The organism is Mesorhizobium sp. M0062 (assembly GCF_040323125.1).
Lineage (GTDB): Bacteria > Pseudomonadota > Alphaproteobacteria > Rhizobiales > Rhizobiaceae > Mesorhizobium.
Genome location: NZ_JAMYUO010000040.1, coordinates 1 through 43,070, shown reverse-complemented (window position 1 = coordinate 43,070; position 43,070 = coordinate 1). Strand labels below are relative to the sequence as shown.

At 58.8% G+C, this 43,070-nt stretch carries 34 protein-coding genes, 7 pseudogenes and 1 riboswitch; of the genes and pseudogenes, 18 read left to right on the top strand and 23 right to left on the bottom strand.

Annotation, left to right across the window (positions count from 1 at the left end):
- Positions 1–640: 640 nt before the first annotated feature.
- The 3 genes from NKJ64_RS29195 to NKJ64_RS29185 form a co-directional block, all read right to left on the bottom strand.
- A complete protein-coding gene (locus NKJ64_RS29195; RefSeq protein WP_352463752.1) occupies positions 641–1,483 on the bottom strand; it encodes a hypothetical protein in 843 nt (280 codons plus the stop codon).
- 501 nt (positions 1,484–1,984) lie between these two features.
- Positions 1,985–2,767, bottom strand: a complete 783-nt coding sequence (locus NKJ64_RS29190) for a hypothetical protein (RefSeq protein WP_023712852.1) — start codon at positions 2,765–2,767, stop codon at positions 1,985–1,987.
- 485 nt (positions 2,768–3,252) lie between these two features.
- Positions 3,253–3,801 (bottom strand): type IV toxin-antitoxin system AbiEi family antitoxin domain-containing protein, encoded by a 549-nt coding sequence (locus NKJ64_RS29185; protein ID WP_352463751.1) that lies wholly within the window; start codon positions 3,799–3,801, stop codon positions 3,253–3,255.
- Positions 3,802–4,639: 838 nt separating this feature from the next.
- Between NKJ64_RS29185 and NKJ64_RS29180 the strand changes: the two genes are divergently transcribed.
- From NKJ64_RS29180 to NKJ64_RS29165, 4 genes and pseudogenes are all read left to right on the top strand, one after another.
- Positions 4,640–5,782, top strand: a complete 1,143-nt coding sequence (locus NKJ64_RS29180; protein ID WP_352463750.1) for a porin — start codon at positions 4,640–4,642, stop codon at positions 5,780–5,782.
- 33 nt (positions 5,783–5,815) lie between these two features.
- Positions 5,816–6,065 (top strand): annotated as a pseudogene (locus tag NKJ64_RS29175) (thiazole synthase); the annotation flags it as partial.
- 21 nt (positions 6,066–6,086) lie between these two features.
- Positions 6,087–6,631, top strand: a pseudogene (locus NKJ64_RS29170) (thiamine phosphate synthase); the annotation flags it as partial.
- A 658-nt stretch (positions 6,632–7,289) separates the two neighbouring features.
- Complete coding sequence (locus NKJ64_RS29165; protein ID WP_031203438.1) at positions 7,290–7,784, top strand: MaoC family dehydratase; 495 nt, start codon at positions 7,290–7,292, stop codon at positions 7,782–7,784.
- 798 nt (positions 7,785–8,582) lie between these two features.
- Here NKJ64_RS29165 and NKJ64_RS29160 read toward each other — a convergent pair.
- Entirely contained in the window at positions 8,583–9,059 is a 477-nt protein-coding gene (locus tag NKJ64_RS29160; protein WP_023685624.1) for a type II toxin-antitoxin system VapC family toxin, read from the bottom strand.
- Complete coding sequence (locus NKJ64_RS29155) at positions 9,056–9,358, bottom strand: hypothetical protein (protein WP_023671839.1); 303 nt, start codon at positions 9,356–9,358, stop codon at positions 9,056–9,058. The genes NKJ64_RS29160 and NKJ64_RS29155 overlap by 4 nt, the downstream gene beginning before the upstream one ends.
- A gap of 391 nt (positions 9,359–9,749) precedes the next feature.
- Here NKJ64_RS29155 and NKJ64_RS29150 point away from each other — a divergent pair, with 391 nt between their 5' ends.
- The 5 genes from NKJ64_RS29150 to metE all read left to right on the top strand — a co-directional run bounded on the left by NKJ64_RS29150 (position 9,750) and on the right by metE (position 17,436).
- Positions 9,750–10,067 carry a recombinase family protein gene (locus NKJ64_RS29150; protein ID WP_352463749.1) on the top strand — a complete coding sequence of 106 codons (318 nt, stop codon included), beginning with the start codon at positions 9,750–9,752 and terminating at the stop codon, positions 10,065–10,067.
- 648 nt (positions 10,068–10,715) lie between these two features.
- On the top strand, positions 10,716–12,053 hold the full coding sequence (gene glyA, locus NKJ64_RS29140) for a serine hydroxymethyltransferase (protein ID WP_023702973.1): 1,338 nt from the start codon (positions 10,716–10,718) through the stop codon (positions 12,051–12,053).
- Positions 12,054–12,106: 53 nt separating this feature from the next.
- A complete protein-coding gene (gene metK, locus NKJ64_RS29135) occupies positions 12,107–13,282 on the top strand; it encodes a methionine adenosyltransferase (protein ID WP_023693516.1) in 1,176 nt (391 codons plus the stop codon).
- A gap of 108 nt (positions 13,283–13,390) precedes the next feature.
- A complete protein-coding gene (locus tag NKJ64_RS29130; RefSeq protein WP_023697198.1) occupies positions 13,391–14,383 on the top strand; it encodes an adenosine kinase in 993 nt (330 codons plus the stop codon).
- Positions 14,384–14,791: 408 nt separating this feature from the next.
- Positions 14,792–14,993: riboswitch (cobalamin riboswitch) on the top strand.
- A 94-nt stretch (positions 14,994–15,087) separates the two neighbouring features.
- Positions 15,088–17,436, top strand: coding sequence for a 5-methyltetrahydropteroyltriglutamate--homocysteine S-methyltransferase (gene metE / locus NKJ64_RS29125; protein ID WP_352463748.1), 2,349 nt, complete (start codon positions 15,088–15,090; stop codon positions 17,434–17,436).
- Positions 17,437–17,871: 435 nt separating this feature from the next.
- Here the strand turns inward: metE and NKJ64_RS29120 are convergent, their stop codons facing one another.
- Complete coding sequence (locus NKJ64_RS29120; RefSeq protein WP_023697201.1) at positions 17,872–18,927, bottom strand: cytochrome-c peroxidase; 1,056 nt, start codon at positions 18,925–18,927, stop codon at positions 17,872–17,874.
- Positions 18,928–19,884: 957 nt separating this feature from the next.
- On the opposite strand from NKJ64_RS29120, the gene NKJ64_RS29115 reads away from it, so the two are divergent.
- Complete coding sequence (locus NKJ64_RS29115; protein ID WP_023690586.1) at positions 19,885–20,238, top strand: hypothetical protein; 354 nt, start codon at positions 19,885–19,887, stop codon at positions 20,236–20,238.
- Positions 20,239–20,375: 137 nt separating this feature from the next.
- On the opposite strand, the gene NKJ64_RS29110 is transcribed toward NKJ64_RS29115, so the two are convergent.
- Complete coding sequence (locus NKJ64_RS29110) at positions 20,376–21,380, bottom strand: glycosyltransferase family 10 domain-containing protein (protein ID WP_155923855.1); 1,005 nt, start codon at positions 21,378–21,380, stop codon at positions 20,376–20,378.
- 1,151 nt (positions 21,381–22,531) lie between these two features.
- Here NKJ64_RS29110 and NKJ64_RS29105 point away from each other — a divergent pair.
- Positions 22,532–23,005, top strand: coding sequence for a Ros/MucR family transcriptional regulator (locus NKJ64_RS29105; protein WP_023697204.1), 474 nt, complete (start codon positions 22,532–22,534; stop codon positions 23,003–23,005).
- Between the two features lie 186 nt (positions 23,006–23,191).
- Here NKJ64_RS29105 and NKJ64_RS29100 read toward each other — a convergent pair whose 3' ends face one another.
- Positions 23,192–23,404 carry a cold-shock protein gene (locus NKJ64_RS29100; protein WP_023679670.1) on the bottom strand — a complete coding sequence of 71 codons (213 nt, stop codon included), beginning with the start codon at positions 23,402–23,404 and terminating at the stop codon, positions 23,192–23,194.
- Positions 23,405–23,777: 373 nt separating this feature from the next.
- Between NKJ64_RS29100 and NKJ64_RS29095 the strand changes: the two genes are divergently transcribed.
- The 4 genes and pseudogenes from NKJ64_RS29095 to NKJ64_RS29080 all read left to right on the top strand — a co-directional run bounded on the left by NKJ64_RS29095 (position 23,778) and on the right by NKJ64_RS29080 (position 27,281).
- Positions 23,778–24,005: a hypothetical protein gene (locus NKJ64_RS29095; RefSeq protein ID WP_352463747.1), complete on the top strand. Its 228-nt coding sequence runs from the start codon at positions 23,778–23,780 to the stop codon at positions 24,003–24,005.
- 849 nt (positions 24,006–24,854) lie between these two features.
- On the top strand, positions 24,855–25,283 hold the full coding sequence (locus NKJ64_RS29090) for a hypothetical protein (protein WP_352463746.1): 429 nt from the start codon (positions 24,855–24,857) through the stop codon (positions 25,281–25,283).
- 85 nt (positions 25,284–25,368) lie between these two features.
- The gene (locus NKJ64_RS29085; RefSeq protein WP_352463745.1) at positions 25,369–25,653 is read left to right on the top strand and encodes an insulinase family protein; all 285 of its coding nucleotides are present in this window, start codon (positions 25,369–25,371) and stop codon (positions 25,651–25,653) included.
- 171 nt (positions 25,654–25,824) lie between these two features.
- Positions 25,825–27,281 (top strand): annotated as a pseudogene (locus tag NKJ64_RS29080) (NAD-dependent succinate-semialdehyde dehydrogenase).
- A 759-nt stretch (positions 27,282–28,040) separates the two neighbouring features.
- On the opposite strand, the gene NKJ64_RS29075 reads toward NKJ64_RS29080, so the two are convergent.
- From NKJ64_RS29075 to NKJ64_RS29055, 5 genes are all read right to left on the bottom strand, one after another.
- Complete coding sequence (locus tag NKJ64_RS29075; RefSeq protein ID WP_352463744.1) at positions 28,041–30,044, bottom strand: class I tRNA ligase family protein; 2,004 nt, start codon at positions 30,042–30,044, stop codon at positions 28,041–28,043.
- 326 nt (positions 30,045–30,370) lie between these two features.
- Complete coding sequence (locus tag NKJ64_RS29070) at positions 30,371–31,150, bottom strand: phytanoyl-CoA dioxygenase family protein (RefSeq protein ID WP_352463743.1); 780 nt, start codon at positions 31,148–31,150, stop codon at positions 30,371–30,373.
- A gap of 221 nt (positions 31,151–31,371) precedes the next feature.
- Positions 31,372–31,647: a hypothetical protein gene (locus NKJ64_RS29065; protein WP_352463742.1), complete on the bottom strand. Its 276-nt coding sequence runs from the start codon at positions 31,645–31,647 to the stop codon at positions 31,372–31,374.
- Complete coding sequence (locus tag NKJ64_RS29060) at positions 31,644–32,948, bottom strand: lysine N(6)-hydroxylase/L-ornithine N(5)-oxygenase family protein (RefSeq protein ID WP_352463741.1); 1,305 nt, start codon at positions 32,946–32,948, stop codon at positions 31,644–31,646. The genes NKJ64_RS29065 and NKJ64_RS29060 overlap by 4 nt, the downstream gene beginning before the upstream one ends.
- A 182-nt stretch (positions 32,949–33,130) precedes the next feature.
- Complete coding sequence (locus NKJ64_RS29055) at positions 33,131–33,322, bottom strand: hypothetical protein (protein WP_352463740.1); 192 nt, start codon at positions 33,320–33,322, stop codon at positions 33,131–33,133.
- Between the two features lie 1,086 nt (positions 33,323–34,408).
- Here NKJ64_RS29055 and NKJ64_RS29050 point away from each other — a divergent pair.
- The gene (locus tag NKJ64_RS29050) at positions 34,409–35,089 is read left to right on the top strand and encodes an OmpW/AlkL family protein (protein ID WP_352463754.1); all 681 of its coding nucleotides are present in this window, start codon (positions 34,409–34,411) and stop codon (positions 35,087–35,089) included.
- A 369-nt stretch (positions 35,090–35,458) separates the two neighbouring features.
- Here the strand turns inward: NKJ64_RS29050 and NKJ64_RS29045 are convergent.
- From NKJ64_RS29045 to NKJ64_RS29030, 4 genes and pseudogenes are all read right to left on the bottom strand, one after another.
- Positions 35,459–36,657 (bottom strand): annotated as a pseudogene (locus NKJ64_RS29045) (IS256 family transposase).
- A 267-nt stretch (positions 36,658–36,924) separates the two neighbouring features.
- A pseudogene (locus tag NKJ64_RS29040) lies at positions 36,925–37,110 on the bottom strand (ArdC-like ssDNA-binding domain-containing protein); the annotation flags it as partial.
- 436 nt (positions 37,111–37,546) lie between these two features.
- Positions 37,547–37,762, bottom strand: a complete 216-nt coding sequence (locus NKJ64_RS29035) for a helix-turn-helix domain-containing protein (RefSeq protein WP_023682784.1) — start codon at positions 37,760–37,762, stop codon at positions 37,547–37,549.
- A 174-nt stretch (positions 37,763–37,936) separates the two neighbouring features.
- Entirely contained in the window at positions 37,937–38,215 is a 279-nt protein-coding gene (locus NKJ64_RS29030; RefSeq protein ID WP_348524474.1) for a helix-turn-helix domain-containing protein, read from the bottom strand.
- Positions 38,216–38,307: 92 nt separating this feature from the next.
- Between NKJ64_RS29030 and NKJ64_RS29025 the strand changes: the two genes are divergently transcribed.
- Positions 38,308–38,586 carry a DNA -binding domain-containing protein gene (locus tag NKJ64_RS29025; RefSeq protein WP_352463739.1) on the top strand — a complete coding sequence of 93 codons (279 nt, stop codon included), beginning with the start codon at positions 38,308–38,310 and terminating at the stop codon, positions 38,584–38,586.
- An 8-nt stretch (positions 38,587–38,594) separates the two neighbouring features.
- On the opposite strand, the gene NKJ64_RS29020 is transcribed toward NKJ64_RS29025, so the two are convergent.
- The 6 genes and pseudogenes from NKJ64_RS29020 to NKJ64_RS28995 form a co-directional block, all read right to left on the bottom strand.
- Entirely contained in the window at positions 38,595–39,026 is a 432-nt protein-coding gene (locus NKJ64_RS29020) for a DUF2285 domain-containing protein (protein WP_352463753.1), read from the bottom strand.
- Positions 39,027–39,147: 121 nt separating this feature from the next.
- A complete protein-coding gene (locus NKJ64_RS29015) occupies positions 39,148–39,399 on the bottom strand; it encodes a transcriptional regulator domain-containing protein (protein WP_352463738.1) in 252 nt (83 codons plus the stop codon).
- A gap of 33 nt (positions 39,400–39,432) precedes the next feature.
- Positions 39,433–40,059: an acyl-homoserine-lactone synthase gene (locus NKJ64_RS29010; protein WP_352463737.1), complete on the bottom strand. Its 627-nt coding sequence runs from the start codon at positions 40,057–40,059 to the stop codon at positions 39,433–39,435.
- 90 nt (positions 40,060–40,149) lie between these two features.
- Positions 40,150–40,878 (bottom strand): LuxR family transcriptional regulator, encoded by a 729-nt coding sequence (locus NKJ64_RS29005; RefSeq protein ID WP_352463736.1) that lies wholly within the window; start codon positions 40,876–40,878, stop codon positions 40,150–40,152.
- A gap of 980 nt (positions 40,879–41,858) precedes the next feature.
- Positions 41,859–42,194: pseudogene (locus NKJ64_RS29000) on the bottom strand (IS66 family transposase); the annotation flags it as partial.
- Positions 42,190–42,393, bottom strand: coding sequence for a hypothetical protein (locus tag NKJ64_RS28995; protein ID WP_352463735.1), 204 nt, complete (start codon positions 42,391–42,393; stop codon positions 42,190–42,192). The gene NKJ64_RS28995 and the pseudogene NKJ64_RS29000, both read right to left, overlap by 5 nt.
- Before the next feature lie 493 nt (positions 42,394–42,886).
- On the opposite strand from NKJ64_RS28995, the pseudogene NKJ64_RS28990 reads away from it, so the two are divergent.
- A pseudogene (locus NKJ64_RS28990) lies at positions 42,887–43,070 on the top strand (transposase); the annotation flags it as partial.

Genomic DNA, 43,070 nt, shown 5'->3' with positions numbered 1-43,070 from the left:
GAGGCCAACCGATACATCAACATGGACGACCTGCGCGAGCACAAGAAGCTCGCTCTGCGCCAAGCCGCATGACCAGCATCATGGCCGCCCCATTTTGCAAAACTTGACGCACACAACCGGCGGAGCTGCCTTGCCGAGCGCCTCGACTAGCTTGCGATCACGCCCTTTGCTCCTTTGCAATCGGGCGACGGCGCCCAGATGGGAGCAACATGACGAACGCGCCTTCGGCGCCTCTGAGCGCTTGCCGATGGCTGCCGAACAACAGACGCTCACCAATTTTTTCGTACAGTGAGCGCTGGAAAAATTGAGCTTCCGCTAGCCAGAGCAGGAAAGAAGCCAGAAGAGTGCCAAAGGCGTTTATCTCAAGGACCTAACTTCATACATCGATAAGCGACTGTCTGAAGTGCGCTCCTTCAGGCGTAGCTATCAGCAGCCCACCTGTGGCATCTTTGCGCTCGGAGTTTCAGCAATTCCTAGATGACTCACAAGATGCTAGCTCCCGTCCGCCATTCGTGCCCATTCCCAAAATACACCCGATTGCCCGCGCAGAACGGCGAACCCTTCTCGAGCACTGGCTCGCCTCAGAATGCCGCTGCCCCAGTAATGATCAACGTTTGGAAGATCGTGGCGCGTGGTCGTCTCAGTTTTCATCCCGCTCCTCGGTTTCCTCGGCAAGAATCTCCCTCTCCTGCTCAAGTCTTCGAATAAGGCGATCGAACTCTTTGACCCCAATCGCGCCAGTTGAAACGAGGTGAAAGCTGGCATCTTTCGACAGCATCCCTGCCCACTCGCGCTGATCGCCGTGCGGGCTCGCCACTCGCTCGACCCCCTTGGGTTTGGCATGCGGGTCGCCGGTCAGCACCGGTGGCCATGAAAACCAATCATCCGCGTACGGGACCTTGTACGACTCCTTTGCCCAATATCGGTCATGGTCGAACCGAGGAACCCGATCCATGTCCACGCCCAGATCGTTCAATCGCTCGTAGAATCCCGTGTAATTGAAGTTCTGCGGGTCACTGTGGCCGTCCGGAATCCCGCGATCGATTTCTATATGTGGCACGATCGTGAGAACTCGATCGACCGTACGGCAAGCGCCAATATAACAAGCCGCTAGGCTCGTGTACTGCGCCGAGTTCGGAGAGCCCCCCTCCTCGTAGTCTATTTCAATGTTAATTGCCTTGCCCTTAAGGTCGAACTTAGGCAGCTTTCCGTTCTTTGGCTTCAAGCCGGACTCTGCCTTCGTCGCCCACACGTTCGTCTCTTGGAATGGCCACAAATGGACCACCTCTCCCGTTTTGAAAATTACCGCGTGCGACTTGTTACGCTTTTTCCCAATCCAAGGCTTCACTGTGTCGTAGGTGAGCTTTCCGTTCACGGTCTGGTGGAGGATGAAGTGAGTGCGCCCGGCGCAACTGCCATCCATAAGGTCACAAGCGTCCTCGAGGTCAGCCAATGGATCTGTCGAAATATCGTTAATGCGCATGTCCCACTCCTAGCAAATAAATCCCCGATACTAGCATAGTAGCCGAGGCCGGCTCGTAGCCGCACGGTCCGTTACAAAGACTCCGCCTTAAAGACCGTCTATGCCAACGGATTGGCCGAAAGACGAGGGCACTCTCGAAACCTTCCTGCACAAGCTGAGGCTGGAACTGGGCGAAGCCAAGTGAGCCAACAAGCCCTGGCTTCGGCTCAAGATCACAGGCCTTTGTTTGCCGGACCCCTACGTGGCTCTCATGGTTGACCGCCAAACTAGGCTACAAGGCCAAACTCCGAGAGATCAATCCGGAGGCTGTAGTCCATCCCACCGTCGACGCACGCTTTGAGTTCAGCGACGTCCCGCAGTGCGCCGGGTTCGGACCTTACCGACTTCAGGCTCCACGCAACCACAAGAAGTTCGCTCATTTTTACATCGAAGAAGCCACTCCTATCTAACACCGGCGATTCCGGTCGAACATGATCAATCGCTGCCGCCAACCTGCGGCTGTTACTTGGATTTCGTACTTCTGCCGTCCTGGTTCTGAGCCCTCTTGGGCTTGGAGTTCAGCGGTACGTCGCGCCAATAATATTCCGCGTAGCGCGAGAAGGCCCAAATGAAGCTGGCGGTCAGCCAAACCAGGGAGATTAGGACAAGGGACAGAAGCAAATTCTGCCACCACGGAGAAATATCTGCCCATTGCCCTGGATCATACCTGTTCAGATCGGTGGAGGAGGAGGGAAGCGCGTTTTCGACATTAATCCCGATCCAGAAGACGATGTTCGAAACAATAAAGAGCGATGTGGCCAGGTAGAGCGTGATCTCAATCCGGTTCGATATTCGATCCGCGACGGTGACGTTGAGCTGATAGAAAAACTTGGAAAAGAAAGTCACGAGAAAAAGCGTTGTCGCGGCAATGACCAGCGCCGGCGCCAGACGCTTTATCCATGGATCGACCGCATCGATCGGGATGACGTTGAGATTGAATATCCAGTCCACGATCAGAGCGGTTCCACCGACTCCGATAGTGAAGACGAGAACCCGCGCGATCTTATCACCTTGCCGATAGAACCTTTGCAACTTTTGCCGCGCCGCATCGACATAACGGTTCGTGTCAAATCCATACTCGTCGAGGAAGGCTATGAGCGCCAGAATGATGCCGAAGAATGCATCGCCGAAGGATTTGCCGTAGACGCCGAAAAGCGCGTAAGTGATAGACACGGCTGCGACAGCCAGTTTCAGATTGAAATGTCTTGACCTGGGCGTAGCCGGTTTGGTCAGCAAATCGTTCACGGTTTCCCTCCGCTGTAACATTTCCCCGACAGCTCAGAATAAGCCGGTTAGATCGAATTGCAATTGCGCGATGACGGGACGGTGTCGGTAGTAAGTTGCAACCTTTTTGGACCTTACAACCTGAATGAACCGAATTCACGCCCCTGAAATCGCTCACCTGTTAAATACTCAGAACAAGCTCGTCATTCATTACGACGTTCATTGAGCAGGATTGTTGAGCATTACCCTTTCATGAGCCCTGAACTCACGTGTGCTAGTGTGCCAGGCCTCTTGTCGCTGACCGTTCAGCGACCAGCAGGCGCGGTCTTGTCAATCACAGCTGAAATCGCCTTCTGCCACACGCCGACGAGGTCACGCGCTTTCACTACCAACTTTGCTCAACGGAAATTCTGGATCACGTTTGAGCACATGCCAATCCGAATTTTCCGCAACGATCTCTTTGATAATACTTCCGGGGTCATCCTGAAGTCACTCGCCTAGCCAGCTCAGTTCGCGTCAACGTAGGCAGCGGCTCGATACCGCCCATAGCCGACCTTCACGAGCAGCCCTTCCTCGCACATCCGGGAGAGGTAGCACCGTGGGATGCCGACGTCGGTGAGATCGCGAGTCCGTACCTCGCCGCGTTCTTGCGCCAGAGCAACGGCGCGATTCCGGAGCGATGGTGGACGCCCACCTGCGAGGTGTAGCGCTTCCGCGCGGTCCCGATCACGTTTTCGCATTTGATGCGGCAGTGCCGCGTCCCGGAGTAGCGCTATGGCGAATTCGTATTTCTCAGATTCATCGATCCCGGAGAGCCAACTTCCAAAGATTTGGCCAATCGTGAGCATTGGCGGCGGCATAAGCCGCAGCTCTTTGTGCAGCAGGTGCGCGAGGTTGGCGGCTTCGGATTTGAGGACATTCCACGCACGGCAGTTTGTTCTGCCCAATTGAGCGCGGACATCGTGCCGCTCATCTACCATGGAAGCAGTCGAACGACGCGGCTCGCTGGCAAAGTGTTCGCCTGGCGCTTGCCCGATCTCATCGATTTCAAACACGGGAAGCTTCACTTCGAAACGCGCGAAACCTCTGTCGCACATAGTGGTGGACCCTTGGCGAGCAGCGCACCGCCATCATTAGGGGGACAAAGGAACTTGGAATCGCGCTTGTAACGACCCCGAACTTCGGTCTTCTGCTCGACAATCCGCGAACAGATGATCTTCACGCGATAAAGCGTATCGCCATCACATTCGAAGAATTCCAGCGTGAAGGGGTGGCCTGCGCACTCCATCCTAACGGCCGGACCTATCGGGACTTTGAGCGCTGGTCGAGACTTATTGCCGAGCGCTGTTTGGTGCAAGGCTGCAGCGCGTAGTTGTCGAGCATCAGCTCGCCATCATGACGGCGTCGTGCCGAGCGGTGCCGCCGCATGATGCCTCAACGTCGGGCTCACCACAAACAATGCTGTCCCCATTGAACGGAACTGTCGCGAAGCGAACAGTCGAACTGTAGCCGAACGTTTTCCGTTCGTGCTTGGGTGGATCCGCAAGGCAAAAACAAGGAAGTGCGAACCAAGGTCCGCCCGCACAATTGAGCTTCAAGCCGCAGCTGGTCGTCAGGCTGGCACGTCATTTGCGGTCGAATGCAGGACCCTTTGTGACGCCTACCTCTACCAGCTGAGTTGACTGTGATGATTGTACAAAATTTTGCATACCTCCATTTCGGCGAAAATTATATTATCGGCAGCTAAAACCAAATATTGGACAACAATCACCAGAGTACATTCTAGGATTTCCTTCAGGGCTTAGCTGACGGCACGGCAAAACTGCGCACGTTTCAAAGCTGTTCACAGAATCACTCGCGTCCATCACTTTATTATTAAAGCGGAGATCGACAATGACCATTAGGAGCCTCCTCCTCGGCTCAACTGCGGCACTGATTGCCGTTTCCAACGCTCGCGCCGTCAGCACCGCCGCCGAGCCTGACCCGACTGAGTACGTCAAGATCTGCGACGTCTACGGCTCGGGCTACGTCTACATTTCAGGCACCGAGACCTGCCTGCGAATCGGCGGCTCTGTCCGTTACAACGTCGGATTGTTTGACCACTCAAGAACCTCGGATGTGAGGACTGGTGAGCATCAGAGCGCGTGGCAAAACAACACACGCTTCACATTGAAAACCTGGACCGGCCAGGAGACCGAACGCGGGACGTTGAAGACCTACACCGAAACCCGCGTGAACTTCGGCAGCCACCAGACATCGGTTTCGGACAGTTCTCGGTCCTATGCCTTGAACGGAGGCAGCGGCCTGACTATCGCCTGGATTCAGCTTGGTGGCCTGCGAGTTGGTAAGGACCGGTCGGCTTTCGACATGTTTATTGGCTGCGCGGGTGATGTACTGAACCAGACGCCGGCTCCGTACGGCGCTTTCGATACCAATGTGGTTCAGTACTACTTGGACGCAGGGAACGGCTTTTCGGCCGTGGTTTCGCTGGAACAAGGCTCGGACGTGGTCGGCACAATCGACAGCTACGCTCCCCACATAGTAGGCGGCTTGAAATACGCACATGGCTGGGGAGCGATCACCGGCGTTGCAGCTTATGATAGCAACTACGAATCGGTGGCCGCCAAGGTCCGTGTCGACATCAATGTCACCAACGAACTATTGCTATCCGGAATGTTGGGCTACGGTTCCCATGGCCAGCTCAACTACGGCTCGACGAATTCGGTAGACGCTCATGGTCGCGGTTTCTATAAACCTTGGGGTGGGAACTGGGCTTTCTGGGCTGGCGCCGGTTACGAGCTCACCGAGTCAGCTTCGTTCAACCTTCAGCTCTCGGGTGATCAGCTCAACAACTATGGTGTCGCTGCGAACGTCGCCTATGCGTTCCTTCCCGATTTCACAGTTACGGCTGAACTCGACTATGACCGCTACGGAGGCTCCGCCGTCGGAAAGGTGAAAGCTTCCGAAGTGAACTGGACCAATGCCAACAAGAAGAGCAGTGTCGGCGGTATCCTGCGTTTCGAACGCTCATTCTAATGCGATGAAGCGTTGAGCTCCGAGGTCCAGTTGATGCGCGGACATTCCCCCTACATTCCGTTGATTGATGCATGCACGGCTCGGACGGCCGTCGTACGCGGCGACCGTCATAGAGCTCGGGTTTGACGCCGTGCTCCTGAACACGGCGGTTCCGAGGGCGGCCGATCCGGTCGGCATGGCGCGTGCGTTCGGCAAAGCGGTCGATGCCGGTCGTGAAGCTTTCAGCTCGGGAATGCTCGAACGGCGCTACCCACCGACGATCGGCAGGGCCGTCTTCTCATGAAGTCGTGGACGTGCCGGCTGGATTGACCGGCTGGTGCCGCTCGGCGTCCGTCTGGTGCAGCTCCGGATAAAGGATATGGACGAGAAAGGACTGCAGACGGAAATCCGACGCGCGAACGACGCCTGCGCGGTCCATGGTTGCCAAGTGAGTCAACGACATTTGGCGCACGGCAATCGAGGAAGGCTGCGACTTCGTCCATCTTGGTCAAAAGGATTTGGCTGCCGCCGATGCTGGCGATGAAATACGTCGGATTGAAGCTCGGCCTGTCGATCCACGATCACACCGAACTGGAAACGGCGCCAGTGGCGGAACCGGAGTATGTGGCGCTCGCCCCAGTCTATCCAACAGCCTCAAGAAGATGAATGGGCGTCGCGAGGACTCGAGCGGATCAGCGGTGGAAGCACCAGGTCGCGCCGATCCCATTGGTCTGCATCGGCGGCCTCAACCTGACCGTCTCGAAGGCGTTTTTTGAGGCTGGCGCGGAAAGCGCAGCCGTGGTCACCGACTTTGCGCTGAACGACGCCCCAGAAGCGCGCACGCGAGAATGGATCGAAAGACCAGAGCAATGGCGCCGAGGGAACAGAGTGGCCGCCACCAAGATCGGCATGCTCGCAACGGCTGAGATCGATCGTCGCTGCGGTTGCCGCTGTGCTGCGCGAATATCCGCGCACCGACAATCCAGATCCGGTGCTGGCTTCCACGTCAGGCCGAGCGTTCTTGAAGCAAGCGCCATCCCGCATCATGAAGTAGCATCTGATGCCGCTTTGCCGTGTCGACACCCAATGTCATTGAACTGGCGCTTCTTGCCGGCTCAGTGCTACCGGTGAATGAGGCCGGCGCGCTTCAACAAGGACCACAAGCCACCCCGTCTGCTGGACTCCTCCAAATTCGAAACACGGATGGTTACTATCCAGACAATTGATTTTATCAATTTGCGACAATACCGCATAGCGGCGCCGGCGGAATGATCACCGGTAGCAAGACGAGCTGTTTCGTTGGCCTGTAGGACGCGCACCGCGACCGAGGTACAAGCCAGCCCGTCTGCGGCCATGTTCGGATCGGGCGCATCGGTGCGCCGATGAGATTGCCGGCGGAACGTTCTATTCGTACAGCCGTGACGGCAGTCATCTCACCGGCGCCATCCTGCCGATGGATGGCCGGCAGTCGGTGCAGCATGGGCTGACACTGTTCGGAATGAAGCCGCTCGCGATTCGGACGGTTGAAATGGAGGACATTAGCGTGGAACCGATCAGTCTCGACGAACTTCTGGCCAGCGTCGGCAAGGAAGTCGGCGTGTCGCCGTGGCGGGTGGTCTCGCAGCAGATGATCGACCAGTTCGCCGAGGCCACCGATGACCACCAGTTCATCCACTGCGATCCGGAGCGCGCCAAGCGCGAGACGCCGTTCGGCGGCACCATCGCACATGGCTTCCTGTCGCTTTCGCTTTTGTCGGCGATGACTTTCGAGACCATGCGGCCGCTCGAAAACTGCAAGATGGGTGTCAACTATGGCTTCGAATCGCTGCGCTTCCTGGCGCCGGTGAAAACCGGATCTCGCATCCGCACCCGTTTCGTACTGGCCGACGTCAAGGTCAGGCCGTCGGGCTGGGTGCAGACGGCGCTGGGCGTGACGATTGAGATCGAGGGCTCGAAAAAGCCGGCGCTGACCGCGCGCTGGTTGACGCTGACGCTGATCAAACGCCAGCCGGAGGCGGCCTGAATTGCTCAACGAGCATCAGCAGAGACGATCTTCACGTGCCGGGGCGATGTAGGCGACTAGCGCACCGATCGGCAACGCGGCCACGGGGTCGGCTAGATAGAGTGGCAGGAATGCCTAATCGGGGCTCCGACTCGGAAGGGGCTTCGATGTATCGGAAGCGCCTCGGCTTTCGGCGCTGCATTCCTTCTTCACGAAGGTCCATGGAGAATTCCCGACCACGGGGTCGAAAGATCGGCTTGTGATCGGAGTGGGCAGATCCTCCCCGACTGAATCTGCCAATAGGGTGTTATCGAGTCAACCGGGTCGAACTTGAGGTCGCGGGTGTCGCTGATCGGCTGCTCGTCGAGCTCGAGAGCTGCCAGCTAAAGGAAGAACACGGCTATGAAGAGCTCCGCAGTTGATGTGGATGCCCAGAGCTGGGAGTGCAGACCGACGAGTTCCCAGCGGGCGAACTTGCCATTGGTAGCGCGCCAGACCAGTGGCGAGAAACCCTCGATGAGAAGGCCCCCGAGGCGCACGCGGGATGGACTACAGTGGCGTTTGGCGAGAGGGCCTTCGAAGACGAGAGCGAGTGTAAGATGGACGAGCTCGACACGCGTATCGCGCAGTCCCTGCGATCGCGCCTTGTTCGCGGCGCTCGTGCGTGCGAACTGTTGGTAGATCGAGCTGACTAGATGAACGGGATGGCATTAAAGCGGAACTGGAAGAGACGTCCCTGGCCGAACTAAGTAAGATCAATCCAGCCATCGCTAAAGGTAGGCGAACACGAGACGTTCGGACTCCGTGCCGCTGAAATCCTCAAATTGAAACGGCCGGACCGTTGGAGCTATCATCACCCGCTTGGCTTCCAGAGCTACGGAGCGGGTTGATTATCTGAACGTCCTCGAAGTCCTTTTCATTGTCGGTCACTACGACACACTCGTTGGCTTCGGCTACAGCGGCAATGATTGTGTCTAGGGCGCTCCGCGAACGGCCTCTGGCTTTGCCGTTGGCCATCAGCCGCGCCCACACGAGGCCAGCTTTCTCGTCGAACGATAGCACGCGGCCAGCGAACAGCGCTTGCGGGCCTTCGGAGCCCTCGAACCAAGTTTCAAGGCTGCTGCGCTTTTTCCCCTTCGGCTTCTCTAGGATGCCTCGGCGAATTTCGGCGACAGTAAGCGAAGCAATGAAGAGGTCTTCGTCCTTCTGCGCGCCCATCCAGGCCAGCAACGAGCCCGAAGGCTCCGGCTTTATGACGTTGCTGATGATATTGGTATGAAGAAGGTAGCGCGTCACAGGTCGATCTTGCGCCCCTCTTCGCGCGGCCGGCTGAGGTCGAGATTGGAGCCAACCAGAGGCGAGCGACGCAACGCGGCGAGAATGCTGCCCGCTTTCGGTGGCTCACCCGCCACGGCTTGCTGTATGGTCCGACGAAGCTGTCGGGCATCCGGCCCGCTCTCCGTTAATTTTCGGGCAAGAGTTCGCAGTAGATCGCGGTCTGCGTCGAAGGCCTGGATCTCGAACCGCGCGATGCCGCGCTCAGCCAGGCGAGAGCGATAATTCTCGATGGCTCTCTTCTGTGCAGTGTTGCCCATCGCGTGCCTCCGTTCTCTATCCGGATATATAGCCATGGCTTCTTCGGAGCACAAGGTGCCCCGTCATCGGCCAGCACTGGCTCCTGCGCGACGCGCGTTATTGATAGAATTCCAGTTTGTCGAAGCACTGTGACTTGGCATCATTGTCGCGAAACGGAGTATTTCGCGTCAGGACAGGAACGCGATCATAGCGCGCCGAAACGGCAACAGCCGAAAAGCTTCGTGTGGTCGCCGGCGCGGCCCGCGAATCGGCTGTGTCTGCGTCGCCGAAGCCCGATCGACGCTTCGTCAATCTGGTCCGGCTGCTGGCGCGACAGGCCGCACGGGATTTCGTTCAAGCCGAAACGGATAGCCAGACGCGAGACCGCGTCCCGGAGTAAGGGGCCGCCTCATGAAGGTCGTGCTTGGCGCTCGCTACTCAACTGACAATCACCGAGACGCCTCGATCGAGGATCAGTTGCGGCTCTGCTGCTTGCGTGCTGAAAAGCAAGGCTGGACAGTCGTCGACAGCAATACCCACCGCGCGATCTGCGGCGGGTCGCTGTTGCGTCCCGGCCTTCAGGAGCTGATCAGCGATACGATGCAGGGCAAATTCCTGATCGTGCTCGCAGAGGCGATGGATCGCCTGACCATGACCGCTGCAAACCGGAGCAGGCTAGGCTGGGCAAACGTTGCAACAGATCCTTCAAGGAAATTCATAGACTCTTAGCAACTCCGGCTCGCTGTGAATGGTAGGCTTATTGCAACGTCTGAGGTCAGTGGTTCCAAACCGTGGCCCCGCTTGTCTTCGACTGGCCGAACTGCTTGCAATTTCGGCTAAAGGCAAGAAGAGCGCCCATTTGTTTGTTCGACACAGGATATCGACGGTCGTCACGGCCACCGAGATTTGTCCGGTCGTTGGACAACCCTTCGAAATCGCAACTTCTGCGGAGAACGCGAAATGAGAAATTCGGTAGGACTTGGTCCTGAGCCATGATGACACTGGTTAGTCGCCTACGCATGGCAGCGCATCCTGACCGCCTTCGAATCCTGGGCCTTTGTGCGCATGCGGACCTAACTGTCTGCGAGCTAGCGGAGATTCTGAGCGTGTGTCGAGAGCGGGTTGCGCGACACGTCCGGCTGCTCGCCAGAGCCGACTTTCTTTGCTGCAACGAACAGCCTCCGTGGCGCTCGTACCATCTCAACGCAGGATCCAACGACGGCGGGCTGGTTCAATTATTGGTCGATCTCCTGCCCCATCGCGACGGCTATCATAAACAGGACCTGCAGCGGCTCGAAGCGGTACGAGACACGCGGCCGAAAAGGACCGCGTGCTTGATCGTGAAATAGGTCAATCCAATTGGAGCGCGAAGCTACCATGGACAACTCCGCAGACGGCGCAATCGCACAGCCGGACACCCACGGGCGGTCTTCCTTGGCCGCGGTTGATTGCCGCGTCCACGAGCTGCTTCTGAGACAGGAGCGGCAGGAGCGGACGACCCTCAAGCTCATCGCCTCAGAGAACTTTGCGTCCTCGGCCGTGCTGGAAGCGAACGGCTCGATTTTCACGAACAAGTACGCCGAGGGGTACCCCGGCGCGCGCTACTACGCTGGAAACGAGATCGTTGATGAGCTTGAGGATCTGGCCATTGGGCGCCTGAAAACGCTATTTGGCAGCGAGCATGCCAACGTCCAGCCTTATTCCGGCTCGCCGGCCAACCAGGCTGTCTATCGTGCGCTTTTGAGTCCCGGTGACAAAGTCATGGGCTTGCCCCTTCCGGAAGGGGGCCATCTGACTCATGGTTGGGCCATCAACTTTTCCGGAACTGACTATCAACGCGTGCCCTATGGACTAGATGAAAAGACACAGCAGATTGACTATGACCGCTTGCGCGAGACAGCCAAGCGGGAACGGCCGCGGCTCATTTGGGTCGGCGGAACCGCTTACCCGCGTGTCTTTGACTACGCGGCAATGGCAGAAATTGCCCTGGAAGCGAACTCCTATCTCGTAGCCGACATTGCGCACATCAGCGGCCTGATTGCCGCGGGAGCGCACCCGAATCCCGTGGGCCATTGCGACGTGGTCAGCAGCACGTCCCACAAGTCGATCCGCGGTCCCCGCGGTGGCTTCATTTTGTCAAGGAACGAAGATCGCTATCAGGCCCTGTATCATACAAAGAGCAAATACAATCTCGCCAGACGAATAGACCGGGCGGTCTTCCCTCACCTGCAAGGCGGACCTCACATGAATGCCATCGCTGCGCTAGCGGTTGCCTTGCACGAAGCCGCGAACCCGTCCTTCCGAGGCTACGGCCAACAGACGGTCAAGAATGCCAAGGCTCTGGCACATGCACTGCTTGAGCGAGGTTATGACCTGGTTACCGGGGGGACGGACAATCACATGCTGATCCTTGATCTTCGCGATCGGCCACTATCGGGCAAGGCCTATGCCGAGCGACTAGCAAAGGCAGGGATCATCACAAACTTTAATATGGTGCCTGGCGACCCGCGGCATCCGGCGGTCACAAGCGGAATTCGCCTGGGGGCGCCAGCAGTGACGTCAATGGGCATGCGCGATGTGGAAATGGTGCAAATTGCTGGCTTCATTGACTCCGTCCTCCAGCGGCCAGACGACGAAGATCTCCATGCCTGCGTGCGAAGAGACGTTGCCGACTTGTGCGCTGCGTTCGAGGTCCCGGGCATCTCCGACAAGTAAGGTGGGCCAAGCAAAATGCCCATACCACATCCAACATCCGAAGCGAGGTATTCATGGCTAGGCAGTTCGTGTTCTCTTCCGAATCGGTTGGCGCGGGGCACCCGGATAAGTTGGCCGACAACATCTCGGATGCCATCCTCGATGCCATCCTCCGCACGGATCCCAAGGCGCGCGTCGCCTGTGAAGCGTTGGTAAAATCAGGGATAGTCGTTCTGGCTGGCGAGATCACCAGCGATGCCCAGGTGGATTACAGCCAAGTTGCGCGCGATACGATTCTCGACATTGGGTACGACGACGAGGCCGTCGGCTTTGACGGCCGGCGTTGCTCCGTCGTTCATGCCCTCACCGAGCAGTCGCCCGACATCAGCCAAGGCGTTGACGAGGGAAGAGGGCAAGACCTCCAGCAGGGAGCGGGAGATCAGGGCCTCATGTTCGGCTACGCATGCCGCGAAACCGATACCCTGATGCCTTTGCCGATCCAGCTCGCTCATCGCTTGACGAAACGGCAGGCGTATGTCCGGAAGGCACAACAGCTTGGCTGGTTGCGTCCTGACATGAAATCCCAAGTCTCAGTGCGCTATGAGGGGTTGCGCCCGGTCGCCCTGGATACCATCGTCGTGTCGACGCAACATGACGAGCAGGTCTCGCAAGAGACTGTCCGCGAGGGCGTCATTGAGGAAATCATAAAGCCTGTCCTGCCGACCCACCTGGAGACGGAAGGCATCAGAATTCTGGTCAACCCGACGGGGCGGTTCGTAGTCGGCGGGCCGCGCGGCGACTGCGGTCTCACTGGACGCAAGATCATCGTCGATTCCTATGGCGGGATGGGTCGTCATGGCGGCGGCGCCTTCTCGGGCAAGGACCCGTCCAAGGTTGACCGCTCGGCTGCCTATGCAGCCCGCTATGTCGCAAAGAACATCGTCGCTAGCGGACTTGCGGACGTGTGCGAGGTGCAGCTTGCTTACGCAATCGGTGTGGCCAGTCCGGTTTCCGTCATGGTCAACACGTTCGGGACAGCCAGGGTTGAGGAAAGCAGGATCGAGCGCCTCATTCTTGAGTTGTTCGATCTCAGACCGAAAGGCATTATCAAGATGCTTGATCTCTTACGCCCTATATATCGCAATACAGCGACCTATGGCCATTTCGGCCGTGAAGAGCCTGATTTCACCTGGGAGAAGACAGACAGGGCGGACGAATTGCGTCGCGAGGCAGGACTCGCCGCCCCGTGAGAGCCGCCGGCGAACGGATTGGCAAGCGGAAAGCCCATTTCCACCGGGCAGACCCGCGCCTGGCAGGCGTGGCGAGAAGCCGGCTCGGGTTTTTTGGCGGAGACATTGATGCCGGATTATGACGTGCTTTGCATCGGCAATGCCATTGTCGACATCATCGCCCAGTGCGACGAGGCATTCCTCGAGATCAACGGCATCATCAAGGGCGCGATGAACCTGATCGACACGCGCCGCGCCGAACTGCTCTACAGCCGCATGGGCCCGGCGATCGAGGCCTCCGGCGGCAGTGCCGGCAACACGGCGGCCGGCGTAGCCAGCTTCGGCGGACGCGCCGCCTTCTTCGGCAAGGTCTCCAACGATGCGCTGGGCGAAATCTATGCGCACGATATCCATGCACAGGGTGTCGCCTTCGACACCAGGCCGCTCAAGGGCGAGCCGCCGACGGCGCGCTCTATGATCTTCGTCACGCCCGACGGCGAGCGCTCGATGAACACCTATCTCGGCGCCTGCGTCGAGCTTGGCCCTGAGGATGTCGAGGCCGACAAGGCATCCGGCGCCAAGGTTACCTATTTCGAGGGCTATTTGTGGGATCCGCCGCGCGCCAAGGAGGCGATCCGGCAGACGGCGAAGCTCGCACACGAGGCCGGACGCGAAGTGTCGATGACGTTGTCGGATTCGTTCTGCGTCGACCGCTACCGGGACGAGTTCCTCGAGCTGATGCGCTCGGGCACTGTCGACATCGTCTTTGCCAACAGCCACGAGATCAAGTCGCTCTACCAGACAAAATCCTTCGACGAGGCCCTGGCTCAGATCCGCAAGGACTGCAAGATTGCCGCCGTCACCCGTTCCGAAAAAGGCTCGGTGATCGTGCGCGGCGACGAGACCGTGGTCATCGAGGCGACCGCCATCAAGGAGTTGGTCGACACCACCGGCGCCGGCGACCTCTACGCCGCCGGTTTCCTGCATGGCTACACGCAGGGCCGCAACCTCAAGACCTGCGGCGACCTTGGCTCGCTGGCGGCCGGCCTGGTGATCCAGCAGATCGGCCCAAGGCCAAGGCAGAATTTGCGCCGCGAGGCGGAAGGGGCTGGGTTGCTGTAGATGCGCCGGCAACTAACCAGCCGCCCTACTGACGCGATGACCGCAGTGGCGGAACTGTGTCAAAGCTCGCTGATAGCGACAGCCATTCGCTTCGGAGAACTGACCCATGCTGCTGCCGTGAAGCTCGCTGGAGGAGCGGTGCAAGGCGTGCTTGCCATGACGGCATTCACCGTCATCCAGATCGTCACCAGCATTTTCCAGAAGCTCAGCTTGGGGAAGGCCAGTAAGGTTCCTGAGGTAACGGAGAACTCGCGGCGTCCGTCGGACTTGACTTGCGATCACGTCCCACGATGCCGAATGCGGGCAGCAGACTGAATATTTCACAATGCTAGACAAAGGCGTAAAAGCGCGATCACATAGCGACATAAACATTTCGTTATGCGTCATTGACAAAAGAGCGAACAGCTGTGATTGTCTGCGTGTCGTGGTTCTCGCGTGCGGCGCTGCCGCAGCGGAGCTAAGAGGGAAGCCGGTGCGATGCCGGCGCTGCCCCCGCAACTGTTAGCGGCGAGCCAACCCCAATCATGTCACTGAGGCGAATACCCTCAGGAAGACGGGTAGAGGCTATGACCCCGCGAGCCAGGAGACCTGCCACGCGAATTACGTCCACGGGCGGGGTGTCTCGGTGGCCGCTGCAACCCGGCGTTGATGCCGGCCTGCTAGCGCCTTCCTTGTCACCGACGCCCCAATCATCGGGGTATGACATGACTGTCTCTCAGCAAATTCCTGTAGCAACGCTCGGCATGCCGCGCTTCGGTCGTCGGCGAGAACTGAAATTCGCGCTTGAAAGCTACTGGTCCGGAACATCGTCCGCTGGCGACCTTCTTGCGACGTCGAAGGCGCTCCGAGCCGCTAGCTGGGAAGAGCAGCGCGATCGCGGCGTGTCGAAAATCCCGTCGAACGACTTCTCGCTTTACGACCATGTGCTCGACACCGCAGCCATGGTCGGGGCCGTTCCATCCCGTTACGGCTGGAATAGCGGCGAGGTCCCACTTGACATCTACTTCGCAATGGCGCGCGGCTACCAGGGTCAGACGCAGGATTGTGGACACGCTGGTTACCAGGAGGAGGCTCATGGACCTGGTGTAACCGCGATGGAAATGACCAAGTGGTTTGACACCAACTACCACTACATTGTGCCGGAACTCGATGATGATCAGACGTTCGCCCTCTCGTCATCGAAGCCGGTCGATTACTTCCTCGAGGCTAAAGCTCTCGGCATTCACACACGCCCAGTCATCCTTGGACCCATCACCTTCCTCAAGCTGGCGAAATCGCGTGCCGAAGGGTTCGGTCCCATCGCGCTCCTACCGCGGCTGCTGCCGGTTTACGAGCAGCTTCTGGAGAGGCTGAATCTGTCGGGAGCCGACTGGGTGCAGATCGATGAGCCAGCGCTTGTCCTCGATCTGAACCCGAACGAACGAGCTGCGTTCGAATTCGCCTATGGCCAGCTGTCGAAAGCCGCGCCCGAGCTGAAGATCATGCTGGCTACGTATTTCGGGTCGCTGGGAGACAATCTCGAAACCGCGGTTTCTCTGCCCCTGGCCGGCCTGCATATTGATCTCGTGCGCGCTCCCGAGCAGCTGGAAACGGTGGGTCGGCTCGCTCCGAAGGATCTGGTGCTCTCGCTCGGCTTGATCGATGGCCGCAACGTCTGGCGTGCGAACCTGCCCGCCATTCTCGACCGCATCAAACCGATCGTCGCCGGCTGGCCCTTGGACCGCGTCGAAATCGCGCCTTCTTGCTCGATGCTGCATGTGCCGATTGACCTGCGCATGGAGACGGAACTCGAGGCCGACATCAGGTCGTGGCTCGCCTTCGCGGCCCAGAAGACCGACGAGCTGGTCTTGCTGGCCCGGGCCCTTTCCAAAGGCAGGGATGCGGTGGCAGCCGCGTTGAAAGCTTCTGCCGAGGCTGCCGCCACTCGCTTGACGTCCACGAAGATCCATGACCCGCTTGTTGAGGGGCGGATCGCCAGCATTGACCATAGCATGAAACGACGAGAGAGCGCTTTTGGCGAGCGCTCCAGAGTCCAGGCCGGCACGCTCGGGCTGCCGCCGTTCCCGACGACGACAATCGGGTCCTTCCCGCAGACGCCGCAGGTACGCCGCGCGCGGTCCGCTCATGCGAAGGGCCAGCTCAGTTATGTCGACTACGAGATTTTCCTGAAGAAGGAGATCGAGTCAGCAATTCGTTGGCAGGAAGAGATCGGGCTGGACGTGCTGGTGCACGGTGAGTTCGAACGAAACGATATGGTACAGCATTTCGGCGAGCAGCTGTCCGGCTTCGCCTTCACTCAGCATGCCTGGGTGCAAAGCTATGGGTCGCGCTACGTGCGTCCCCCCATCATCTTCGGGGACGTATCGAGGCGCAATCCGATGACGGTGCGCTGGTGGCAATTCGCCCAGTCGCTTACGGAAAAGCCTGTGAAGGGAATGCTCACAGGCCCAGTGACCATTCTCAACTGGTCCTTTGTTCGAGACGACGTACCCCGCTCCGAAGCCTGCCGCCAGATCGCGCTCGCCATCCGCGACGAAGTGACGGATCTCGAAAGGTCCGGCGCAAGGATGATCCAGATCGATGAGGCCGCGTTTCGCGAAGGATTGCCACTGCGCCAATCTGACTGGAAAGCCTATCTCGACTGGGCTGTCGAATGCTTCCGGATCGCTTCAACGGGTGTAAAGGACGCGACTCGAATCCATACCCACATGTGCTATTCGGAGTTCAACGAGATCATCGACGCGATCGCTGGAATGGATGCGGATGTCATTTCGATTGAGACGTCGCGCTCCAAGATGGAACTGCTGGACGCCTTCACGAGCTCCAAATATCCGAACGAGATCGGTCCCGGCGTCTATGACATTCACTCACCACGTGTGCCGGAGGTCTGCGAGATTTCGGACCTAATCATGCTTGCCCGCGAGCGACTGTCCGACGGCCAACTGTGGGTAAACCCGGACTGTGGCCTCAAAACACGCAAGTGGGAGGAGGTCCGCCCTGCCCTCATTAACATGGTCGCTGCAGCGCGCGCGCTCCGGGAGAAAGTGGCCTGAGGCTTCTCCTTCCTCACGGTGTGGTGAGCTACCGGCTGGCTCCTGTCGGCCGTGAACATGCCAAACCGGCACACTCTTGGAAATGAGCCACTCGGCGCAAATGTGCAATTTCCCTCCGGCACGTGTCTTAATCCCGCAGAAATATAAATGTGGCACTACGCTATAATATTGGTTCCTTGGGGACATACAGGCCCCGCGCCTCGAACACTACGAACACGCGTCGTTTCTCAAAGTAGACTGCTTGGCGCGTTCGCTCAGGCAGCGACAATATATGGTGCTGCGTCTGTCCGCCCCCAGTTGATCGCGCAGACTACGGGCGAGGTAGGGTTCGGGTATCGCTAGCGTCCCGCCAATTCGGAGATGGACGTCGCAATTCGTGTCGCCAAGTAAAAATCGCCAATCATTTTCGATTGCGAGTCCGCAGCCAGTTGGCCCTTATTTTCCTGAGATCTGCGTTACAGGCCGGGGCGTTGTCGCCGTTTCTGAGGGTAAGATGGGATAGGCGACGTCAGGTGCCTCTCCGGTCAGCGAGTTGAGGAAGGCAACAAGCAGGTCAACTTCTTCGTCCGCCAGTACTACGCCGAGCTGGGTGGTCCCCATAATGGCGACGGCCTGTTTCAGATCCCAAACCTTGCCCGAATGAAAGTATGGCGCGGTGAGTGCAACGTTGCGCAGCGGCGCCACGCGGAAGACATAGGAATCGTCGGCTGCATTGGTGACCTCAAATCGGCCCTTGTCTTTGTCCGGCAGGACTTCGGCGCTGGGCGGTTCTACGAGGCCGAATGGGTAATAGGCTTGCCCACCAACGTTGATGCCGGCATGGCAGGACGAGCAGCCTTTGTCCATGAAAAGCACCAGGCCCTGTTTCTGTTCGGAAGTCATGGCAACCTCATCACCATTCAGGAAGCTGTCGAACGGGGCAGGTGTGACCAGTGTCGCCTCGAAGGCTTCGATCGCCTTGGCGAAGTTGTCGAAGGTGACCCGATCGGCTTCAGCCGGAAAAGCTGCATCGAACCACTCGACATATTGCGGCATGGACTTGAGAGTGGCGATGAGTTGGCCCGGTGTATTGGCCATTTCGATCCCGGCTTGGACCGGTCCCTTCGCCTGAGCCTTCAGGTCTTCGGCACGACCATCCCAGAACTGGGCGATATTGAAGACAGCGTTCAGTACAGTCGGCGCGTTGCGCTGTCCCTTCTGCCAACCATGGCCAATCGAGGTTTCGTGATTGTCGTCGCCGCCGGTGGCCAGGTTGTGGCATGAATTGCACGACAAGACGCCTGACGCCGAGACGCGTGGATCGAAGAACAGTGCCTTGCCGAGAGCGATCTTTTCCGGGGTGATCGGGTTATTGGCGACTGTCGGCGTGGTGGATGGCAAAGCCGTGAAGGTGGCCAATGCCGTATCTCTGAGGTCGGTGGGGATCCAATCCGCAGCAAAGGCGGTGGGTGCCAGCAAGGTGACAGCCATCGTACTGAATAGGATTTTCATAATTGGTCTTCCTGCGTCGTCCACGCAGTCATTATGCGATCTGCGGCTCATGAACGCCCTGAGCTAGATCAGCTTGAGGGAGAGGACGGGGTCTCACACCTGTTTTCGCAGCTGAGCTGGGACCCTCTTGGAAGTGATCGCTCTTCTCGATTGGACTTCAGGGAGGAGGAGTATCCCTGGTTGGCAACCGGTTTTATGCATCAAAGCACGCCCTGAGGGCGGCTTCGTAGATTCGGTCACTGCGATCTTCCAGCCAAGGTTGAGAAAGTCGACAGCATCCGCAAAACTGGCAATCTCTTGCACGATGTGCGCTGCACGCCTTGCGAAAAGTGAGCTTCTGAAACGTCAGGGTTCATTCGTTCCTCCTGACCTGCTGATTACGCAATCGGCCTTGTCGACACCCGCCGACTGCACATTGTGATGTCACCAGCGATGGCGGTTTCAACACCTAAGCAGCGACGGTCTATACGACAGTATGGATCTCGTATCGGAATAGGCGTTCCGCCTTGGTGGACCGTCACACCGGCATATAGCTCCGCTTCTACGAACATCCCATCACGCCAGGAAAGACATGGCCAACACGCGCAGTATCGCCAATCTAGCCCTTTGTGTCGACGGCGCCGCGCTTGAGCAGGTCCACCCGCTGTAACTGCCTCACCTTGATCCACAGATCCTAGGCGCCGACCACGTTGTCGTCATCATTTGACGGGCGGGGGGCATTGGCCCATAAGCGAGCCAACGCAAACTGTGCGGTTGCCAATGCGTACTGAAGTGAATTGCAATGATCTTCGGTTTGCGAAACACGCACTTCCGACGCAGCTTGCGTTGACAGAGGCGGTTTTAGGCGCAATAGCACTTCCGCTGGCCTATTTAGTGGAGTTCCATTGTGGTTCGGCCAAGGGCGCGGGGCGCCGGACCGGCCACTTGTAAACCTAATCAAAGAGAGAGAGACCCTGCATGGAAGAAATCTTACCGCGCATCGCCACTGGTGCCGGCATCGGCCCGGCTCTCGCAGAGAAGGCCGTAGGGTTAATGCTGGGTTTCCTGCGGAGCCACGCGGCCGACGGTCCCGGCGCGCGCATGATCGAGGCCATTCCGGGAGCTTCGGAATTAGTAGCGAAGTATCATGGCGACGACCCAGAGGGTGGCGGCCTTATGGGGCTCGGGCAGCAATTGATGGGTGAGGGTCTCAGCATGGCAAAGATCGCCGCCCTCGCCAACGAGACGATCGCCTGCGCCAAGGAACATGCCGGCGACGAACTCGTGGACGAGGTCCTCAATTCCGTTCCTGGCCTTCCCCAGTTCGTCTGATCAGCGGCAGCCGGGGGCGCATGACCTTGTGCGCCCGTGCCGGCCCGTCTGCGCAGCAGGCATTCTCCGCCGAGCGCTCCGCACCGATCTCGCCAGACCACCAACCGCCGGGCACGCGAAGCGAGCGTTGGATTAATTCATTCGTCTGTTGCAAAATCAACTTCAGGCGATTCGATGTGTATAATTTCTGGCGGTAAGGGTTTATCCTGAACGCTTTCGATGAAGCCCGCGAGATAGGCAAACGTATTGTATTTCTCGAGGACTAGCCGCTTCGCCTCTCTTATTGCGCCGCGACGTTCCTTCCAGAGGTCTGAGTTGATAATTTCTTGAATTTTTTGGATTACGTTCTTGTCCTCTGGGTCAATCAGAACCATAGAGTCCGAAGGGAAGAACCTCGTGATTGCCGGGCTGCCGTAATAGATCGGCATTGTTTCAGCGACGAAGCAGTCCATAAGCTTCTCTGTAAAATAGTAATCAGCACGAGTATTCTCGAACGCTATACTGTAGCGATAAGGTGCGAGTGCGTTCCATTTATCTCCAATCAGCCGAAAACCTCGGCCGAACAGGTCAAAATCGAGCTCCTTTCTTAGCCGTTCCAGAAACGCCAGCCGATACCGATGTCCTTTAAGCAGGGCGATGTTACTGGTAATCCATGAGAGCCGAAGTGGCTTATCCATGGCTTCGCTGACCAGAAGTTGGTCATATGTCTTGTTTACAGACCAAGACCGAGTGATCGGTGGAGACAAAACGAATCGGCGAGCTGCATTCTGCCGAGCAACCAGCTCTGCGTCAGACGTTAGGACGATAGTATTTTTCCCCTGCCCTTCATGAAATGCACGATGAGCTTTCGTCGGCGGTTCGCCGATTGCAAAAATTGTCCTGTTGGGGCTCGCCTCGATATCAACAGGGAGCCCAAAAAGAGAAGCAGAGTTAAAGACAATATGCCAATCGGGCACGAAGGATGTCGTGCGTACAAAAGCGACATTGTTCCAGATTCCACTGCCCTTTGGAGTGAGGTGGTGGATTGCATCATCCAAAACGCCCCAAGAATCTAGACATGTAGCAACAATGGGCGCCGGGCGTTCCGTCAACAATTTGGCCGACAAAGCAGTTCCACTCCCTTCACTCGCGAAGGTACTCAATCGCCATTCAGGATTGCGGTAACATCGGGCAGCATAAACCTTCCGGGACCTGCTGTCGAGGCAATTGTCGCTTTGCACTTGACCAGGTTCTTCCTCGCTTCGTGTGGTGATTAGGCCGGCTGAGTGGCAGCATGCGTGCCTAAGGAGTTCGCAGCCGGCGCTGCCTAATGGTACGTTTGATCGTCTTCAGGCGGTTGATCAGCCCTTCCGCCTCGGCCGTTCTCCACGGCAGTTCAATGGCATCGCGAACGGAGTCAACGTCACGGCGTAGGACCAGACCGAAACGCGTGATGGCGATCAGCCGGGTAACGCCAAGTCGACCGAAGTGTCGAGCTTGCCCAACTCACAGGCCCCGCAAAATGTCGAGGAAGGGCATGGCAAGCCTGCGCATAGTGGCAAACTCCCTGCTTTGGGACGTCGACCTTTCTGGCCTGGTTGATCGTCAGCACATCCCGAGGCTTGATCCAGAGGGCCGCGGCGACTACCCGCGAGATCACGCGGCCGGTCAAGGGATTCCGTATGAGGACGCGTCGCTGGCTGGTTGATGCTTATGGTTGAAGCAGGCGACTCACTGTCCTCGCCGGCCTCTCGGCGCGGCGCCAGCGTGCGAGAAGCCGCTCCAGATTCGAGAAGCTGCCCGGGTCGCCGCGCTGTTTGATATCGTGGAACAGGTGTCATCCGCAGCCATTGCCGTCTCTCCAGGACAGGCTAAGAAACGCCTCGAAATACATTGATGTCCTTGGTTTATCAGCGGCGGTTCCCAGCCCCCTTGCAGAGCGGCTCACCGGCGATGAACTTACATCTTTGGCCATTGCCAATGAACGTTTGTTTCATCGTCCCTGACGCCCACCATCAAGCGATCACTATCGCTCGATTTCACAGTCCAAAGAAGCAAAGCGAGACAAAAATAGCGCGCTTAGCCTCGAGGCGACTAGCAACTTCGGCACAACGTTAGAGCGGCACGCGCCACGCACCTCGGCAGGGTCGCCAACAACGAGTGGCTCAGCGGTCACGACGCGAAATATGGCGCATCGATGTCGCTTCTGGACGAGCATTAGCAATAACGCAGTCAGAGACATTGTTGCTTTCAGCGGCAACCGGCCCTATGAAGCGACGCTTCGCTGACTATGTTTCACCGCCTGGAGAGTTTCATGACAGAAGAAGCCGGAAAAAACGTCGACACCCTCATTGAGCTTGCCGCCGATGTCGTGTCGGCCTACGTCTCCAACAATCCGATCCCGGTGGGGGATCTCCCTGCCCTCATCGGCCAAGTGCATGCGGCTCTGAAAGCGACGGCCGGAGGTATCTCTGCACAAGAGCCGGTTGCCCTTACGCCTGCAGTCCCGATCAGGAAGTCGGTGACACCGGACTACATCATCTCCCTTGAAGACGGGAAGAAATTCAAATCTTTAAAGCGCCATCTGTCGACCCACTATGGGCTGACGCCGGGTGAATATCGGGCCAAATGGGGCCTGCCGGTGGATTATCCCATGGTGGCGCCGAACTACGCCGCGAAGCGTTCTTCACTGGCCAAAACGATGGGGCTCGGCCGCAAACCGAAAGCGCCGAAAGAGCCGGAAGCGCCGGTGCCGACGAAGCGAACTCGCAAGAAGGTCGCGGCTTGATTGCGGCGGCTTAATCTGGGCGTCACATAAAAAGGCGGGGCCAACCCCGCCTCAACAACTTGTTTCATTAGGAATTCGCGACCGATTCAGCAATCTGCTGCCCTCAGTTTTTGCTCGTTCCTATCGAGCGGCAGTTAGCACTTCCGGGCCTACACGCCCACTCTTGCGCCTTCGCAGGAGAAAATTTCAACCAGCTTTGCTCAGGCTGCCAGCTGAGGACTTGCCAGTGCGGCGGTCCTGCTCGATCTCATAGTTGATCTTCTGGCCGTCAGCGAGGGTCGAAAGGCCCGCGCGTTCGACAGCGGAAATGTGGACGAAAACATCCGGACCGCCATTGTCGGGCTGGATAAATCCAAACCCCTTGGTGCTGTTGAACCACTTTACCGTTCCAGTCGGCATATACTTGTTCCTCTTTTACAATTGCAACGTGGGGCAGGCCGTTGGGCCTGTCCCGAGTCATAGCCGAGACTTGGGCGCAGCAAAAAGCGAAAAATTGTTAAGCCCCAATCAGCTGGCGCACTCCATTGTTGCCGTAGCCGCCAGCAAGCACTGTCCAAACTACCGCTCGAGCAGGCCGGAAGCGCCCAATTTCTTCCAACGCTCCTCAGCGCCACGTCGATGGCTCGTGTTTGGAGGCGCGGGACGTAAGGCCGACCGCTGCTCGTGCCGCCACGTCAAAAGGCCGGGTAGTTCACGGAGCTGCCTTCGTGCATAACACCTTGGGAGCGCCTTAAGGAGTTTCGAATTGGATTGTTTCAAGAGGGTCGAGGGGTTGATCGATGCCACCAGCGTGGAAGCGATCGATAGCGCGCGCGTTTTGCTGGACCAATTCAAGGGCAAGTCAGAAACAATCGCCCAAGCGATTGACGACTTTCTGCTTGACCTTATGACCTTGCTGTTCGTGGTAGAAGCTACCCGCGAGCAGTTCCACAATCCGGCGAGGCGGCTAGCGCGCATCAGATTGAGCAAGGTCAGGCTGTTACTCACCCGATGCCCTTGACCTAAGCGACCACTCCAGGAGGAATGCGTTTGCAGCTGTAAGGAAGGCGAAAGCTGTTTGGCCGGCAGACCGAGCGCACCAGGCGGTGTTTTACGCGCAGATGAAATCAATCGCGACCGCTAATTCTCCTGTTTGGTGCCAAGGGACGACGGCAAGCGCGGACAGCTTCCGTGCTGCTGTCCTGCAGCGGCAAATGTGCTGCATGCCCCTTCCGAGGCGAGCTCGACGTTTGTTTCTTGCGTTGACCAAGGTGCCGCGAAAACACTCCCCTTTCCGCAGCAACTCATCACTGTTCAACCGTCTCGCGTCAGGCCATCACGCCAGACGAGAGCAACGGCATCCCGCCCGAGTACGATCTCGTTTTCCAGCGCCTCGCGAATGTCGCCACTCTTGATCAGGTCCGTCTTCGCGCGCGAGCAGGCTCCGGGGCCGACTTAGATACGCTGCTCACGCCTCTCCCCTTCAGCACCGCCCCCGGTCTGACTTTGAGGAGAGCGACCCGCTGGAGCTACCAACATCTCAATTCCGACCGCCAGTGCAGGGGTCTTCGAAGCGCATTCTGTAGCCCTTCCCCAGCAGCGCGCCCAACCGTCTTCCAAATGAAGAAGATATTCTCAGCCGTGCTCGCGTCGCCTTCAGCCCTGTTCGATGGCCCACAATGTCGGATGCACAACATGTGAGACTGACTTGTCCACATGCCTCGAATGTTTTCTGATCTGGCACGGTGCATGCGTGGTCGTCCGCAAGGCGCCGCGGATGAAGGAAAATCCCTCCAATGACCACCTCCCCAAGAACACCGCCGCCAGTCTCCTGGCCCATCCAAGATGAGGCTCGAGTGAGCCTGGCCCCGTGATTCATCTGGCTCGGCGCTGCCCGCCGATCCTCCCACGGGGATCGAAGACGCAGCCCGTAAATGAGGAACAAATCACTGCCTCGAAACTTGCCTTTCCAACCGGAGCCATTGATCGCCCCCTGGCTGCGCAAGCCGTTCACTGCCACCGCCCTGGCCTGGCGACGACCGCTCCGGCTCTGGCCGCCACCGACGGCGGCAAGATTTCCTGCTCGATGATGGCATGGAACGGTCGACATGACCCCGCGCAAATCGTCACCGATATGATCTGGCACAAGGTCCGCAGCGCCGACGAGCCACCGGGCAAACCCGAACTTGCCCCTTCCCTCGAGCGTCTGATCTTCACGGCGACGCCAAACCGCGCCGACAGCGAGTTCGACCGAGCCGTCTCCGTCAGCGACAGCTCCAATAACGCCCTGACTGCCTAACTCGCTTTGGGCGAGATGATGGGCTTCGAGGCCGCTAAACGACCATGATCGAGAGCGAGCGAAACGCGATCCTGAAGGAGCGCCGTTGCCGCACAGAGACGAACTGCTGGACGGGAAGGTCAACGCGAAGTTGCGGCCGAATCAGCCCTACCGCATTCCGGTGAACGGCTGGACGCAGGAGATGGAGAAGCTGAACGGCACCGATCGGTTCACGATGTGCAACGAATACCGCCGACCGAACAACGCCGTGCTGGTGGTGGCCGGCGACGCAGAGCCTGAGACGGTGAAGGCGCTGGCCGCGAAGACCTATGGCAAGGTTTCGCGCGGGCCGGACCTGCCACCGCGCAACCGACCGGTCGAGCCCGACTAGTAGAACCGCTAGGCGTCTTGTAGCGTATTCTCCCTCCCACTTGGGTACCGTGGTCTGCTAGCTGTATGGCCGAGGCCCTATAAGGAACCTTTACGTCCGGAATACACACCCCACCTGCTATATACACCTGCTGCGTTGAGGAGGAATCCGGTATTGCCCCTGTGCCCGCCGATGATCCGTCACCTGCGATCCCCTGACCTGTTTGGACCCATCGATCGCCTGCCGGCACTTGGCACGCGGATGGGCGAGCGGACATTTGAGGTTCTCAACCCGTCGACCGGCGAAGTGCTGGCAGAACTACCCGATATGGGTGTCGAGGAGACATGCGCTGCGATCGACAAGGCCTATGTCGCGCAGCCTGGATGGGCAGGGTTTACCGCACGTGAGCGCAGCGACGTTCTATGGCGATGGCATCAGTTGATCATCGACCACGCCGACGATCTCGCTGCAATTCTCACTGCGGAGATGGGCAAGCCGCTTGCGGAAGCCAAATCAGAGATATCGCATGCTGCGGCGTATCTGCAATGGTATGCCGAGGAGGCAAATCGGGTCTATGGCGAGACGATCTCCGCACCATCGGCCGACCGCCGAATGCTGGTGATCAAGCAGCCCATCGGGGTCGTCGGCACGATAACGCCATGGAATTTCCCGGCCTCGATGGTGGCGCGCAAAATCTCCCCAGCCTTGGCGGCGGGCTGCACGATCGTCCTCAAGCCCGCTGAACAGACGCCGCTCGTGGCTGGAGCAATGTTCGCCCTCGCCCATCAGGCAGGCTTTCCCGAAGGCGTCGTCAATCTGATCTATGCATCCGAAGGTGACGCGGTCGGCCGCGAACTTTGCACAAATCCCAAGGTCCGCAAGATCAGCTTCACCGGGTCTACTGAGATCGGGCGCCTACTGATGCGCCAGTGCTCGGCCCAGATCAAAAAGGTCAGCCTAGAGCTCGGCGGCAATGCACCTTTCATCGTCTTCGATGACGCCGATATCGATGCCGCGGTAGACGGTGCGATCCAGGCGAAGTACCGCAATGCCGGCCAGACCTGCGTTTCAGCGAACCGCCTTTACGTCCAGTCGGGCGTTCACGACGAGTTCGTCGAGAAATTCGTTGAACGGGCTCGCCAACTTCAAGTTGGTGACGGTTTCGCGCTCGGAGTGGACATAGGACCCCTCATCGACAAGAAGGCTTTGGCCAAGATTGAATCCCATATTGCCGATGCCGTAGCTAAAGGCGGCGCAATTCGATGCGGGGGCAAATGCATCGGCACGAATGGCACGTTTTTCCAACCAACGGTCCTGACCGGTGTCACCGGCGAGATGACCGTCGCGCGCGAAGAGACATTCGGGCCGCTCGCACCGATCATTCGCTTCAAAGATGCCGATCAGGTCGTGCGTGATGCCAATGAAACGATCTACGGCCTCGCGGCCTATTTTTATGCCTCTAACCTGAAGCGTGTCTGGCGTGTCGCCGAGGCCTTGGAATATGGAATGGTCGGGGTAAATACCGGCCGGATGTCTTCGGAAGCGGCGCCGTTCGGTGGGATAAAACAGTCCGGGATCGGGCGGGAGGGATCCCGCCATGGCTCGAGGACTACCTCGAAGTGAAATATCTCTGCATGGGCGGCATCTGAAGCATCGGCTTGAAGGGTTCACAGACGGGGTAACCTAGCGAGCGATCTCCAAATATGTGAATTGTAGGATCGATCGGGAACTGAGGGGCGGCTCCGTACCCGAGCAACACGCAATCCTGAGGAGCGCCTCTCGACGAGACAAGCGTCTGCATGTCGGCGAAGACGGCGCGCAATGTACGGAGGATACGCTTGCGATTTAGTGGGTAACGCCGACTGGCGACGGGCTGTCGTTGCGCGGGTATGGTTGGAAGCTTGTGCACCATAGCTTCGTGAACGCTGGTTTTCGTGGGCAGAATTTGACCTGCCATATTCCGATTGTCAGTAGCTCAGTTGTTCTTCGGCCGACGGCCGCGCCGGTAAAGGCTCGGACAGAACCGAAGATACCATCAGGCAGGCATTCGCATTGACTGATCGGCGCACGATCCAGGGCGCCAGTTGGACCAAGCGGGTCGAACCGCATGACAGCCTTACCGGCTGGAGGACGGAAATCCCGATGCCGAAGAGGATGGTCAGCGCAGTCGAGCCCACACAGCATTTTCGGCACGAACAGCAAGGGCTGGGAAGCGATCGGCCGGCCGGTCCTCCAAGGCGCAGGTCAGGGTTGTCGACGACGCGTTGGTTCAGGTCCGCTAATCTGGTCTCTATCGTTTGATAGCGGCTTCGGTCGCCAGCGGCAGCGAGTCAAGATTTTGGCATCATCGGCTTTGATTGCCGCGCATCTGGTCGAGATTGGGATAGCTCACTGATGCATCTTTGGGCTCATAGTGCTTCCTCCTCATCAAGATGAGGATTGCCGGATTTGGCGTAGAACACCAACACGGGTCCGAGATCAAAACGCGTCCCGGGCGCAAGGCGCTGGACGGACCGGGGCCATGTTTCGATTGAGACGCCATCGATGCCTCGCGCCAGCGTTCTGGCGAATCGGGGCATCAGCGGAGCGAGTGTCACTGCCAGGATCGCAGCGGCCGTCGTCTGAAGAGCTAGCGAAGTCCGATTGCGGGCGGGATAGAAACGTCGCGCCGCCGCATAGTTTCGCGCCCGACGGTACATCACGCAATCCCGCACGAATTCGCAGACCTGAGTGGCCGCGCGCCGGACCGAGAAGCCTTCGTCCGAATATGCCCGCTCCATCGCCGCGCGATAGATCTCTATTCGAGCAAAGAAGGCGCGGTCGACTGGGCTCCAGTCGCCTGCGTCGGGTACACGGCCGGCAAAATCCTGCTTGATTTCCTGGTCCAACGCATCAAGCCAGTTCAGCCAAATCCCTTGGAAGACCTCCTTCTCGGTGCGGCGCAGCCCGTCCAGCGTGAAATCCGTCCGCTCCCCTTCCGGGCGTGTCAGGCCCAAATGGAGGCGCACGACGTCGACTGTCTTTGGGCTCAGAACCTCCTTGCCCCAGACCGCGTGGCGGCAGCTGGTTGAGAACTTCTTGCCGTCGAGCAGGTAGAACTCGTTTACGTGATAGTGGATGCGCGGCGTCCAGTGGGAGAAGACCTCGGCGTAAAGAGCGGGGTAGAGTAGCGCGTGGTAGAACGAATTGTCGAAGCCGAAGAAATGGACAATCTGCCAATCGCTGCCGGGCACCTCCGCCTTCCAGTCGCGACCCAGCGAGCGGCCGAGCGCCTGGATGTTGTAAAGAAAACCGAAGGCCATCTCCGGCCAGACCCAGATCACTTGCCCCGGGAACCCTTCGGCCGGCAGGCCCCAGTCCGAGGGGTGGGTTATCGGTACCGAAAATTCTCCGCGTTGGCGTAGGCGCGCGAAGAGATCCAAGATGCGTAGCGGGACGCCTGATGCCCTTAGATGCCGGTCGATATTGTCGTAGCAGCGGTCCAGGGCAAGTTCCGGACGGCGGAGGGAGCCGACCAGCGGCGCTTCGGCAGACTGCCGTGACCGCGCTGCACCCAAGTCGTGGCAAAGGTTTGGGGCGCCGCATTCCTCGCAGATGTTGCCAGCGGCGGAGCCGCCGCAATCGGGGCAGAGGCCTCTAACATCCGGCTCATAAAGATAGTGGCCTGTCACAGCATCGAAAAGCGCAGGGCTCTGGCGCAGATCTACCGCCGTGCTGCTCAAAAGAGTTCGGAAACACGCGGCTTGAAATTCGCGGTAACCGTCATCGCCCATTGTGGCTTGGAAGCTGTGGACGTCACAATCGAGAAGTGCAAGCGTGGCGCGAATCTCGTCGGAGTAGTAGCGCGCCACGTTTGCAGGCGTCCATTGATCGGTAGCGGCGCGTGTCGCGACGTAGCTCTGGTAATCGTCGCTTCCGGTCAGGTGATACGCCTCGACTCCTTTCATGCGCAGGAAACGGGTATAGACGTCGGCGCCGAAATAGGGGCCAGAAAGATGCCCCAGATGCAGATCGCCATTTGGCGTTGGCGGCGCGGAGAAGACGAAGGTCGGCCCGCGTGGAGCCGTGGTCTTTGCAGCGGCATCAAGGGCGGCCTTGCCGTCTCGCCAGTAGACATCGACGAAATCCAGGTCTTTGTTCCCGTCATTGCGCAGCACATGCGCTTCAAAAGGATGGAACAGAACGACGTCGCCGGCCCCGACCGAGATTTCCCCAAGGTCGGTGGTGACCTTGCCCGCACCAGACAGGACCACGAAGGCCTCGGTTTCGTCGTGCCGATGGGGCTCAGATGTGACCCCGGGTCCAACCTTTCCGAACGAAAACCCCGTGCGAGCGCTGCCCGTTCCAAGCGTGGCCGTGTCGATACCGAACGCTCGCGACAGCTCCGTTCGAGAAAACGTGTATTTGCGCATGACAACGAACCTAAGCTTTTGAAGAGTGGGACGGACCTTCGGCTGCCAACGAACAGGGCCTCGAGTGCACTTCATGGAGAGAAACGGCAGCCCGACCCGTTGGCGGCCCGGCCAGGATAGTGCAGCTCTGGGCCGGCAGGCGGGCGACCAAGGGGGGCGCTAGTCGGGCTGTAGGCACACAGAAGGCCGCCTGCAACCACGTCCACAATCCACGTGCCAAAGCGTCCCGATGCTCCGCGAGCCCGCAAATCAGACCGCCATATCGTCCGCGCATCTTTGAGCGGTCGATCAGTTTCGTGTGCATGCCTCCGCCTGGCTGCGTGAGCTCAATCGCGATAGAAGATGCCATTTGGGGGCTTGAGATTGTCGAGATCGGCCACTTTGCCCTCGGGCGGGTTAAGGGCGCGCTTGAGCACGTTGTATTCAGCGCGGGTCGGCCCACCGGTTGAGGCACGCTGGAACACCAAGTAGAGTGTCCGCCGAGAACGATTGCTTTTATTCGGTCGTGAGTAGTGCGGTGCGTAATCGTCGAAGATGAAGATGTCGCCAGCCTTCCATACTACGGGTTCCCAGGAGAACGTTTCGGCGACTTGAGGATAGATCACCCCACCGGCATCCATGGGAAAGACCCCCTTTTTGTGGTTGCCGGGGCTGAAGAAAAGCCCGCCGTTTTCCGGGTCGGAGTCGTCGATGCCTATGGCAACCACGGCATGGACCATCCGGTCGGGGAGTTTGTGTGGAATGTGATAAATGTCCTGATGCGGGAGATAGCCGCCGCTGTCGGGGTAGTGGAAAATCAGCAACTCCTTGAGCCTGCGCGAATCTTCTCCAAGCAAATCATCGACTGCTGACTTTATGCGCTGATCTTCTAAGAGCAAACGACGCAATGGGTCATGGAAGTCGAGAAAATTCTCGATCTTGGAGATGATCTTTCGGTTGTCCGTCGTCTTCTCGAACCACATGAGCCATTTATCATCGCTGACATCCCAGCGTGACATATCTTCGACAAAAGTAGAGATATCTTCCTGAGCCGCTGGAGCAAGGAAGCTTTCGAACCTGACGTATCCGTCTTTCTGCCACTTGTCTCTTTGTGCATCAGTCAACATGCGAAAAGCCTCCTGTTGGAAAGACTGGTTGGTCGGACCCCAATTAGGGCAGCCGGGCGCCGGCAAGTTGCGGTCCACGGAGACGGTCCCACGCATGTGGGACGGCGATCCTAAGTGCGTTCCGCTCCGACGGATTTTGTCCGCAGAAGCTCGGCGCGAGACTGCCTATGTCATGCTCAGCCGGGTCCAGGGCTTCGGTAAACTGGGCCGGTTCACCCGGTCTAGCCGCTACAAGCATCGCTAAAGGCCGGCACCATCCGCTGACCGCCGACCCAGCCATGGCCGCCAAAGACCACGGCGCTCTTTCGTGTGAGCGACCTGGTACGGTCTTGACAACTGTAGGGGAAATGCACGCCCCCAGAATAATGCGATGCGCCGCTTGGTCCAAGAACTTGTTCGGTCACGATGATTTCGGAGAAGCCTCCGGCCTTCGCCGCAACGGAGGCGGACATCATTCCCAGGATACCACCGCCCATGATCAGAAGTTTACGAGTCATATCCCGCTGCCCATTTCTTCGGCTACGGGGGCGGGCCAGCTCTCGATCGAGGTATGGCTGATGAAGCCAGGATGCTCCGGGTTCGCGCATGGCGCGCGCCCAAGAAGGCTATTGAGGATGCGGCGCGCGCGCCAGGCCAGCAGGCTTAGGTTCGGATCGGCCAGGCCGCGCTGCCCGAGGCTCGCATTTTGTACGAAGATGCGTCTGTCACGCGGTCCGTCCCAGCTCACCGAAAAATCCTCGCGAATAGCTAATTCATTGTCGATATGCTCCAGCCGGTCCGCGATGGGCTCCAAGAAGCCTGGCATCGCGTTCTCGTAACCGGTGGCCAGCATGACGATATCAGCCGTGACTTCTTCGACCTCAACCATGCCGTGCTGCAGGGTCAGCCTGTGACCCGCTCCGGCGTTGATGCAGTGCGAGACGGTGCAGCCCGGCCGCAGTGTGATGTCGCATCGGTTTGGCTCGAAAAATGCGTGGCGGTAGAGCGCCTGATAGATCGCGCGCAACGTGCTTTCTGAAATGCCGTCCGAGGCAAGCACGAAACGCCGCAGGAGCAGCTTACGCTGCGACTCGCTCATCGCCGCGAAACGATCCGAAAAGCAGGGCATGAACAACTCGTTTGTGAACGGGCTGTTGTCCAGAGGCAGATAGTTTTCGCGCTGCGAGACCCAAGTGATCGAGGCAGGCCCCCGATCTTTCGGCAGGCCAACAAGATGCAACATCACCTCGGCACCCGACTGGCCTCCGCCGACCACGCAGACATGCTTTCTCCGCACCTCAGGGTGGATGTGCAGTAAAACAGATGAGTGGAACAGGTTGCGTCCAGTCCAGCCCTGGAACTGAGGCGGAATTTGCGCCTGCTTGCCAATACCGACCACGACGTCTCTGGCGCCGAGAACCGCCTTATCCGTCCGCACCCGAAATTCGCCGTCAAAGCGGATTTCGCGCACTGTCTCGCCGCCACGCACAAGTGGGTTTCTGTGGAAGACCCAGTTCAGGTATTGTTCGAACTCCACTCTAAGCACGGCTTCGAACTGTGCGTTCAGGAAGTGATACAGACGCCCGTTCTCGTGCAGGAAGTTTACGAAAGTGTAGGCTGATCGCGGATTCACTAGAGTGACCAGGTCCTTGAAGTGGCTGACCTGGAGCTCCGAGGAATCGAATGCACTGCCTGGATGCCAGCGGAAGTCGACCTGCCGGTCCAGGAACACCGCCCCTTTCCCAACTTGCTCGTGTAGCTGACACGCAAGACTCAAATTGGACGGGCCAGCACCGATCCCAACGCAAGATAACTCCACTGCTTCCTCCTATAGAGTCTTCCCACTAGGCGGCTTGTTCGCGGCGAATATCGGCCGCAGCCACTGGGCCCCCCTCGCGGACGTTCGGAGCACCGGTCCCGACCGGGCTTGCGAGAATTTGTCCAGCGCGTTCGCGTCGTCGAATGTAGACCGGAGCATTCCAGCGCGGTGAAATCGAGGGGTCAGGCCGGCGACGTTCCGTTCGTCTCGATGCCCGCGTCGCCGTCACGCGAGACGCTTTGCAGGCCCATTAAGGTGTTTGAAGCCGGCCCAATCGCCGGCCCGACCATGACGCGCCGCCCTTTCGGCGGCTTGATAGCAGGCGAGAGCGCGGTGTTCACTACGGCGACGGCATTTTCGGTGCGCATGATCATGGACGACGTCTCGCTGATGCGTTCGCAGAGTCCCATGCATGGGCCGTGCCAGAGAAGGAAACTTTATTAAACAACGGGTTGGCGGATTTACGATCCTGTCCGACATCCGACATTGAGGGGGACGCTTCAGGGCCGCGCCCGATTTGCACTTCGGATGTCGCCTTTTTCCGAATAGCTAATCGGGGACCCTCTGCATCAGCATACTTCTCTTAGCCAGCACAGTCTTCATGAACGGACAGTGAAGAACCCTGCGTCTCTGTCGGACAGATCACGATATGCCGTGTCCATCGAGCTCAGCAGTTGCAAGAGCTGCCAGATCCTTCGCCCTATCGTGCCGTTGCACTGGCTCGATCCCGACATCCTCGGAGGCCGCGATCATGAAGAGTGGCGCAAACTCATGTCCGCCGCGAGGCCTCTCTCATGAGGAAGCAATTCTCTATGTTGGTGAAGGATCGATGCTCATGCTCAGATGGTAGCGGATGGGCGCATGCCCGGCCTAAGCGCATCAATGAATCTCTGTACGGATAGCCGGAACAGAATTGGTTATGGCCATTCTGCCGGTCCAAAGCACGACGCCATTCCATCCCTGCGGCTCAATCCAGGCGGAGGGATGAGGCAGCAGTCTTTTGCGCGCCTACCGGTCGACCAAGAATGGGAGCCCTCGTAAACGGTCATTCGAGATGGCCGCTGCGGAGCTCCTCAGGCAGTGCCGTGCCCGACCCGGCAACGTCGTGGTCGTCAATCGCCCCGTCGCCGATGTCGACCCGAAGCTCGGCCAGTTCGCGGTGAGCTACACTGCTATTCCGCGGTGCCCACCGAGCTCGCACAGGAGGTTCTATCAGGGCGGTCACGGCTGCACTCGTTGTCGGGTCTGCGACAAAGTCGCCATGAGGCACACGGCAGTCAGAGCCATGTCATTGTTGTGAAATGATTTTCTCGTTTGGCACGACACGTGCAAGACTATCCGCAAACGCGCTGCAGCAAGGACTGAGAGTCCTCCGCCAATCTCACGCACTTTGCAAGAGTTTCGTAGTTCAGTGCATCATTTCTGAAGAGCAAGGAGAGAATATCATGGCGAGAAAGCGAATGGGCGTGGCGCGGGGCGTAACAGCGGCCATCGTCCTGATTCCGATGGGACAGCAGGCCGCGGCGGCCGAGCTTGCGCAAGCCGCGAGCGTCCAGCAGGCTAGAGCCGCGGTCACGGAATGGCCAAATCCTTGGCAGGTCCGCCTGCGCGCGTTGGGGGTCATTACTGAGGATTCGGGCTACGTCAATGCAGTGCCCGGCTCCGGCCTTTCATATTCGAACACTGTGACGCCGGAACTCGATATCTCCTATTACTTCACGGACAACGTCGCCACGGAGCTTATCCTCGGCACCACCTATGCCAACATTGAGGGCCAAGGAGCGATCGGCGCGCTGGGCAATGTCGGCAAGGTTTGGCTTCTGCCGCCCACGCTCACATTGCAGTATCATTTTACCAATTTCGGCGCTTTCAAGCCCTATGTCGGCGCCGGCGTGAACTACACGATATTCTATAACCAGCATGCCGGCAGTGCCGATGCTCTCAAGGTTAATAACACGTTCGGCACCGCGCTGCAGGTCGGGTTCGACTACATGGTGGATCAGCATTGGGGCGTCAATTTCGATGTGAAGAAGCTTTTCCTCAAGCCAGACTTCGACGTCACAGTGGACGGCGCGAAGCAGACGGGAAAGGCGGAGCTCGATCCCTGGTTGATAGGCGCAGGTGTCACCTACCGCTTCTAACAACGAAAGGTGAAGGCGGCTGCTGATAGCCGATCGAAATGAAGGGCGCGCCTTGTGCGCCCTTTTTCCGTCGGCCCTGAACGGGCGACACTTGAAGGAGCCATTGTAGAGGGGCGACCGCCTCCTCCTGCGAACCAAGAAGGGTGACCCTGATCAATGCGGGCTCGACTAACGCCTGAAATGGAGGTGTTTAGATGCGCTTCGATCAGGAGGGCTATTGGGTATTGTTGATGGAGTGCCAAGGTTAGGGCCTTTGCCCGGCATCATTCTCCCGGACGAAATGTTTGAGCTATGCGCCTGGATCGTGTCCCGCGGCGTGGTGTAGCTGGCGGCATTAGTCGCCGTGCTCTCCGGCATGGGCCGGGCTGATCAGCGCGCCACGGCTGGCAGGCTGATCAGGGGATCATCACTCATCTGGCTGATCGTTTCCAGAGTCATATATCTGGCCCGCTGCACTGCCCATTCATCGTTCTGTTCGAGCAGGATTGCGCCGACGAGGCGCACGACCGCATCGTCGTTCGGGAAGATTCCGACGACCTCGGTGCGCCGCTTGATCTCGCCGTTGAGACGTTCGATCGGATTCGTCGAGTGGAGCTTGGCGCGATGTTCCTTGGGGAAGGTCATGTAGGCCAGCACGTCGGGCTCGGCGTCGTCCATGATTGTCGCCAGCTTCGGCACCTTCGGCCGGATCTGGTCGGCGACGGCGCGCCATTGTACGGACGCGGCCTCGGGCGTTTCCTGGGCGAAAGCGGTGGCGATGAAGGCTGAGACGACCCTGCGGCCGCTCTTGCCGGCATGGGCCAGCACGTTCTTCATGAAGTGGACGCGGCACCTCTGCCATGTCGCGCACAGCACCTTGGTGACGGCCGCCTTGAGGCCTTCGTAAGCATCGGAGACGACGAGCTTGACGCCGCGCAGGCCGCGACGTGTCAGCTTGCGCAGGAACTCTGTCCAGATCGGCTCGGCCTCCGAGGTGCCAATCTCCATGCCCAGTACCTCGCGCCGGCCGTCCGCGTTGACGCCACGGCGATGATAACGGCGACCGAGACGATCCGCCCACCGCGGCGGACCTTCAGGTAAGTGGCGTCGATCCACAGGTATGGCCAATCGCCCTCGATCGGCCGATCGAGGAAGGCCTTCACCTTCCCGTCGATCTCCTCGCACAGCCGCGAGACCTGGCTCTTGGATATGCCGCTCATACCCATGGCCTTGACCAGGTCGTCAACCGACCGGGTCGAGATGCCTTGCACATAAGCTTCCTGGATGACGGCGGTTAGCGCCTTCTCGGCCATGCGGCGCGGTTCGAGGAGACCTGGGAAGTAGCTTCCCTTCCTGAGCTTCGGGATGCGCAGCTCGACCGTGCCGGCCCGCGTCTCCCAGTCCCGGTCGCGGTAGCCATTGCGCTGGGCGAGCCGCAGCGGGTTCTTCTCGCCATAGCTGGCGCCGGTGGCCGCGCCCACCTCCATTTCCATCAGTCGCTCGGCGGCAAAGCCGATCATCTCCCGCAGCAGATCGGCATCCGGGGTCTTCTCCACGAGCGTGCGCAGGTTTATCATGTCGTCGGTCATCGGTGGCCCTTCCGAAATGGGTTGGCGTCAACAACCAAACCCTACCGGAAAGCGCCGATGACCACCCACACGCCGCTTGCTCGCTACAGCGCTACTAACGGCGCGCTCGTGAGCGGCTTCGCTACCGCCGAGCTACACCACCTGATGGGACACGACCATGCGCCTGTGTTAAGCAATCACTGAACTCCTCGACGCCGACAAGATGCCTTGTCAGCCACGCTGCGGTAGCTGCTGCTCTTTTGCTGCAGGAGCGGCGACTGGCGCATTGGCTGCATTCCTCGGCAGGCCGAGGCCTGCTTTTGCGCTGCCCCATGGCTTGACCCATGGCACGGTACCGCGCTCCAGCTCGGCAATGATGCGGTCGGTGATCTCCTGATAGAGGCTGGCGCCCGGGCGCCTGCCCTTGCCTGCGCCAGCCTCTGTGCTGGTGGTACGCTTGCTGTTTGCACGCATGTGTTATCCTCCGCTCACCAATCGCCGCGCTTTCCCCGGAAGCGGGGTGGGCGGCGAGTCGCGACCGGAAAGGCCCGCCGTGGTAGGCGGACCGCATCCGAAGGACCGGAACGAAGAGGAGGACCCTGAGCGGCACGCGAAGGGTTGCGGGCTGCCGCGGCGGGCCTAGAAGGGAGTGCCGCCCACCCCGCGCCCACCGGGAAAGGCCAACCGACAAACCGCGCCGCCCGCAAGGGCGGCCGCCGTCACAGCCCGAAGGGCTGCCCACGCCAAGGGGCGAAGCCGAATGGCCGAGACCGCCTGAGCTTGCCGAAGAAAGCGGGCTCGGTTCACGAGCGCCGGCTGCGAAGCGCGCGGGCGTTCCTGTCAGCAGCATGAATGCCTCAAAACTTCTGGCCGAGTCTCATCAACCGAGTTTTCGTCCCCGCTTCCAGATTTATTCAGAATGAGGGTTGAGTAGATCGGCCGGATCGATTCCGAGCACTCTGGCGAGTTTCGCCACCGTATCAATGCTGGCGGCATAGACCGAGCGCTCAAGTGCGCTAACATATGTTCGGTCAACGCCAGCCTCATGCGCCAGCGCTTCCTGGGACAATTTCTTTTTTTGACGATGCCTACGCAGATTGCGGGCAAAGACCTCTCGGATTTCCATGCACGAGAAGCCACCCTCTTGTCGAGGATTTCACCACGGAGTATTCTCTACAAAAATCAGAGACAACAAAGGGCGAGCGGCTGCACGGCATCATTTCGCGAGGGCAAATCCCCTGAGCCGTGAACTCAAGGATGGGAATCGTGAAGTTTGGCAGCCAAACAAAGCGCACGCCATCTACAGGTCACGAGCGCGACGCAATTGTGCCAGAAGCTCGCAAGGATCGATACCGAGAGCCTCGGCGACGTCGAGAAACTCAATGACGTCCAGCCGACGTTCACCACCCTCGTACTTGGCCACGAAGGATTGTGGGCGGCCCAACATATCAGCAACCTGGGTCTGGGTGGCCCCTTTGGTTTTGCGCGCCGCAATCAGCCGTTGTAGCAACCGGCGCTGGCGAGCTGATCGAAGTGATTTCGGCATCAGACGAACCGGGCCAAGAAGGAACCGGCTCATGGACTAATCCCAGTTTCGGATTATCCCATTTTAGGATATTGTGCGGTCAAAGATCTGCGCGGCGCGGGATAGGTCTTACGGCGAGAGATGAAATGGTAGACAGATTGCTCAAACCTGCTGTTGCCGACGAGGTCCCATGGGCGGAGAGCCTGACCGCTTACGACGATGAGCACTTCACGACATATTTGAAGCTCTTAGATGCATGCGCCGGCAATGCCAGCGAAGAAGAGATGGCCCAGGCGATATTGGGAATCGATCCGGTGCAAGAGCCAGCGCGCGCCCAAAGGGCGGTTCGCAGCCATCTCTCGCGCGCCCACTGGCTGGTGGTGGCGGGGTACAAGGAGCTGTTCTCTGGCCGCCAAAAGGCCTGATGGTGGCGTTATAGAAGAAGACGCTTATAACCACCGTTCATTAGCGAGCGCCCGCGTCTGACTGCACGGCGAACGCTGTCTCGAAGATGGTCACCGGGGTCGGCCCAGTCCTGCTCGACACGGGCTCTGCCGAAGAGAGCAAGGCCGATTTCGCGGTGTGATAAGCCAGCGATGAAGCCGTCGAGGGCATGCAAGACTCGGCGCAACCGCGAGCAACGGGGCTCGGTCGGAAAGAATCCTGATTGCAGCCTGCCGGTCCAACAGAGGCTGTTCAGACATTCCAACGCGTTCAGGCGCTGCTTCAGTTCCTCTGGCGACCAGAGGACCGAGGATGTCAATCGCACAGGTTCGAGGATGCTGACGCCGGAAGCAGCCAGCTGCAAGCTCCTGCCACTGTCCTCGACCAGGAGGTGCTGATGCCCGTCCCGCGTGACGAGCATGGAAATGCGGCAGGAGTGCCGGGCGAGATCAAGCAAGTCGACCCCGCGCGGCCGCGCCGCCGTTTCGGCCACAATGGGCAAAACATGCGGACATTGGCAGGGGCACCAAAAGACGCTCGCATCAGTTCCTTTTGAGCTTGCAAAACAGAAGGCCCCAGCGCGAGAGATCAACAGTACTCGAAGCCAGGCTGATAATATCCATGGACCGGGCGTTCGTGCGTTCGGCACCGCGTAGCGCGTTCGCCAGATCCTTTTGGAAGTCCGGATTGCGCCTGAGGAATTCCCAGGCCCAGCCTCGGCTGGTGAGCTGGTCGACATAGGCACGATCATCTTGCCCGTCCGGCCAAGCAGGGCCAAGTCTTGTTTCGTCCATTGTATCATTTCCAGAAAAGGTCGGATGGCAGGCTCAGGCGATCTTAATGACCGGGGTCCACAGGACCGGGCCTTTGAGCCCGCCATTGCGACGGAGGGAATCCAAGCTCTCTCTCGAGACGTCGAGATATCCGGCAACGGCGCGTGTGTTGCCAATTGTTTGCGGATGGGACAACCGTTCGAGTGGCCAGCCGGCGCGACGCAAAATCCGCTCGATGCGCAGATCGGTTACGGTGACGATGCTGCGCAGACCGCGTGACAAACCAAACTCGACCATTCCGGCAAACAGCTCGTAGGTGCCAATTGCGATGCCCGCCTGTTTGGGCGCGGAAGGCGGCAGATCAAGCGCAAAACGGCTGCTTTCCCAAACACGTGGATCTTCCGGCGCTGGACGGTCGGCAAGAAGAGCGAAGAAGCTATCACGCAGCATCGTCGGTCCTGTAGTCGGCAACAGGCGCACGCAGCCGTCGATGCGTCCGGCGGGCGCACGCAGCAATAGGTAATGCGGACGAAGCGCATCGAACGGATCGACCTCAAAGCCGCCGCTGAACGAAACGTCCCAATCAAGTCGATCCCTGAAAACGCGATACCGCAAGCGATGCATCTGCTCGAGCTCGTCGCTGAACTCAGCGTAACAACCCGGCGTGATCAACTGCAACATGATGGCCTTCTCCTCGCATGGATAGCACCTGCGATTGAAGGCAAAGGCCGGAGATGAAACAACCTGTGTATGTGCCCAGGTTCCGAGAGGTCAGGTGAAGAGAGATGGCCGCGACAGTGCAAGCCGAACAGCTGCCTGAATAGCCGTCTTCACGCCAAGCTTCTTCCTGGCGTTATCCCGATGATAGGCTGCGGTGCTCCGACTGATTCCCAAGATGTGGCCGATTTCCCACGCCGTCTTGCCCCGAGCCGCCCACTTCAGACACTCCATTTCCCTTCGAGATAGGGTAACGCCATCCACGGTCCTGCCGTCGACCAGCTTGCGACAGGCATGAAGATGGAAGAAGATCGCGATGAGTTCGAGCGCGCGGTCATATCGATTAATCAGGCGAAAGAACGGCGGTCGCCTTTCATCGGAGGCGAAGGTCAGTGCTGCAAAATTACCCGTGCTGTCATGGATCGGGATCGTGAAGCCGCAGTGAATGCCAAATTGCGTCGCCTCATCCATCAATTGTCGCTGCTGCGTCGATAGTTTGAGATCAGCACCGTGCGCATCCCAGTTGAATGATTCCTGACCACCACGCGCCTGATGGATAACCGGGTCAATCTTTTCATACCGACTGTGAAGGTAGTGAGATGTCCACGATTGAGGGTAGGTGGAAATCAGGCGCACCTTGCAGCCGTTGCCAGGCGAAGGGAAAAGATAGGCGAAAGACGGCAAATCGAGCGAACAGGCAATCTCGCCCAGAGCATTGCGCAGGTCCGTCCCGTCTGCGCTGTCTGCTATTTGCTCTACAAATCTATGAAAAGCGTCTTGCATAGCTAAACTGCAGTGAGTTCTGGCGCCCCTCCAGGAGCCAAGGCGGGCGGTCCAATGCGCCGCCATTCTGGGTTGAAGGCCCGGCCGGAGACTGAGCTCCGTGCCGGGCCGTGCGCCTTGGGAGGGCGATACGTGCTTCGACGGCGCTGTTATCGACACCGAGACTTCATTCCAGCGTCATCTGCTAGAGGTGATAGTCGTCCTCTTGGCTTTGCACTTCATCGCGGTCGGGTGTCTGTTTGCGCGCTATTTAGACTGTCTCAATGGAGGAGCTCAGCCTCGCGGTAGATGCGGTCTGTGGTCTCTGAGAGCGTCACCTCTACAATTCTTGCAGCAGCCCTACGTCTCCGTCTCGGACGCGAATGCCGCCTGCGTTTTTCGGGATTGGCGTCGCATTTCGGCATCGACTCGCACACCCTCCAGGCAAGTTGCCTTAAAAGCGAAGAGCGTGGCTTTGCGCGCGCCGGACGCCACAGGGCTGCCGGACGTGATATCCGGTCGATGCCGAATGGGAGGATCCACGGTACGTTCAGATCATATCGCGCCCTCACGATATCGTTCCTCCGCGGTTTGCGTCAAATTCAGTTTACATATCGTTGTCATCTACGAGTGAGATGACCAAAAAACGGTCGGGGACTGAGCCGATGGTTTCCCGGTCTGTGCATAAGGAGATCGGGATGGTTCGGCTCTATTTATCGCGTTTTACTCTCGCCCAAATCCGCAGCATATAAGCAGCCGGCCGCGCCGACACGTGGTGATGGAAGCTTTCGCTAAGGCCCTCTAAAGGGGAGCTCATCATCTCGCCCATCTTTAGGCTGCCGACCCGACACATTTATGTCAAGCCGTAAAGGCATTCCTAACCTTTAAGGACCCAATCATTCAAAGAACCAGGCTGAGGTTTTCCGATGCTCCGTACATGAGTACTTAAAAGGATATTTGCGTTCCGGCATTTTGCTTTATAAATGTGGATATTCAATATCGCTATAGATGACGGCGATGGCCGTGGCTCCGTCGACGGTATCGCTGAACAGCCAACTTTTCCGGCCTGTGGCAAAGATTCTAATGTCACGCTCGAGAAGATTTTGTCGATCGGCATGCTGCCGTCCTCGGTGTAACGAGTCAGATATCACCATTGGTTCAGGGTGCAGGAGACGGCGTTGCCGAGCTTGCTGTCCGGCAAGACTTTTGGGGCGATGTCGTCGAGCCATGCCTTGAGAGCATGGAGGATGAGGACACCTGTTGCTGGCGGAAGCGGCGAATGCAGTCATCCGCGTGTCGCGGTCATGGGGGATTTCGTTCCGCGCCTGTCTCTCAAGCATTGGTGATGGTTATCGATGGGAAGACTTTGATGACGTCGCGATTTGGTCCTGAAGATTCGATCAAGAGGCCATTTTCGAATGCGACATCGTGCACACGGCCGACAACGGCCTGTGAACAGCATTTGAGACCGGCCATCAGACCACGGCCGCGCTTTTGCTCGATGCACGTGGGAAACTTCGCAACAAGGCTGTCCATGTGTCTTTGCAGTTTGCGGCTATCCGCTCGACGCCTGTAGTAAACTGTCGCATCGGACCGCATTTTGCACATCGCTCTTGCAGTCACTAAAGCTAGATTGTTGCCTCTGAAGGCTCCAAATATCCAGGTCGGGGCGAATCAAAACAATGGAGAACGGACTGCCTGATCCGCTGAGGGACTTTAAAAGGCATACGGTGTCGGGATCAATGCCCGCGAACTCGAATAGAAGAACTCGCCCGTTCGTCCCGCGCCCGCCTGGTTCTCGTCGGCGGTCAAATCAACGCCGTGCCTGCGGCAAATGAAATGCCGCTGCCCGGGTCGCCCGATACGAAGTCTATGTACCTGGCGGAATCGAAATCCTGGTTCGGGTATCCGTCGTAGGGGACACGGGTCACATCGTGGCGAGCAACACCGCCCAATTTCCTAATCGATGCCGAACCTGAAACCGCCGGAGACCCGAGCGACATGGAACGCGTTTGTGAATGCCATGACGGTCAAGCTCGTCGTCTCCGATGCTCACGAAGGCCTCAAGGCGGCCGTCACCAAGGTGCTGTGCGCGACATGGCAGAGGTGCCGCGTCCCACTTCATGAGGAACGTGCTGGCCCATGCCGGCAAGAGCGGCCGCAGGGTCGTCTCAGCCTTCATCGCCACCGCTTTCGCCCAGGAAACGCCCGAG

Bases quoted from the DNA above. Each gene is read 5' to 3' on its own strand.
- NKJ64_RS29195 (WP_352463752.1), bottom strand. From the start codon at position 1,483: ATGCGCATTAACGATATTTCGACAGATCCATTGGCTGACCTCGAGGAC.
- NKJ64_RS29180 (WP_352463750.1), top strand. From the start codon at position 4,640: ATGACCATTAGGAGCCTCCTCCTCGGCTCAACTGCGGCACTGATTGCC.
- NKJ64_RS29165 (WP_031203438.1), top strand. From the start codon at position 7,290: ATGGAGGACATTAGCGTGGAACCGATCAGTCTCGACGAACTTCTGGCC.
- NKJ64_RS29155 (WP_023671839.1), bottom strand. From the start codon at position 9,358: ATGGGCAACACTGCACAGAAGAGAGCCATCGAGAATTATCGCTCTCGC.
- NKJ64_RS29150 (WP_352463749.1), top strand. From the start codon at position 9,750: ATGAAGGTCGTGCTTGGCGCTCGCTACTCAACTGACAATCACCGAGAC.
- glyA (WP_023702973.1), top strand. From the start codon at position 10,716: ATGGACAACTCCGCAGACGGCGCAATCGCACAGCCGGACACCCACGGG.
- metK (WP_023693516.1), top strand. From the start codon at position 12,107: ATGGCTAGGCAGTTCGTGTTCTCTTCCGAATCGGTTGGCGCGGGGCAC.
- NKJ64_RS29130 (WP_023697198.1), top strand. From the start codon at position 13,391: ATGCCGGATTATGACGTGCTTTGCATCGGCAATGCCATTGTCGACATC.
- metE (WP_352463748.1), top strand. From the start codon at position 15,088: ATGACTGTCTCTCAGCAAATTCCTGTAGCAACGCTCGGCATGCCGCGC.
- NKJ64_RS29120 (WP_023697201.1), bottom strand. From the start codon at position 18,927: ATGAAAATCCTATTCAGTACGATGGCTGTCACCTTGCTGGCACCCACC.
- NKJ64_RS29115 (WP_023690586.1), top strand. From the start codon at position 19,885: ATGGAAGAAATCTTACCGCGCATCGCCACTGGTGCCGGCATCGGCCCG.
- NKJ64_RS29105 (WP_023697204.1), top strand. From the start codon at position 22,532: ATGACAGAAGAAGCCGGAAAAAACGTCGACACCCTCATTGAGCTTGCC.
- NKJ64_RS29100 (WP_023679670.1), bottom strand. From the start codon at position 23,404: ATGCCGACTGGAACGGTAAAGTGGTTCAACAGCACCAAGGGGTTTGGA.
- NKJ64_RS29075 (WP_352463744.1), bottom strand. From the start codon at position 30,044: ATGCGCAAATACACGTTTTCTCGAACGGAGCTGTCGCGAGCGTTCGGT.
- NKJ64_RS29070 (WP_352463743.1), bottom strand. From the start codon at position 31,150: ATGTTGACTGATGCACAAAGAGACAAGTGGCAGAAAGACGGATACGTC.
- NKJ64_RS29065 (WP_352463742.1), bottom strand. From the start codon at position 31,647: ATGACTCGTAAACTTCTGATCATGGGCGGTGGTATCCTGGGAATGATG.
- NKJ64_RS29055 (WP_352463740.1), bottom strand. From the start codon at position 33,322: ATGATCATGCGCACCGAAAATGCCGTCGCCGTAGTGAACACCGCGCTC.
- NKJ64_RS29050 (WP_352463754.1), top strand. From the start codon at position 34,409: ATGGGCGTGGCGCGGGGCGTAACAGCGGCCATCGTCCTGATTCCGATG.
- NKJ64_RS29035 (WP_023682784.1), bottom strand. From the start codon at position 37,762: ATGGAAATCCGAGAGGTCTTTGCCCGCAATCTGCGTAGGCATCGTCAA.
- NKJ64_RS29030 (WP_348524474.1), bottom strand. From the start codon at position 38,215: ATGAGCCGGTTCCTTCTTGGCCCGGTTCGTCTGATGCCGAAATCACTT.
- NKJ64_RS29025 (WP_352463739.1), top strand. From the start codon at position 38,308: ATGGTAGACAGATTGCTCAAACCTGCTGTTGCCGACGAGGTCCCATGG.
- NKJ64_RS29020 (WP_352463753.1), bottom strand. From the start codon at position 39,026: ATGCTCGTCACGCGGGACGGGCATCAGCACCTCCTGGTCGAGGACAGT.
- NKJ64_RS29015 (WP_352463738.1), bottom strand. From the start codon at position 39,399: ATGGACGAAACAAGACTTGGCCCTGCTTGGCCGGACGGGCAAGATGAT.
- NKJ64_RS29010 (WP_352463737.1), bottom strand. From the start codon at position 40,059: ATGTTGCAGTTGATCACGCCGGGTTGTTACGCTGAGTTCAGCGACGAG.
- NKJ64_RS29005 (WP_352463736.1), bottom strand. From the start codon at position 40,878: ATGCAAGACGCTTTTCATAGATTTGTAGAGCAAATAGCAGACAGCGCA.
- NKJ64_RS28995 (WP_352463735.1), bottom strand. From the start codon at position 42,393: ATGGACAGCCTTGTTGCGAAGTTTCCCACGTGCATCGAGCAAAAGCGC.